At 35.4% G+C, this 57,671-nt stretch carries 56 protein-coding genes, 2 pseudogenes and 2 riboswitches (2 of these 60 cut by a window edge); of the genes and pseudogenes, 7 read left to right on the top strand and 51 right to left on the bottom strand.

From position 1 onward, the window contains the following. Nucleotides 1-129: the 5' portion of a glutaredoxin family protein gene (locus ACFHWD_RS09305; protein WP_150355983.1), read on the bottom strand. 102 nt of this gene lie to the left of the window's left edge; the window shows 129 of its 231 coding nt (coding positions 1-129); it begins with the start codon at nt 127-129; its stop codon lies off the left edge, out of view. Between the two features lie 237 nt (nt 130-366). Here ACFHWD_RS09305 and ACFHWD_RS09310 point away from each other — a divergent pair, with 237 nt between their 5' ends. Continuing rightward, the gene (locus tag ACFHWD_RS09310; protein ID WP_179977613.1) at nt 367-1,230 is read left to right on the top strand and encodes a polysaccharide deacetylase family protein; all 864 of its coding nucleotides are present in this window, start codon (nt 367-369) and stop codon (nt 1,228-1,230) included. 64 nt (nt 1,231-1,294) lie between these two features. Here ACFHWD_RS09310 and ACFHWD_RS09315 read toward each other — a convergent pair whose 3' ends face one another. The 10 genes from ACFHWD_RS09315 to ACFHWD_RS09360 all read right to left on the bottom strand — a co-directional run bounded on the left by ACFHWD_RS09315 (nt 1,295) and on the right by ACFHWD_RS09360 (nt 10,628). Then, a complete protein-coding gene (locus ACFHWD_RS09315) occupies nt 1,295-2,485 on the bottom strand; it encodes a pyridoxal phosphate-dependent aminotransferase (RefSeq protein WP_179977614.1) in 1,191 nt (396 codons plus the stop codon). A 75-nt stretch (nt 2,486-2,560) separates the two neighbouring features. After that, nucleotides 2,561-3,637: a butyrate kinase gene (gene buk / locus ACFHWD_RS09320; RefSeq protein ID WP_378061519.1), complete on the bottom strand. Its 1,077-nt coding sequence runs from the start codon at nt 3,635-3,637 to the stop codon at nt 2,561-2,563. A gap of 105 nt (nt 3,638-3,742) precedes the next feature. Further along, nucleotides 3,743-4,648, bottom strand: a complete 906-nt coding sequence (locus ACFHWD_RS09325) for a bifunctional enoyl-CoA hydratase/phosphate acetyltransferase (protein ID WP_378061521.1) — start codon at nt 4,646-4,648, stop codon at nt 3,743-3,745. A gap of 207 nt (nt 4,649-4,855) precedes the next feature. After that, nucleotides 4,856-5,872, bottom strand: coding sequence for an ABC transporter substrate-binding protein (locus tag ACFHWD_RS09330; RefSeq protein ID WP_229981932.1), 1,017 nt, complete (start codon nt 5,870-5,872; stop codon nt 4,856-4,858). Continuing rightward, on the bottom strand, nt 5,869-6,612 hold the full coding sequence (locus tag ACFHWD_RS09335) for an ABC transporter permease (RefSeq protein WP_150355979.1): 744 nt from the start codon (nt 6,610-6,612) through the stop codon (nt 5,869-5,871). Before ACFHWD_RS09335 ends, ACFHWD_RS09330 begins: the two co-directional genes overlap by 4 nt. After that, nucleotides 6,609-7,364 carry an ABC transporter ATP-binding protein gene (locus ACFHWD_RS09340; protein ID WP_179977617.1) on the bottom strand — a complete coding sequence of 252 codons (756 nt, stop codon included), beginning with the start codon at nt 7,362-7,364 and terminating at the stop codon, nt 6,609-6,611. The genes ACFHWD_RS09335 and ACFHWD_RS09340 overlap by 4 nt, the downstream gene beginning before the upstream one ends. Beyond that, entirely contained in the window at nt 7,351-8,025 is a 675-nt protein-coding gene (gene tenA, locus ACFHWD_RS09345; protein WP_150355977.1) for a thiaminase II, read from the bottom strand. Before tenA ends, ACFHWD_RS09340 begins: the two co-directional genes overlap by 14 nt. 89 nt (nt 8,026-8,114) lie before the next feature. Next, nucleotides 8,115-8,226: riboswitch (TPP riboswitch) on the bottom strand. A gap of 80 nt (nt 8,227-8,306) precedes the next feature. Further along, complete coding sequence (locus tag ACFHWD_RS09350) at nt 8,307-8,915, bottom strand: ABC transporter ATP-binding protein (RefSeq protein ID WP_150355976.1); 609 nt, start codon at nt 8,913-8,915, stop codon at nt 8,307-8,309. Beyond that, complete coding sequence (locus ACFHWD_RS09355) at nt 8,912-9,667, bottom strand: ABC transporter permease (RefSeq protein ID WP_150355975.1); 756 nt, start codon at nt 9,665-9,667, stop codon at nt 8,912-8,914. Before ACFHWD_RS09355 ends, ACFHWD_RS09350 begins: the two co-directional genes overlap by 4 nt. Next, nucleotides 9,630-10,628, bottom strand: a complete 999-nt coding sequence (locus tag ACFHWD_RS09360) for an ABC transporter substrate-binding protein (RefSeq protein ID WP_179977618.1) — start codon at nt 10,626-10,628, stop codon at nt 9,630-9,632. The genes ACFHWD_RS09355 and ACFHWD_RS09360 overlap by 38 nt, the downstream gene beginning before the upstream one ends. Before the next feature lie 466 nt (nt 10,629-11,094). Here ACFHWD_RS09360 and ACFHWD_RS09365 point away from each other — a divergent pair, with 466 nt between their 5' ends. The 3 genes from ACFHWD_RS09365 to ACFHWD_RS09375 are packed head-to-tail and all read left to right on the top strand — an operon-like array spanning nt 11,095 to nt 14,484. Then, entirely contained in the window at nt 11,095-12,156 is a 1,062-nt protein-coding gene (locus ACFHWD_RS09365; protein ID WP_150355973.1) for a sugar phosphate nucleotidyltransferase, read from the top strand. A gap of 22 nt (nt 12,157-12,178) precedes the next feature. Further along, on the top strand, nt 12,179-13,339 hold the full coding sequence (locus ACFHWD_RS09370) for a glycosyltransferase family 4 protein (RefSeq protein ID WP_229981929.1): 1,161 nt from the start codon (nt 12,179-12,181) through the stop codon (nt 13,337-13,339). 5 nt (nt 13,340-13,344) lie between these two features. Next, the gene (locus ACFHWD_RS09375) at nt 13,345-14,484 is read left to right on the top strand and encodes a glycosyltransferase (RefSeq protein ID WP_179977620.1); all 1,140 of its coding nucleotides are present in this window, start codon (nt 13,345-13,347) and stop codon (nt 14,482-14,484) included. A gap of 116 nt (nt 14,485-14,600) precedes the next feature. On the opposite strand, the gene ACFHWD_RS09380 is transcribed toward ACFHWD_RS09375, so the two are convergent. The 20 genes and pseudogenes from ACFHWD_RS09380 to kdpF form a co-directional block, all read right to left on the bottom strand. Next, nucleotides 14,601-15,692, bottom strand: coding sequence for a glycerol dehydrogenase (locus ACFHWD_RS09380; RefSeq protein WP_150355970.1), 1,092 nt, complete (start codon nt 15,690-15,692; stop codon nt 14,601-14,603). A gap of 134 nt (nt 15,693-15,826) precedes the next feature. Continuing rightward, on the bottom strand, nt 15,827-16,840 hold the full coding sequence (locus ACFHWD_RS09385; RefSeq protein WP_179977621.1) for a spore photoproduct lyase family protein: 1,014 nt from the start codon (nt 16,838-16,840) through the stop codon (nt 15,827-15,829). After that, entirely contained in the window at nt 16,806-17,645 is an 840-nt protein-coding gene (locus ACFHWD_RS09390) for a hypothetical protein (protein ID WP_229981928.1), read from the bottom strand. Before ACFHWD_RS09390 ends, ACFHWD_RS09385 begins: the two co-directional genes overlap by 35 nt. A gap of 112 nt (nt 17,646-17,757) precedes the next feature. Then, nucleotides 17,758-19,779: a methyl-accepting chemotaxis protein gene (locus ACFHWD_RS09395; protein WP_229981927.1), complete on the bottom strand. Its 2,022-nt coding sequence runs from the start codon at nt 19,777-19,779 to the stop codon at nt 17,758-17,760. A gap of 181 nt (nt 19,780-19,960) precedes the next feature. Further along, complete coding sequence (locus ACFHWD_RS09400) at nt 19,961-20,548, bottom strand: serine/threonine protein kinase (protein ID WP_150355966.1); 588 nt, start codon at nt 20,546-20,548, stop codon at nt 19,961-19,963. Nucleotides 20,549-20,674: 126 nt separating this feature from the next. Continuing rightward, nucleotides 20,675-22,126: an MDR family MFS transporter gene (locus ACFHWD_RS09405; RefSeq protein ID WP_150355965.1), complete on the bottom strand. Its 1,452-nt coding sequence runs from the start codon at nt 22,124-22,126 to the stop codon at nt 20,675-20,677. Between the two features lie 123 nt (nt 22,127-22,249). Then, nucleotides 22,250-23,422 carry a PDDEXK nuclease domain-containing protein gene (locus ACFHWD_RS09410; protein WP_150355964.1) on the bottom strand — a complete coding sequence of 391 codons (1,173 nt, stop codon included), beginning with the start codon at nt 23,420-23,422 and terminating at the stop codon, nt 22,250-22,252. 112 nt (nt 23,423-23,534) lie between these two features. Then, nucleotides 23,535-24,455, bottom strand: a complete 921-nt coding sequence (locus tag ACFHWD_RS09415; protein ID WP_378061529.1) for a ribonuclease Z — start codon at nt 24,453-24,455, stop codon at nt 23,535-23,537. A gap of 123 nt (nt 24,456-24,578) precedes the next feature. Beyond that, nucleotides 24,579-25,355, bottom strand: a complete 777-nt coding sequence (locus ACFHWD_RS09420; RefSeq protein WP_179977628.1) for a serine hydrolase — start codon at nt 25,353-25,355, stop codon at nt 24,579-24,581. Nucleotides 25,356-25,358: 3 nt separating this feature from the next. Next, a complete protein-coding gene (gene yjeM / locus ACFHWD_RS09425; RefSeq protein WP_378061532.1) occupies nt 25,359-26,561 on the bottom strand; it encodes a glutamate/gamma-aminobutyrate family transporter YjeM in 1,203 nt (400 codons plus the stop codon). 20 nt (nt 26,562-26,581) lie between these two features. Continuing rightward, nucleotides 26,582-27,406, bottom strand: a pseudogene (locus ACFHWD_RS09430) (dipeptide epimerase); the annotation flags it as partial. A 118-nt stretch (nt 27,407-27,524) separates the two neighbouring features. Then, nucleotides 27,525-27,851, bottom strand: a complete 327-nt coding sequence (locus ACFHWD_RS09435; protein WP_150355959.1) for a DUF3870 domain-containing protein — start codon at nt 27,849-27,851, stop codon at nt 27,525-27,527. Nucleotides 27,852-28,061: 210 nt separating this feature from the next. Further along, nucleotides 28,062-28,283 (bottom strand): helix-turn-helix domain-containing protein, encoded by a 222-nt coding sequence (locus ACFHWD_RS09440; protein WP_150355958.1) that lies wholly within the window; start codon nt 28,281-28,283, stop codon nt 28,062-28,064. A 105-nt stretch (nt 28,284-28,388) separates the two neighbouring features. After that, nucleotides 28,389-29,087, bottom strand: coding sequence for a response regulator (locus tag ACFHWD_RS09445; protein ID WP_229981924.1), 699 nt, complete (start codon nt 29,085-29,087; stop codon nt 28,389-28,391). Nucleotides 29,088-29,104: 17 nt separating this feature from the next. Further along, a complete protein-coding gene (locus ACFHWD_RS09450; protein ID WP_378061535.1) occupies nt 29,105-31,813 on the bottom strand; it encodes a DUF4118 domain-containing protein in 2,709 nt (902 codons plus the stop codon). A gap of 65 nt (nt 31,814-31,878) precedes the next feature. Beyond that, nucleotides 31,879-32,265 carry a hypothetical protein gene (locus ACFHWD_RS09455; RefSeq protein ID WP_229981922.1) on the bottom strand — a complete coding sequence of 129 codons (387 nt, stop codon included), beginning with the start codon at nt 32,263-32,265 and terminating at the stop codon, nt 31,879-31,881. Nucleotides 32,266-32,296: 31 nt separating this feature from the next. After that, nucleotides 32,297-32,920 (bottom strand): K(+)-transporting ATPase subunit C, encoded by a 624-nt coding sequence (locus ACFHWD_RS09460; RefSeq protein ID WP_229981921.1) that lies wholly within the window; start codon nt 32,918-32,920, stop codon nt 32,297-32,299. Between the two features lie 25 nt (nt 32,921-32,945). After that, entirely contained in the window at nt 32,946-35,003 is a 2,058-nt protein-coding gene (kdpB, locus tag ACFHWD_RS09465) for a potassium-transporting ATPase subunit KdpB (RefSeq protein WP_378061537.1), read from the bottom strand. Between the two features lie 23 nt (nt 35,004-35,026). After that, a complete protein-coding gene (kdpA, locus tag ACFHWD_RS09470; protein ID WP_229981919.1) occupies nt 35,027-36,700 on the bottom strand; it encodes a potassium-transporting ATPase subunit KdpA in 1,674 nt (557 codons plus the stop codon). Between the two features lie 23 nt (nt 36,701-36,723). Then, nucleotides 36,724-36,816, bottom strand: coding sequence for a K(+)-transporting ATPase subunit F (gene kdpF, locus ACFHWD_RS09475; RefSeq protein ID WP_378061540.1), 93 nt, complete (start codon nt 36,814-36,816; stop codon nt 36,724-36,726). Nucleotides 36,817-37,104: 288 nt separating this feature from the next. Between kdpF and ACFHWD_RS09480 the strand changes: the two genes are divergently transcribed. Together ACFHWD_RS09480 and ACFHWD_RS09485 are read left to right on the top strand one after the other, a co-directional pair. Next, nucleotides 37,105-37,356: a TfoX/Sxy family protein gene (locus ACFHWD_RS09480; protein ID WP_229981918.1), complete on the top strand. Its 252-nt coding sequence runs from the start codon at nt 37,105-37,107 to the stop codon at nt 37,354-37,356. 79 nt (nt 37,357-37,435) lie between these two features. Further along, nucleotides 37,436-37,681, top strand: a complete 246-nt coding sequence (locus tag ACFHWD_RS09485) for a carboxymuconolactone decarboxylase family protein (protein ID WP_378061542.1) — start codon at nt 37,436-37,438, stop codon at nt 37,679-37,681. Nucleotides 37,682-37,921: 240 nt separating this feature from the next. On the opposite strand, the gene ACFHWD_RS09490 is transcribed toward ACFHWD_RS09485, so the two are convergent. The 3 genes from ACFHWD_RS09490 to ACFHWD_RS09500 all read right to left on the bottom strand — a co-directional run bounded on the left by ACFHWD_RS09490 (nt 37,922) and on the right by ACFHWD_RS09500 (nt 40,886). Next, entirely contained in the window at nt 37,922-38,593 is a 672-nt protein-coding gene (locus tag ACFHWD_RS09490; RefSeq protein WP_229981917.1) for an RraA family protein, read from the bottom strand. Nucleotides 38,594-38,881: 288 nt separating this feature from the next. Beyond that, nucleotides 38,882-39,499: a 4-carboxy-4-hydroxy-2-oxoadipate aldolase/oxaloacetate decarboxylase gene (locus ACFHWD_RS09495; protein WP_229981916.1), complete on the bottom strand. Its 618-nt coding sequence runs from the start codon at nt 39,497-39,499 to the stop codon at nt 38,882-38,884. A gap of 85 nt (nt 39,500-39,584) precedes the next feature. After that, nucleotides 39,585-40,886, bottom strand: coding sequence for an MFS transporter (locus ACFHWD_RS09500; RefSeq protein ID WP_378061545.1), 1,302 nt, complete (start codon nt 40,884-40,886; stop codon nt 39,585-39,587). Between the two features lie 794 nt (nt 40,887-41,680). Between ACFHWD_RS09500 and ACFHWD_RS09505 the strand changes: the two genes are divergently transcribed. Beyond that, entirely contained in the window at nt 41,681-42,322 is a 642-nt protein-coding gene (locus tag ACFHWD_RS09505; protein ID WP_229981914.1) for a GntR family transcriptional regulator, read from the top strand. Between the two features lie 645 nt (nt 42,323-42,967). Here ACFHWD_RS09505 and ACFHWD_RS09510 read toward each other — a convergent pair. The 17 genes and pseudogenes from ACFHWD_RS09510 to ACFHWD_RS09590 all read right to left on the bottom strand — a co-directional run. Beyond that, entirely contained in the window at nt 42,968-44,092 is a 1,125-nt protein-coding gene (locus ACFHWD_RS09510; RefSeq protein ID WP_229981314.1) for an aldo/keto reductase, read from the bottom strand. A gap of 20 nt (nt 44,093-44,112) precedes the next feature. Further along, entirely contained in the window at nt 44,113-44,610 is a 498-nt protein-coding gene (locus ACFHWD_RS09515; protein ID WP_229981291.1) for a flavodoxin, read from the bottom strand. A 198-nt stretch (nt 44,611-44,808) separates the two neighbouring features. After that, the gene (locus tag ACFHWD_RS09520; RefSeq protein WP_229981290.1) at nt 44,809-45,195 is read right to left on the bottom strand and encodes a MerR family transcriptional regulator; all 387 of its coding nucleotides are present in this window, start codon (nt 45,193-45,195) and stop codon (nt 44,809-44,811) included. A gap of 318 nt (nt 45,196-45,513) precedes the next feature. After that, nucleotides 45,514-45,674 (bottom strand): annotated as a pseudogene (locus tag ACFHWD_RS09525) (CrcB family protein); the annotation flags it as partial. 98 nt (nt 45,675-45,772) lie between these two features. Beyond that, nucleotides 45,773-45,934 (bottom strand): universal stress protein, encoded by a 162-nt coding sequence (locus tag ACFHWD_RS09530; RefSeq protein WP_229981289.1) that lies wholly within the window; start codon nt 45,932-45,934, stop codon nt 45,773-45,775. Then, nucleotides 45,935-46,567 carry a cation:proton antiporter gene (locus ACFHWD_RS09535; protein WP_268253809.1) on the bottom strand — a complete coding sequence of 211 codons (633 nt, stop codon included), beginning with the start codon at nt 46,565-46,567 and terminating at the stop codon, nt 45,935-45,937. A gap of 56 nt (nt 46,568-46,623) precedes the next feature. Next, nucleotides 46,624-47,091, bottom strand: a complete 468-nt coding sequence (locus ACFHWD_RS09540; protein WP_268253802.1) for a cation:proton antiporter — start codon at nt 47,089-47,091, stop codon at nt 46,624-46,626. A 31-nt stretch (nt 47,092-47,122) separates the two neighbouring features. Then, a riboswitch (Fluoride riboswitch) is annotated at nt 47,123-47,184 on the bottom strand. Nucleotides 47,185-47,369: 185 nt separating this feature from the next. Then, nucleotides 47,370-47,840, bottom strand: a complete 471-nt coding sequence (locus ACFHWD_RS09545; RefSeq protein ID WP_229981288.1) for an HAD family hydrolase — start codon at nt 47,838-47,840, stop codon at nt 47,370-47,372. Nucleotides 47,841-48,261: 421 nt separating this feature from the next. Further along, nucleotides 48,262-50,913, bottom strand: coding sequence for a phosphoenolpyruvate synthase (gene ppsA, locus ACFHWD_RS09550; RefSeq protein WP_378061549.1), 2,652 nt, complete (start codon nt 50,911-50,913; stop codon nt 48,262-48,264). A gap of 68 nt (nt 50,914-50,981) precedes the next feature. Then, nucleotides 50,982-51,599 (bottom strand): TetR/AcrR family transcriptional regulator, encoded by a 618-nt coding sequence (locus tag ACFHWD_RS09555; protein WP_229981286.1) that lies wholly within the window; start codon nt 51,597-51,599, stop codon nt 50,982-50,984. A gap of 108 nt (nt 51,600-51,707) precedes the next feature. Further along, nucleotides 51,708-53,078 carry an ABC transporter permease gene (locus ACFHWD_RS09560; protein WP_229981285.1) on the bottom strand — a complete coding sequence of 457 codons (1,371 nt, stop codon included), beginning with the start codon at nt 53,076-53,078 and terminating at the stop codon, nt 51,708-51,710. Beyond that, a complete protein-coding gene (locus ACFHWD_RS09565; RefSeq protein WP_106010791.1) occupies nt 53,075-53,836 on the bottom strand; it encodes an ABC transporter ATP-binding protein in 762 nt (253 codons plus the stop codon). The genes ACFHWD_RS09560 and ACFHWD_RS09565 overlap by 4 nt, the downstream gene beginning before the upstream one ends. Nucleotides 53,837-53,912: 76 nt before the next feature. Beyond that, on the bottom strand, nt 53,913-54,896 hold the full coding sequence (locus ACFHWD_RS09570; protein ID WP_378061553.1) for a sensor histidine kinase: 984 nt from the start codon (nt 54,894-54,896) through the stop codon (nt 53,913-53,915). Further along, complete coding sequence (locus ACFHWD_RS09575; RefSeq protein ID WP_229981283.1) at nt 54,862-55,545, bottom strand: response regulator transcription factor; 684 nt, start codon at nt 55,543-55,545, stop codon at nt 54,862-54,864. Before ACFHWD_RS09575 ends, ACFHWD_RS09570 begins: the two co-directional genes overlap by 35 nt. Nucleotides 55,546-55,926: 381 nt before the next feature. After that, a complete protein-coding gene (locus tag ACFHWD_RS09580) occupies nt 55,927-56,697 on the bottom strand; it encodes an ABC transporter permease (RefSeq protein WP_229981282.1) in 771 nt (256 codons plus the stop codon). After that, nucleotides 56,698-57,456 carry an ABC transporter ATP-binding protein gene (locus tag ACFHWD_RS09585; RefSeq protein WP_229981281.1) on the bottom strand — a complete coding sequence of 253 codons (759 nt, stop codon included), beginning with the start codon at nt 57,454-57,456 and terminating at the stop codon, nt 56,698-56,700. It abuts the gene before it with no gap. Nucleotides 57,457-57,471: 15 nt separating this feature from the next. Next, nucleotides 57,472-57,671, bottom strand: partial view of a DUF1048 domain-containing protein gene (locus ACFHWD_RS09590; protein ID WP_229981280.1) — the 3' portion only. 151 nt of this gene lie beyond the right edge of the window; 200 of the gene's 351 nt are visible here — the last part of the coding sequence; its start codon lies beyond the right edge, outside the window; it ends in the stop codon at nt 57,472-57,474.

Below are 57,671 nucleotides of genomic sequence, written 5' to 3' on the forward strand. Positions count from 1 at the left end.
TTGTTTTCTGGCATCTGGATCCGTAGTTATATTGTGTTCTGTAAAATCTATATTATGCTTTGTAAAAAACTCTTTTGCACTATGGCAGTATTGACAGGTACTGGTTGTAAATATATCAACCTTACTCATGAAATCATCTCCTTGTAATATTTCCATTTCAGATCTATAATATCATATTTGTCAGAATCTATCAACACACTTAATAATAATTATTATTAGATATTAGCTTCACTTTTGTGGTATTTAAATATTTCCAATATCTTAACTTAAACTTAACCTTCAATTTAAAATAATTAATGAAATTTAATAGATTACGGCACTTTACGATATATAATATATATGAATGTACATAGGGGAGATGGAATAATGAAACATAAAAAAATATCCAGTAAAAAGAGGAAAAATATACTAATACTTTCAGTATCAATTCTATTTTTATTTTCTCTTGGATTTATTTCTGGAGCAAGCGTGTCTTACAAAAAATCAAAAACTGTGGCAGCCAACAATATTTCTAGTTCACCCAGCAATATTTCTAATTCAACTAAGAGCTCTTCCACAGAATCTCAAAAATACATGAATAAAAGGGAAAGTAAGGTACAAACTTTTAATTCAAAGGATTTAAGCAATTTTAACCCTTATAAATCAGATGGAAGAAAAGTGGTATATCTGACTTTCGATGACGGACCTTCTTCAAATAATACACCTAAAATACTGGCTGTATTGAAAAATTATAATGTAAAAGCTACATTTTTCTTAATCGGAGAAAATGCGGAACAAAATAAGAAACTCGTAAAAGAAGAAGCTGCAGAAGGGCATGCGATTGGGAACCATACCTATTCTCATAATATGAGGTATATATATTCAGATCCAAAAGTATTTATAAGCGATATTAAAAAATGTGATGAAGTGTTAAAATCCATTTTGGGCAGTAATTATAATTCAAAGCTTATACGGTTTCCGGGAGGATCTTTCGGCAGAAAACTGGAGCCATTTAGAGAAGAAGCAAAAAAAAATGGGTACCGATATGTCGATTGGAATGACTTAACTGGCGATGCTGAACATAACATAGTTCCTGTAGTAAACTTAATTAGTAAGGTTAAGCAGTATGCTAATCATGATCATTTGGTTATATTGATGCATGACGCACCCGAAAAGGTTACTACTGTACAAGCTCTCCCACAGATTATAGAGTATTTCCGTTCACAAGGGTATTCTTTTGATACACTCTAAAGGACATTACTAAAAACAGGTAGTTTGGAACTACCTGTTTTTAAAAGCAATTTAAGATAAAATATTATCTTTTATATAAATCTCTCAATTTCTGAAATGCACTAAAAGATCTTTTTATCATCTCTGGGTCAACACAATAAGATATTCTTACATATCCTTGGCATCCAAAATCATCTGCCGGCACGATGAGAAGGTTGAATTTCTTTGCATTCTCAGAAAAATTAACTGCATTTTCTTCTAGTGACTTTACAAACAAATAAAATGCGCCATCTGGTCTAACACATTGATAATCCATTTTACTAAGTCCGTCATATAACAATTTTCTATTTGCATCATATAATGCTATATCTGATGTTTCTCCCAGACACTGCAGGATTACCTTTTGGAACAAACTCGGGGCACATACATACCCAAGAGAACGCCCTGCTCCACATACTGCTGTATAGACATCCTTGGCATTTTCAACACAATGGGGAATCAAAATATATCCTATTCGCTCTCCCGGAAGCGAAAGTGATTTACTGTATGAGTAACATACAATTGTATTCTCATAACAAGCTGGAATATATGGCACCTGTATGCCATCATAAACGATCTCCCTGTAGGGCTCATCTGATATGAGATATAAAGGTCTTCCATATTCTTTGGATTTCTTTTTCAATAAATCCGCTAAAGATCTCAATGTTTTTTTCGAATAGACAACACCTGATGGATTATTAGGAGAATTTATTATGATTCCTTTTGTATGGGAGTTAATAGATCCTTCCAGCAAATCCATCTGAATTTGAAAATCTCTTGTATCTGCCGGTACTACTATAGGCTTTGCACCTGCATTCCTTATAAATACTTTGTACTCTGGAAAATAAGGTGCAATAATAATAAATTCATCCTCGGGATTTACACTAAGAGCCCTAAGTGTAATAGAAAGTGAAGCTGCTGCACCACACGTCATATAAAAATTTTCTGCTTTAAGCTGACATTTAAATCTGCTGTTCATATAATCAGCTATACCTTTCCTCACTTCAAAATCTCCCTGTGCAGAAGTATAACCATGAATTTCATCTGACCTTTTTGTTTCCAACAAATTTATTATAGCTTCTCTTACACATTTCGGTGCTGGAACAGTTGGATTTCCAATACTGAAGTCAAACACATTTTCTTTCCCAACAATTTCAGCCTGCTGCTTTCCATACTCAAATAGCTCTCTGATTACAGAGCGTTTTGCTCCTAATTCATACATCTCTTTTGATACCATTATCATATCACTCCTTTTAAACGGCCTAATAGCCGGCGGCCTGCAAAATTTCACAAGCGTTAATTGACCAAATTTTTAATCCAAATCATATTCTCTGGCATCTTCTTCACCTTTTAGCACTCTAAGTGTAAGTGTACCCAATGCCAAAGCTTCCATTTCATTCTCACCAGGCATAATTTCTACCGGTGCAATAAATTCCACTCTTTTTTTTATCCAGGTAGTCAGCATATTTGAATATGCTATACCACCTGTAATAATAATGACATCTACATTTCCCTCTACCACTGTTGCAAGCTCACCTATTCTCTTGGCAACTTGATAAGCCATAGCCTCATACACCAATTTTGCCTTTTGATCTCCACTGTCAATCATTTTTTCAACTTTTCTAGCGTCATTTGTATTAAGATAATCCTTTAATCCACCATTCCCCCTAAGCTTTTTATGCATGGTTTTTTTATTAAACTTTCCAGAATAGCAAAGGTCTATAAGCGCCTTGCAGGGAACTTTCCCAGCTCTTTCAGGGGAAAATGGTCCATCATCATCAGGCATTACATCAACCATTCGCCCTCTTTCATGAACACTTAACGATATTCCGCCGCCTAAATGGGCAACAATAAAATTCATGTCTCTGTATTTTTTTCCATACTTTTTTGCAGTTTTCATTGCCATTGCTCTTGAGTTTAACGCATGACTAGTACTTTCCCTTGGTATATCCGACATACCTGATATACGGGCTATGTCTTTCAACTCATCCACCCTGACTGAGTCATATATATAGGCCGATACTCCAATGGAATTTGCTATCTCATAAGCAATTAGTGCTCCTAAATTTGAAGCATGCTCCACCACTGGCCTATTTTTTAACCTGTCCAACATTGCCTCATTAACTATATAAGCTCCCGACTTTACTTTTGGAAGCATTCCTCCTCTTCCCACAACTGCATCTAATTCATGAACTTCATATCTTCTTTCTTTTAAAAATGAAAGAACAACTTCTTTTCTCATATCAAATTGATCTGCAACTTTATTATATTTTTCAATTTCCTCAGCTGGGTGTTCCAGTGTTTCACATAATACTTCTTTTTCATCTTCATATAAAGCTATTTTTGTAGAAGTAGAACCAGGGTTAATTGCCAATATTTTATAACTCATTTTTTATCTAGTTACGAATATCATGATAAGACGTAACTATACTCCTTTCTTGGTAGGTATAATTAAAATTGATCTGCTAATTTCATCCCTGTATCAATAAATTTACTATTTAAGGGCTGCCGCAGACAATACCAGAGATAGGTACTTTTCTTCAGCAGAGGAGCCTCTTGATGTTAAAACAATGGGAACTTTGGCCCCCACAATAAATCCTGCCATTTTTGCACCTGCAGAACATAGTAGAGATTTTCCCAATATATTTCCTGCTGTGATATTAGGAGAGATTAAAATATCTGCATCTCCTGCCACAGGGCTATTGTAACCTTTTAATTCAGCTGATTTCTTGCTCACAGCTAAGTCATAAGAAATAGGCCCTTCTACAATGCAATTTTTGATTTTTCCGTTTTTATTCATTTCCTTTAACAGACCTGCATCAACAGATTCGGGCATTTTAGGATTGACCTTTTCAACAGCGGCTAAAACGGCAACCTTGGGATTTTCATATCCCATAGTAATAAGTGTGTTAACAGCATTTTCAATAATTTGCCTTTTCTCATCCAAATTTGGGTACATCATCATTCCACCATCTGTAGTTACCATTAACTTGTGATAGCTAGGCACTTCATTAAAAACAAAATGAGACATGACATTTCCTGTTTCAAGTCCTTTTTCTTTATTTACTACCGCTCTTAAAATATCCGCAGTCTGGATTTTTCCCTTCATAATAAAATCTGCTTTATTCTGATGTATAAATTCTACAGCCTTCTCTGCTGCAGCATTGTCATTTTCCACATCAATAATGGAACTATTATCTAACTTCTCTTTTAAATTGTCTAAAACTTTCTTTATTTTCACCTTATCACCTATTAATATAGGTTCTACAATATTATTTCTTTTTGCTTTAAATACAACCCTTAAGGTGTGTTCATCCTGTGCAGCAACTACTGCTGCCCTTCTTTTTTCTTGGAAACCCTGAACATTTTTGATCAGTTCTGTAAAATTCTTAAATATCATGTTTTTCCTCCTCCAACTCTTGTACAAAACATTCCTGACATACTATTTTACGATAATTACAATGAGCAAATATTATGCCAGCGTTCAAGCTTGTTACTAATTGGTATTTTAACCTTAAAAAAATTACAAAAAACTGATAAAAGGGTTAATAGGTACTTATTATTTAACCCTATTAACCCTTTATATATTAGATACTCCTCTTTCCCATCATTTATCATTTTCCAGAACATTCACATAAAAATCCTCAGCATTTACATCTTTTTTTAAAAGTCCCTGTTTTTTAAGCCAGTTTATATTGTTCTGCCATACGCCTTTATCCTGACTCAGAAAAGGCTCATTTTTTGATTCCATCTTAGGCAAAAGTATACTCAAACTTTTCTTTTCAACAGCTTCCTTAAGAGGAAAACTGCCTTTTTGTTGATTGTCCATGAGTATTTTCAGGGCCTCATCCGGATTATTTTTGGTATACTCAAATCCCTTCTGGGCGGCCTTCATAAATTTTTTAATGGTTTCAGGCTTTTCCTTTAGAGTTTTATCGCTGGTTACAAGTACTTCTTCATAATAATTTGGGACTCCATATTTGGAAGGATCAAAATAATTTACAGGATGATTTTCATTTTCCATCATGAGAACTTCATGATTTATAAGTCCACCTGTAGTGGCATCTACTTTTTTAGTTACCATGGATGACAGAAGATCAAATCCTACATCCACCATCTTAACAGTATCCGGATTTCCACCATCTTTTTTAACCATGGTCTTTACGTACTCGGTATTCAGCGGATTCCCTGAATAGCCCACGGTTTTTCCCTGAAGATCCTTAGGTGAATTTATATTATTTGACTTCAGTGCTATTATAACATTCAAAGGTGTATGTACTACCGCTCCAACAGATTTTACAGGTACTCCCTGGTTAGCTCTTGCAATTACAAGATCCGGCTGATAGTAAATCCCAAGTGTCGCCTTTCCTGCTGCTGGAAGAGTGAGTGGATCTGTAGGATCCGACGGAAATTTTATATTCACTTTAAGTCCTTCCTCTTTAAAATACCCTTTCTCAATAGCTGCATATATAAAACTGTGTATGGCGTTTGGATACCAGTCAAGCACCAAATCCACGTTTTCAAGCTGTCCATTGCCATTTTGTGATGATTTACTGCCGCACCCTGCTAAACCCACCAACATTAAGACTGACATTATAAAAGCTAAGATCTTTATTTTCCTCAAATTTCATTCCTCCCCTTTACTATTTTATTTTCCAGTATGCTTATAATTTTAACCATAATCAATGCGACTACAGACAATATTACAATAGGTGCAAAAACCCCAGCACCGTCCAGCTGTGTCATCATTCTCTTACTAAAATATCCAAGTCCTGCCTGGGCTCCCAGCCACTCACTTATGGCTGCACCTACCACACTCAATGGTACTGCTATCTTAAGGGCGGAAAAGAAGTAAGGAAGTGATGCTGGAAACTTCAATTTTATAAATATATCTCCTTTGCTGGCACCATAGGTAAACAGAAGTTCCTCCATATCCCTCCTAGTGGAACGAAGTCCGTCATATACATTTATGGTTATTGGGAAAAAAGTTATGAGTATGGTTACCAGCACTTTGCTCCATATGCCATATCCAAACCACAGCACAAATATAGGAGCAAGTGCAGTTATGGGCACTGTCTGCGTTACAATTACAATAGGATAAAGAGCTCTCTGTACTCTTTCACTTATATTCATAGCAGCAGCAAGAAGAACCCCAAATACTATGGATATTCCAAGCCCTTCAAAAGTCACAGCAAGGGTAGCCGGCAAATGTACCAAAAATAAGATGTCCTTCAGCTCCCATATTTTTTTCACAATTGCTGTAGGAGATGGGAGGATGTACATAGCATCTATATATCTGGCAATTGCTTCCCAGACTGCAAAAAACAACAGGCATATTATTATGGAGGATCTGTATTTTTTCACAACCTTATCCCCCTTTTAAGTTCTTCTATAAGCTGTGCCTTTATCCTCAAAATATCAGGATTGTCAAGCATATCTCTTGTTCTGGGATAGTTTAAATCAACCTTTATTTCCTTAAATTTTCTTATAGGACTTCCATCTGTTACAAATATTCTTGTAGACAAAAAAAGTGCTTCCTCCACATCATGAGTTATAAACAATACAGTCTTGTTTAATTTGGACCACTTATCCAAAAGCCATTCCTGCATAGAGAGTCTTGTTATTGCATCCAGTGCACTAAAGGGCTCATCCAAAAGGAGCAGTTCTGAGCCTGTAAGAAGAGTTCTTGTAAAGGCTACCCTCTGGCGCATACCTCCGGACAAATCCCTGGGATATTTATCTTTATATTTTTCCAGGCCGAAACTTTGCAGCATTTCTTCTGCCTCGTTCCTGACCCTTTTCATATCTCCACCTTTGATCTCAAGGGGCAGTGAAGAATTTTGAAGTATGGTTCTCCAGGGTATTAAAAGATCATTCTGAGGCATATATCCTATGTAGCCCTTTCCCAAAACGTTTATATTTCTGCCCTCTAAAAATATATCTCCTTCAAAAGGTCTCTCCAATTTGCAGATAAGCCTGAACACAGTGCTTTTTCCGCATCCGCTGGGACCCACTATACTTATGAACTCCCCTTTATCTACTCTGAAACTCAAACTTTTTATTATAAAATCCGGGTCTTCATCATATTTAAAGCTTATATTTTTAAATTCCAGCACAATTACATCCTCCTGTCATAGCCATATCCCAAAACATACTTTCATATTTACTGGTATTTATAAAAATTTCTTTCAATCTCTCAAATTTCTTTTCCGATATATCTGCAGTCAACTGATCAAACAGTTCAATCAGCCACCTCGTTTCCCTTTCGTAATCTTCTGAAGAGTACCCCCTTATCCACTGTCCATAAAATTTATCTTCCACGGCTCCCTCTATTTTACTCAGTCTTTTACCAATCAAAAGATAACTCCACATACAGGCTAGAAGGGAAGCTGTTAAATCCATCAGATCTCCCATCTGCGACACTGACAGCATGTAATTTGTATAGGAAATATTTTCAATGGCAGCTTCGGTATTCTCTATATTCTCTTTTCTTATGCCCAATCTTTTCATATAATTTCTATGTATATTCATCTCTCCATTCAATATATTGTCCACCATCTTCGAGAAACCCCGCATGATACTCTCATCTTGGGCTTTAACTATTCCAAGTGCATATACTTTTACATAATCCAGAAGATATATATAATCCTGAATCATGTAAAATTTGAATTTCTCCACATTCAAACTTCCATCTGCTATTCCCCTTATAAAAGGATGCTCGTAATAAGAATCCCATATAACCTTTACACTATCATATAATTTTATAGATGTTCTCATACAATCCCGCCTTTTCAATTCACAATGCACAATTATTCTCATAAAAAAGGTACAAACTTTTAAAAAAATGTTTGTACCTTTATCGACTAAATTATATTGCAACCTCTTCCTACGCTGGCATTGACCAGATCAGGTACAACTAGGGTCTAAGGATTCAATCCTCACTCTCAGCCGGTAACACCAGCACCCCTGGGATATATAAAACTATTTAATTTTATATATTGCACAGACACCAATTATATTACTACAATAATTGAAATTAATCAATATTTCCGTCGTATTTACTCTAGCGAATAAATTACATTACCTAGTTCTCTGGCTTCTTCTTTATCATGAGTCACCATTATAACTGTTCTTTTATTTTCCCTGTAAAGCAATAAAAACTTCTCTATTATGTCACCCTTTAACCTATTATCCAGGCCCTTAAAAGGTTCATCCATCAGGAGCAGATCACTTCTATAGGCAAAAGCTCTGGCAAGTGCAACTCTTCTCTTCATACCTCCACTTAATTCCCCGGGAAATTTATCTCTGCAATCTGACAGTTCCACCATATTTAAAAATTTATTTACAGTCGATTCTATTTCATCTCTATTCATTACAGATTTTAGTACAAAAGCCACATTTTCATATACTGTCAAATGGGAGATAAGCCTATCTTCCTGAAAAACATAAGACAATCTATCGCTTTTCAAATATACCTGTCCATCATAATCTTTTTCAATTCCACTTATAATATTTAAAAGAGTGGTTTTCCCACAGCCCGAGGGTCCAAATATAACTGTAATTTTGTCCTTTAAAAAGCTAAGATTTAAGTTTATAAACACAGGAAGTTTCCCATAGGATTTGTTCAAATTTTTAATTATAACTTCATATTTACCATCATCTTTCATATAAACGTCCTCTTTGATAAATAATACTTAAATATCTTTTCGAAAGCAAAACTCAGTATTACAACTACAATAGTCCAGGCAAACAGTTCAGGGGTCTCAAGTGTGTTCTTCGAATTCAAAAGATTCAATCCTATGGAGTAATTAGGTGTACTCAATACCTCTGATGCCACCGAAACTTTCCATCCAATTCCAAGACACATGAGTATACCTGATACAACATAATTTTTTATACTTGGAAGATATATATCTTTTAATAAGTATTTTTTCTTAACCCTATACACACTCGCCATTTGAATTAAATTTTTGTCCACCGACTTTATTCCCTGAATTACATTCGTATATACTATTGGAAAACATATTAAAATAGCTGTAAAAATAACTACATAGGATGAAGTAAACCAAATTAAAGCTATAATAATTATAGACATAACGGGAGTCGCTTTCATGGTAATTATAATGGGATCCAGAATTTCCTCTATAAATTTATTCAAACCTGCGGCTACTCCCAGCACAATGCCTACAATTATGGATATTAGGATTCCTGAAATCACCCTTATTATGCTATTAAAAACACTTTTCCAGAAATAAATTCCCTTCGCCAGAATAAAAAGTGTTTTTATAACTTCAAAAGGTGATGGCAAAATAAGGGGATTATTTATAAAAAGAGAGCAGAGCTCCCATATAAACAGCCAAAACAATAGTATGCATGATCTTCTAATTGTCCTTGTCTCCAATGTAATAGAAATTTTCATCTGGTACCTTTCCTCCAACAGATTTTGGATCACTGTCATATAAAACTTCATAAAACTTCTGAAGAATTTGTTTTCCATCTTTGGCATTTATAAATACTATATTGCTGCCTGGGATAGCCATTTCAGCCACTTTAGCTTTTGGTATTATGCCATATTTTTCAATAAGCTTTCCTGCCTCTTGCTTATTGGAATTTACAAAATTCACAGATTCCTTATATTTATTTAAAAAATTATCTAGATCTTTTCCCCTTTTATCTATAAAAGATTTTCTAAAGACAACAGTACCCATAGCCAACTTACTCTGTCCATTGGAGGCCTTATCCCATTCCTTAGTAAGATTTATGGGGACTTGCAAACTACTGTCTTTCATCTTTGTAGTAGTTACAAAAGGCTCCGGAAGTACTGCCAAATTTACTTTTTTAGATGCCACTGCTGCCGCCAGATCGCTGTGATTCATCTTATAGTCAACAATTACGTCCTTCCCTGGTTCCAGACCGTTTTTTCTCAATATGTAGTTCAATATGAATTCAGGAGTAGCACCTTTATCACTTGAATAAATGGTTTTCCCTCTTAAATCCTCTATGCTCTTTACTGTACTGCCATTTTCAACAATATATAAGACACCTAAAGTATTTATTCCAACTAGTCTCACTGCACCTTTAGTTTTATTATATAAAATAGAAGCCAAGTTAGAAGGGACTGCTGCCCCGTCTATCTCTCCATTTATAAGTTTTGATGTTATCTGATCCGGTGAATCATATAAGGTTATGCTGTAATCCTGCTTATCTTCCATAAGTTTTGCCATTCCCATCCCGGTAGGGCCCTTCAAAGCCGCAATTTTAATTGCCTGTTTTTTAGGCTCAGATGAAGTACTGTCGGATCCATTGGAACAACCTGCTGCAAATAAAGTTGATACTATAAGTACTAATGCCATAATAAATACACTTATTTTCTTTTTCATAAAAATCCCCCTTAAACAATATAATTTTGTAAACATAGTTACTATTCTTTACTTTATTATAACATTATTTTTAAATTCCAATTACAGTGAAGTGCTAAAATTAAAAATAGAGAATTAAATAACCAGTAAAGGAAAAATTTGTTGTTGACATAATAATATTATTATATTACAATATGTTTATTAGCAATTCATGGCAGTAAATAGTGATAATATCGTGATGATTTGAAAAACTCTTAATTTCATAGCTGTAAATTCATATCTTAAACTGGTCTTTCTACTATATACAGAAGACTCAGCAATAGTTATAAATGCTACCTGAAGATACTATTGATGAATATTATATGCTTTCCATTAATATATACAATTATATGTGATAATTTAAATTTACTTGATAGATAACATTCTTTATAAAATAAGAGTGTTTATTCAATATAAGAAATTTAATTAACATAAGGGAGGAATCAACATGAAAGCATTACTTTTAGCTGGGGGTAAAGGTACCAGACTAAGACCTCTAACAAACAAGTTGCCAAAACCCATGGTTCCAATTATGGGAAAACCGCTTATAGAAAGGGTGATAACAAAGTTAAAGGAAGCTGGAGTAACTGAAGTAGTCCTGAGTACGTGCTACAAATCAAATTACATTAAAAATTATTTGGATAATGGTTCAAAATTAGGAATAAAAATAGATTATGTATCTGAGGATATTCCCCTGGGCACAGGCGGTGCCATAAAAAATTCCGAAAAATTTTTTGACGATACTTTTATAGTTTTAAATTCTGATATAGTAAATAACATATCCTACAGAGAGCTTGTACGATATCATAAAAAAAAGAAAGCCTCAGTTTCCATAGCTATGACAAAGGTTAAAGATCCTTCTCAATATGGAGTAATAGAATTTGATAAAAATAATTATATAAATGCTTTTAAAGAAAAACCTAAAGAAGGGGAAACAGATTCAAAATGGATAAATGCTGGAGTCTATGTATTTGAACCAGATGTCTTTAAAGAAATTCCAAAAAACAAAGTGGTTTCTGTAGAAAAGGACGTTTATCCTCTATTACTTAAAAAACATTACAAAATGGCTGCTTATAAATACAACGACTATTGGATTGACATTGGAACTTTGAAGAAATATATACAGGCACATATAGATATACTTCACAGCAGCTGTGAAAAATTTATAAAAACCAATAATATTTCAGATATAAAGAACATAATCTTTAAAAGTAAAAATGTAAAAATACATCCAAATGCAAAAATAATAGGACCGGTGTTTATTGGCAATAATTCTATTATAGACTCCAATGCCCAAATAGGCCCTTACACCGTTATAGGAAACAATTGTCTAATAGACCAAATGAGCACCATAAGTAGAAGTATACTTTGGGATAGAATAAAAATAAACGAGAATGTAAATATAACAAATTCTGTAATAGGCTCAGATTGCATTATAGACAAATATTGTAACCTTCTCAATACAGCCTATGTTTCAAAGGATTATGATAATAATCTGCTTGCTATATAAGAAAACTAAAGAGGTGATACCATTGGATAAAAACATAATTTTTTTAAGTACTTATCCACCCAGGGCATGTGGAATAGCTACTTTTACTGCTGATTTAATTAAAAATCTGGGAGATGCATTTCCCTCTAACAATTATAAAATAGCTGCTGTCAATGACGAAAATTATAAATATGGGAATGACATATGGTTTACTGTAAATCAATTTGATAGAAAAACCTATATACATCTTGCAAATTTGATAAATAATTCCGATACGAATCTAGTTGTAATAGAACACGAGTATGGAATATACGGTGGAGACTGCGGGGAGTATTTACTGGATTTTATTAGGGGCTTAAAAATTCCTTTCATAACAACTTTTCACACCATACTGTCAAATCCAAATGAAAAGCAGAGGGAAATACTTAAAATACTGGGCGGTAAAAGCAAAAAAATTATTACCATGGGAGAAAATTCCATAAAAATTTTAAATCAAGTATATGATATACCGGAAAATAAAATCATAGTAATACCCCATGGAGTACCGGATATTACTGTAGAAAATAAAGATGTTTTAAAGAGGAGTTTGGGGTATGATGGCAGAAATATCATAAGTACTTTTGGGCTCTTAAGCTCCGGAAAAGGTATAGAATACGGCATAGAAGCTATAAATCAAGTGGTTAAAACCCATCCTGAAGTGCTTTATCTAATACTTGGTCAGACTCATCCTTGTGTAAAAAAAGTTGAGGGAGAAGCTTATAGAAACAAGCTGCAGAATTTAGTTTCAAAATTTCATATAGAGAACAACGTAAAATTTGTTAACAAATATCTTACCAAGAGAGAAATAGTACAGTATTTAACTTTATCAGACATATATATGACACCATATTTGGCAAGTGAGCAGGCCGTAAGTGGTACACTGGCCTATGCTGCTGGATATGGAAAAGTAATAGTATCCACTCCCTATAGATATGCAGAGGAAATGTTAAATGACAATAGGGGAATACTTGCAAAATTCAAGAATTCAACTTCCCTAGCCCAGGCTATAACATATTTACTAGACAATCCAACAGTCATGAGAAACATGGAAAAAAATATGTCTAACTTAGGTAAAAAAATGAAATGGCCCTATGTTGCAAAACAATATGAAAATTTATTTTTAAATACAATTAAAGCTAGTAAAATTACAAAACAGGTGGTGTAAATTACATGCGTATTTTTGAGGAGGAACATTCAATACCTATTTTTATAATGACTGATGATACTGGAATTATTCAGCACAGTGTATTTTCAGCGCCAGATCCAAATTCCGGTTATACTACAGATGACAACTCGAGAGCTTTAATTGCGGCTGTAATGCTCTATGAAAAATTCAAAAGTAAAAAATATTTAAAATTAATCTTCACATATACTTCCTTTTTATTATATGCTCAAAACAAAAAAGGAACTTTTAAAAATTTCATGGATTATAATAGAAACTTCATGGAAGAAGAAGGATCTGAAGACTGCTTTGGAAGATGTTTGTGGGCACTGGGATATACCTTTAAATCAAAAGGTGTACCAGAATCCATAAAATCTGCAATTTTAACTATGATATATAGGGCGATTCCCAATATATCTTCATTAACTCACATGAGAGGAAAAGTTTATTCCCTGCTGGGACTAAATCTTATTTACAAAGCTCTTCTGGAGAAAAAACACTCTTCAATAAGTAACGAGCTTCTAGATAAGTATTTGAATGGCATTGAAATTGTAGAGGTCAACAATACCCCAATAAGAAGCACGGACGATCTAATTGATATTTTAAAAAACGAGATAGTAGAAATATGTCAATACCTTATGGATAATTTTCAAACTCATTCTGAAAATTCCTGGCATTGGTTCGAGAATAGCTTAACTTACGGAAACGCCATACTTCCCTTGAGTTTATTAAAAAGCGGAAGCACTTTAAATAACAAGAGCTATTTGGATACAGCAATTGAGTCTTTAAATTTTTTAGAAAAACTCTGTTTTGCAAAAGATTATTTCAAACCTATTGGCAGCAATACCTGGTTTAAAAAGGGAGATGCAACTCCCTCCGAATTTGACGAACAGCCGCTAGAGGCATGTGGAACATGTATCATGTATACAGAAGCCTATAACATATTCAAAGATCAAAAATATCTGGATAAAGCCTATGCCTGCTATGAATGGTTTCTTGGAAAAAACTCAAGCGGCAAAACTCTGGTAGATGAATTCACTCATGGAAGCTATGATGGAATAATGAAGAACCATGTAAATTTAAATGAAGGTGCTGAAAGCGTGCTTGCAAAAATAATAACTGAACTCACTCTGGACATTTTGCAGTAATAAGCATTTATTTGTAGTTAATTGACAACATAATCTACAAACAAATAACCGCCAGCTTTTGATTTAAAGTATGATCAGAAGCTGGCGGTTATTTGTTATACAATGGCTGTCATTATCTACTTATACACCTTTCCGAGCTCATCAGCAGTAAGTATTGCCGAATAGACATCTTCTTTTGTAACTTCAAATGGCATATTTCCCATAGTATCATTCTTATCGCAGGAAATCTCCGCCACTTTCATTATATCCTCCTCATTTATTTCATTGATTCCCAGATCCGCCAAAGTAATTGGAAGCCCGACTTCAACACAGAAATCCATTACCTCTTCTATTTCTTCCATAGGGCTATTTTCTAAAACCAGTTGGACTAAAGTACCAAAGGCAACTTTTTCTCCATGGTATAGACTATGACACTCTTTGATTGCTGTAAATCCATTGTGAATAGCATGGGCAGCTGCCAAGCCGCTGCTTTCAAATCCAACTCCACTCAAATAAGTGTTTGCCTCAATTATGTTTTCCAGTGCCTTTGTAGGTACTTTATTTATAACAGATAATTTAGCTTTAAGTCCATCTTCCAATAATGTATCATAACACAACCTCGAAAGTGCAAAAGCAGCCTTTGTAGCTTTACCCCCTGCCATAGTAACCGCTCCTGATCTAACGCAGGCTCTGGCTTCAAAATAAGTTGCCATAGCATCCCCCATTCCTGAAACAAGAAGCCTCACTGGGGCTTTTGCCACTATTGATGAATCTACGAGTACCATATCTGGATTTTTGGGAAGTACTAGGTATTCACTAAATACACCTTCATCTGTATATATCACAGAAAGCGCACTGCAAGGTGCATCAGTAGCTGCTATAGTTGGAACTATTACAACTGGAGTGCCTGAATAATAAGCCACTGCCTTTGCAGTGTCAAATATCTTACCCCCGCCTATTCCAACTACAACATTGCTGTTATTCTGTTTTAATTTTCCCTGTAGTCTGTCTATCTCATTCTTAGAACACTCTCCATTAAAAGCTTCAAAATACAGCGAACAGTTTTTTCCTTTAAAGCTCTCCTCTATTTTCTCTTTCGTTCTCTTGATTCCATTTTCACTGGCTATTATAAAAAAGTTATCTCCAAGTTCCTTAACATAGCTAGCTATTCTATTGAGTTCTCCATTTCCCTGTATATATTTCCCTGTGGAAATGATAATTCTTGACATTTTTAATCACCCCTTTGATTACGGTTATTTTTAACAATCTATATATATTATATACCAAAATATATTTTTATAAAATACAGAAATTTTTGACTTTTTCATTTCAATGGATGAATACAAGATCTCAAGACTGCCTGCTATTGCACAAATATTTTATTCCTATCGACATAATTCGAAACTATGCTGTATACAAAATTCGTCATTTTCCTATGATGCATCTCTGAATAAGTACACACACCATCCTGTATCTCAAAAGGATAGGCCAGCAAAAGAGATCTGGGATTCAACCTTACCATATTTTTAAAATAATTTTTTGAAACCCTGAAAACCCCTATACTCACATCCTGTATTTTATTTGCCGGAATAACCCTAAAGGTCTCTTCTATACACTTTTTATAATATTTATCCCAATTTTCAACATACAATATGGGGTCAAAACATATTCTAACTCTCCACCCATTATCCAGCGCATTCTTAGCGGATTTCAACCTTGAATCTAAGTCTGGAGTACCTGCCTCATAGTTCCGAACAATTTCATTAGGCGAAATTGTCCATGCAAGTATCACATTATCCATGGGCTTAATATTTTCTATACTTTTAAAATTAGAGCTTTTAGTTCTAACTTCTATTTTTAAATTATCATTTTCCCCAACAAATTTCATCCATTTTTTCAAAAATCCTGTTATGCCTTCAAGAGCCATCATATCCGTATCATAGGATATACATATATATGCAGGATGTTTCTTTAAAATACAGCTTATCTGATAGAAAACATCCTCTATATTCACAAATACAACTATATTGGCCGAAGAATACATGCCCTGAAGGTAGCAGTATTCACAATTATACACACAATTCATTATGGATGATGTATAATAAAAATATTTGTTTCCAAAATCATCACAGACTTTAGCACCTTCATAAATTAAATTTCCATCATTATATGCCAATATCAATTTAGCAGACCTTTTCTGCACTGAAAAAGTTTGGTTGTGTCTGCAGAAAACATCTTTATAATGCTTTATCCTTATTATCTTTGAATTTTTTAGCTTTGAAAGAATGATTTTAGTATTTTCATGCTGAAGAACTCTATCTTCTACATAAATATGAGAAAACTTAGATAAATTTAAGTTGTTCTTCCAATTTGTCAAAATATATCTTCCTCTCTCCTTTGTTTTTACAGTAAATCTGGGTAAAAGGCTCAAGGGCAAGTAATAAATTATCATTTCTTATTTTATAGGATTTTGCCAATTTTTTAAGTTTCTGCTGCATAGACACCGACAAATTGAAATTACATGCAATTTCATTTATATAATTCATGTCGTTTTCATCCAATACATCGCTGGGCTCTGCACACCCACAGGCAATATCAAGTATCCAGCTGCAAATTTTCTCTAAATTTTCTTCAATCAAACCACTTGTTTTTTTTGACTCCGGTTCACTGTCTCCTAATTGTCCAGACACTATTTTCAAACAATAAATCCTATGAGGTGGCAGAAATATAGATACAGATTGAAAAAAAGCAGCTCCTTCTCCTTCTATATCTGCAATATCCCCTTTTAATTCCTCAAACCGCTCATTATTTAAAATTCCAGAACAGCTTTCCAGGCATCCTTCCTCAAAAGGGTGCCTAAATATCATATCAGGATAAAAATCTCTATTGGTGCCACTGTCCACTATCTTATTGCAAAGCACTGTGGCGCCTGTTTTTAAGTTCTTATTTTTACTTGCACACAGTCCTATATTTATAAAAGTATCATACTCAGTTATATCAAACTTGCCCGCAATATAAGCACAGGCACTGGCTATATTTAAAGCACCTCTTTTACTTATTATAACTGCAATTTCATCATTTTTAAAAACCTGAAATTTTTTTATAACATTATATTTTTTTAGAGAAAATTTCTTTATGAATGGCTCTGCCTCACAGTACAATGTTGTTGATATAAAAATCAAGATTCTTTCCTCCGATCTTTTATATTTGAGAATATGAGTTCTACAATATATGATAAAAAAGAACCCCAATAAATTCAAGGTTCTTTTTTACAAAATAAGCTAATTTAATTATTTATATTTTAAACTTATTTGTCTCTTCACTCAATTTATCTACAATATCATTAAGCTCGGATGCATATTTATCTACATTTTCCGAAGATGCATACATCTCCTCTGAAGAGGCAGATATTTCCTGTGAAGAGGCAGACGTTTCCTCAGAAACCGCAGTTACGGATTCAACTTTACTCAAAACGTCATCTTTTGATTTGACAGTTGCTTTCAAGGAATTATAAGTGTTTTCCAGAAGAGGCCTTATGTTCCCAACTGCATCCGATATTTTTTCAAAAGAGTTCTTAGCTACTTTTGCCGTACCCTCCTGATTTTCAACAAGGCCCTTTACCTTATCTGAAGTCGAAATTACATCTTTTGTTTCACTGCTTATGGACTGTATGATATGTTGTATCTGCTCCGTGGATTCCTTGGATTTCTCTGCCAGTTGTCTTACTTCTTCTGCCACTACTGCAAACCCTTTTCCCGCTTCTCCTGCTCTTGCAGCTTCTATCGCTGCATTTAATGCCAGCAAATTGGTCTGATCCAGTATTCCATTTATTACATCCGTTATACTTCCAACTTTTGATACACTGCTTCCGAGTCCATTTATCTTCTCAGAAACCACTCCAAAGGATTCTCTTACATCATTTATCGATTCTAGAAGACGATCTATCTGCTGCCTTCCTTCTCCCACTGCAGCATCAGCTGTATTTGAGCTCTCCTTAACCTCTGAAAGTTTACCATATATGTTCTGCAGCTCATCTGCCAGCCCTGCCATGCTGTTTGATATGCCTACCAAATCGTTTGCCTGCTGGGTAGTGCCTTTGGTTACCTCCTGTACTGCACTCGCTACATCATTTGCAGCCCCGGTCATCTGACCAGCATTTGTCTTCAGATCCGAAGACATTGAACTTACCTTCAGTGAATTATTCTTTATAGTTCCAATGGTATTTTTAAGACTTTCACTCATATTCTTAAAGCTATCTGCCAGTATTCCAATTTCATCATGGCTGTCCACTTTTATTTTAACATCCAAATCTCCCTCTGATATCTTTTTAGATACACCAACTAACTCCTCCAATGGTTTTGTTATGCTTCCGGATATTTTAATCAATATAAACGCACAGATAGCAAAAGCTATAATGGATAACACTGCAATTATTCCAATGATGTTATAAACAGCTTTATTGGCATTTTCCATTGAAATGCCTACATCTATGGCGCCAACTGTTTTTCCATCGACTTTTACAGGGTATATCACATCGTATACAGAAACTTGATTTTTATATTTAAATTTAGATGAGTAAGGCTTTCCATCTACTGCAGCAGTCTTGCTCCCTACGTTGTTTAGCTTGATTCCTATTCTGCTTTTATCCGTATGAGCTACTACCTTTAAATTATTGTCCATATAAAGTGCATATACTATGGATTCATCCTTGCCCAACATATTCACTATATTTTGCGGCTGCATTTCAGATGTTAAACTCTGTACTTTATTTGCCAGCACTCCTATCTGAATAATTCCACCATCTGCATTTTTTATAGCCCCATATTTATAATAATTGTCACCCTTAGTACTCTTCCTCATATCCTCCATGACAACATTCTGTCCACCCTTTAATATTTTATAAGAAGCATCTCCATCTTTATACACATAGCCCAAACTGGCAGGTAGATTTGAATATATTATTTTCCCCTTCGGATCTGTTACATTTATCTCATCTACTTGAAACTCTTTTGCCAGGACAGTTAAATAATTATTATTTATTTTATCTCTATTGTCTTTTATAAATCCTGCCAAAGTACTTATCCTGGTCTCTATAGAACTATTTAACGTTTCTACAGCATCTGCGTTACTGGTCATGCTGCTTGATATATGATTAGTAATCATTACCCCGTCAGTTTCCAACTGCGACATGACTTTACTTCTGGCTATCCATATCGATATAGATGCTATTAATACAATAACTACAGCTATTATAATCATAGGTGCAGACAAAATTTTGAATTTCAGATGAGTTCTTTGCTCATTATTATTTTCCATAACTGTTTACCCTCCTCTTTTGTATGTTATTATACATATGTGGAAAATTTTTGAATAAATTAGTCCTATTACAAGGTCTTTTTTGATACTTTTTTTATACTATTAAATAAATAATTAAATTGACAAAATATCCATGCTAATTATAGCATATTTTATAATAAAATCCAATTTATTCTTCTATCTATTTTATCCCTCTTCTTAAGTATCTCCGTATCTTGAAATTCCATTTTCCATAATCCTCACTGTACTCTTTCTTTACAATCTCTAGAAAATTATCAAGTACTCCCAATTTGCTCAATCCCTTCATAAGATGTCGAGGATAATCGCAATTCTTGGAATAATTATTTTTTGGATCTATCACTTTTATAGAAAAATCATCATCTAAATATAAATCCTTGCATCTTATATCCAATTTGGTGAATCCTAATTTTTTAAATTCTTTTATGAGCTGAATTATATTTACTGCTATCTCCTTATTCAATCCATTCTGCTTAATATAATAATCAAGCCTTTCTCCACTTATATAACTTCTCACAATATAGTAATCCCCGTGAAAATATACTTCAGGAAAATACTTGCTTTTACTTGTTTTTTTCAATATATCATACTCATTTTTACACACATATTTATTTCTAAATATTTTAATGACTTTATTATCTTCAAGTAAATAAACTATACCATTATGACCACAGCCAAGAAAATTTGCACCTCTTAGCATATTTTCAGCTATTTCATCCAGTTCAATATAGTAACCATCTCTTTTGCCCATAAACAAACCTTTCTATAATTGCTATTATTATATTGTATGAACCTAAGTGCAATAATTTGATAATAACTTAAATAAAAAGCCAGAAAGTAAAGATCTTTCCGGCTTCATTTTATTAGATTCAAATTTTTAATCACATTTTTTAAAATCCTTCGGTAAAAATAAAGAAAGAAGTAAAGATACCACGTTTAATACAATAACACCTATAAAGACTACGTAAAGACTTGAATTCAAAGATTCCTTTACAAGCTGTAAAGGCACTTTAATATGGACAGCTGCATTGGAATACAAGTTGTTTGAATCTATCCCCGAAATGCCCATATTGTTAAAATACCTCAGTATATTCAAATTAAATATGCTTCCAAATACACTTATTCCTATAGTTTGACCTAAATTACGCAAAAGTGAGTTGGATGCAGTGGCAGCACCTCTCATAAAATAACCCACAGAAGATTGTACTACTATAGTGAGTGTAGTAAAATTTCCACCAAAACCAAACCCCAGAACAGATACACACAGCATGACTAAAAATAGAGAGGAATCAATATTAAATCCAGGCATCAGTACACTGCCCACAAGTACTATAATTGAACATATCAAAATAATATATTTTTCTCTATATTTTTCTATACATTTCGCCAAAAATATTGAAGATAAAAGCCATGTAAACGACATAGGCGACATACAGAGTCCCGAGATAGTTGCTCCAAATCCCAGTACATTTTGAATGTACAAGGGTACATAAACATCAATTGCCATTAATGAAGCAGATTCCAAAAAACTTATAATATTTGCAATAATATTGAGTCTTGTAAATATTTCAAAGGGAACAATGGGTTCTTCTGATTTTTTCTCCTTAAAATAGAAAAGAATTAAAAAAATCAAAGACAATACTATGCATATCACAGATAAAATTATATTTTCGTTCTTACCATCTCCTCCTGCTAAAAATCCATATAAAAGGAGTACAATGGCAGCTGTCAAAATTACAGCACCGAGATAATCAATTTTTCTCTTTCTCTTTTCAAAATTCTCCTGAAGATTTTTTTGAATAAGAGCTATGGATACTACACCAAATGGTATATTTATAAAAAATATCCAGTGCCAGGATAAAGTATCTATTAAAAATCCTCCAAAAAAAGGACCTATCAAACTAGCTATACCCCATACCGTACTCAGCCACCCTTGAACCTTTGCCCTTTCCGAAATTGAAAATACATCTCCCACTATGGTATATGTAATCGTAAATATGGAACCTGCTCCAATTCCCTGCAGAGCTCTAAACATTATAAGTGAATATATATTCTGAGAAAGTCCACATAAAAAACTTCCAACTAAAAATATTGCTATTCCAGCTGTCAAGGTATTTTTTCTACCATACAGATCCGCCAGCTTACCATATATAGGAGTTGTTACAGCAGAGGTAAGCAGATAGCTGGAAAACACCCAGCTTATGAGCGCAAATCCGTTTAAATCTTCTATTATGGTGGGAACAGCAATAGTTACCACAGTCCCTTCTACAGCTGCAAGAAACATGGCCACCATTGTTGCAATAATTATATTTCTCTTCATTGATTCCATATTAAATCCTACTTTCTTTAATCAAGTAATTCCTAGGTTTAGATGGAGTTTGCTAATTCGGATAAAAAAACTTCAGGTTTATACATTTACCTGAAGCCTGACATCAATATACTTGCTTGAAAATTATACAAATTTCAATCTCTCCCTAATTTCACAGCCTATTTCCTCTACTGTAGGCAACATTCCCTGAAGCTGTGGTGGGATATCTTCATTCAACCTATACTCGGCATCTTCAGGTTTTTCCATATCCTTAAAAGCATACTGTACAATTAATTTTTCATCATCCTTGCAGATAATTATGCCTATGGAACTGCTATCATCTTTACCTTTGACTGACTCATCCAATATGGAAAGATGAAAAGTTAAAATGCCCATATATTCAGGCCTAAATTTTCCAATTTTCAATTCAACTGCTATGTAGCATTTCAGCTTTAAATTATAGAAAAGTAAGTCTATATAATAATCTCCTCCAGAAAATTCCACATGGTATCTGCTGCCAATTAATGCAAATCCAGAATTTAATCCTAAAAAAAATTCTATTGTGCACTTTATGAATTGTTCCTGAAAATATTCTCTTTTTCCCTCATTTAAATAACCCATGAAATCTATTAAATATTCATCCCTTAATATTAAAGAATAATCCTTCACTTCATTTTTAGATGTTTGATCCATCTCTTCACTTGAAATTATATCTTTTATGAAAGGTGAATCGTTTATACTTTCCTTTTTATCATTATCGTCATTCTGGGAAAAGTTGTCCACTTTTGATGTAATAATATCTTTATTTTCAAAAAACTGTTCTTCTCCATCCTGTTTTTTCTCTTCATGAGTATCTTCTTCGTCATTTCCTGCCATACCACAGTGTAGATCTATTTCCTTAACTAATCTTTCCATGGTCCAACCTTTTTTTATAACCTCATTCATATACTCCATTCTTTTATCTGCATATCTTATCTTATCTATGAGAACTACGCTGCAAGACCAGCTTATCTTAGAGGCTATATTTTGTACAAGATTCTGAGACTCATACTCCACAGCAAAATTAAGCATATTTTTTAAATTTTTTTCTGAAAAACCTAAATTATTTGGGAATTGAGTTCTAAAATATTGAGCTGCAGTACTTATAAACTCATCTTCACAATCTTCGTTTTGCCTCATTAAAATTAAATTTCCAATTTTCCAGTAAAGCATAAACATGTTCTTATTAATAGTCATCAGGGAGCTGTTTTTTGAAGAAATCACATCATCCTTCAAATTTTCCAGTAAACTTTCTATATCCTTATGATATTCTATCACAGTAAAATCACCTCAGGACTGGCATTATTTTATTTCTGATAATTACATATTCTATTATACGGTAAAATATACAATATTTCTACAGGATTAAATCTATTTATTTTACATTTAGTTATTCTTGTGAATCCTCGAAGTTGATACTTTTTACATATCTGTCTTCTCCTATTATAGTATTTTCAAATATTTCTCTGGCATTTTCCAAATACAGCTGTGGTTCAGGCATGGAAGAGCTGAAATGAGTAAGCCACAATTCCCCTACTTCTGCCCTTCTGGCAAGAAGTGCCGCTTCTGAAAATACCATGTGTTTATACCGAATGGCCTTCTCAATGCTTTCATCATCACCGTACATCCCCTCACAAATAAACACATTAGAATATTGAATAAATTTCACCAGTTCTTCAACGGGCCTGGAATCCGTACAATAGGATATCTTTAGTCCCCTTCTCTTATGTCCAAGCACCATGTCTGGAGTGTATATATAGTCCTTATTCCTTACAACCTCCCCTTTTTGAAGTTTACTCCAAAATCTCCTGGGTATTTTATTTTTAATAGCTTTTTCTCTGTCAAACTTTCTATTTCTAACTATATCTAAAGAATATGCAAGACAGGGTATACCGTGATCTACCGATAATATATTTATATTAAAGTCTCCTATTTTTTTATAACAGCTGCCCTTTCCATAAAGTTCAATCAGATTCATTTTATACGGAAGCACGGGTGCTATAACCCTAAGTCCATTTATCACTTTCAAAAGGCCCTCAGGTCCTATTATGCTAATGGGTTCCGTCCTTCCTGAATTAGCTATTGTAAGTAACAGCCCCGGCAATCCTGCTATATGATCTGCATGAAAATGTGTAAATAAAATAACATCTATATTCTTTATTTTCCACCCTAAAATTTTCAAGCTCAGCTGTGTACCTTCACCACAATCTATAAGAAGTTTTCTTCCCTTATAGGAAACTATCATTGAAGTAAGGTATCTGCCCGGGACCGGCATACTTCCTCCACATCCAAGTAAACATAAATCCAACATAAGCCTACCTTCTTCCTGAATTTAGTATATAACATAATAACATAAATTCAAATTAATTTCCCATATTCTTTAAATATTAATAACTGGCTTCTTTTTAACAGCAGCCAGTTATTAGATTAAATCTTATTGTAGTGATATAAAATAATCATAAGCTATCCTGGAAATTCTTCCAATTGTCTTCCTTGCAAAATTATTGGTGACAGCATTCCAGGTAAGCCCGCAGAAAATATAATCCACATTAGGAAGATACACTATGCCCACATCATGGCTTATTCCATCCAAATCTCCCGTCTTGTGGGCAATAGTAGTTTCATCTGGAACATCAAGCCTCATAACACTATTATCCAGCTGATTTATCAATATGTCTTTCATCATAATACTGTAAGGTTCTCCAGACTTCTCACCTCTATAGATGATCTCAAAAAATTTTACCATATCTGAGGCAGTTGTTTTATTTTCTCTTCCCTCTTTTCTAGCCAACGAATCCATCATTTTTCTCTGAAGCGTCGTATCTTTGATTTTTAAACTTTTGATATAATCATTTACATTATCCATGCCTGCAAGATCTATCAATATATTTGCTGCAGTATTATCGCTTTGAATTATCATCAAAGTTATTATATCCTTTAAAGTATAACTGCTGCCGCTTTCCAAAAGATTGAGTATGCTAAAAGGTACTTTTACATCATTTTCTACTGTTATTCTCTGCTTAAGTGAAAGTTTGCCCTCCTTAACTTGTTTAAATACTTCCATCATTATAGGTATTTTTATAAGGCTTGCAGAAGGTACAACCACTTTTTCATTATAGGCAGCTTTTTCTCCTGTCTTAAGATTTTCCACCATAAATGCACAATTCAATTTTTTAAAATCCATTGCACTTAGCATTTGTTCATACAGCATTCTTTATTCCTCCTGACTTTCTACTTTTTGTTTTGAAATTTTATTCTTTTTTTCATAATTGGAATACATTATAAATGCCACAATAGAGAAAAATATAGGGCCTACAGCCATCCATATGGTGCTTTGCATATCACCTTGAAATGCCGGTGTAATTATGGTAAACAAATTTGCAAAACCTATAGTAAATACAACAATTATTTCCCAGATCAGAGATGATCTATGGCTCTTAAAAATTACAAAGGGCTTGTTGATTTCCTTTTTCCTTTTAAAAGGTACAAAAGCTCCTGCTATAAACATATAGGGAATTGTCAACGCCACATTTGTCATACTTACAACTATGTTAAAAAACTTGGATGCACCTTCCCCTCCAACTGTAAGCAGTCCTAAAAGCAAAACAACTATAATACACTGTATCCACATTGCATTTTTGGGCATGTCATCTTTTATCTCAGTCATTTTTTCAGGGAACAGTCCTTTTGGAGTACCTTCTATTATCTGCTTAAGCGGACCATACAACAGTGTTATAATGCTTCCCGTCAATGCCAGGAACATGGATAGGCCAACAAATCTTGCTACCCAGGCACCTAATGAAAGTGCTGCAGACTGACTTAAATTCAGACTGATACCAAGCTGATAACCCAAATTCTGCATTATGACATATGCAACATTGGCCAAATGCACATCTGGATTTGAAAGTACCTGTTTCCAGTTTGTAAAGATTCCACACATAAATATACCTATGGAATAGCCCAATGTTATTACTATCGCAGATATAGTCATACCCTTTGAGAAATTTTTTTCGGGTTTTTCGGTCTGATCTACAAGCCCTGCTACAACTTCAATTCCTCCATAGGCAAATATGGCAAAAACTATAAAAGATAAAATTGAAAGAGTGCTGTGATATTTAGGATTTGGAGATACTGTAAAACTAAGAGGTTGTGCAAGTTGTCCATGGTTTGCCGCAAGAACAATCAGAGCACCTATGATCAAGAAAACATTTAGAAGCATAACTGCAGTACCTCCAACTGAAGTAACTTTCGAAATATTTTTCAGTCCCTTGGTAGCTATAAATGTCATGGTTACTATAAAAATAATACTGAAAATTCCTATAACCTGAGTGGATTTAAGTCCCCAGAACCCCCATGTGGCTGTTATATCTCTGCCAAATATTAAATTTGAAAGTGGAATCCATATAAGCGAACACATATCAACTATAAGGACAACATATGAAGCATACCACTTTTCATAAGTTTTATATTTATCATATCCGCTGCCCTCTTCTGCAATATATTTAGAGCATCTCTTGGTGAAAACATGCTTTCATCTGCCAAAACCGGAATGGACACATTATCTGTGACGAATTTTAGCCCCTCGATATCCTGTGCTATAACAGGCTGTTCTACAAATTCAAGATCGAGCTCTGCATCTTCCATTTTTCTCAATACTTTTACAGCTTCCTTGGGTTTCCATCCCTGGTTTGCATCTATTCTAAGGTCAATATCATATCCTACAGCTTGTCTTATAGCTTTCATTCTTTCCAGATCTTTTTCAGAATTCTCTCCGACTTTTATTTTTAAGGTTTTGTATCCCCTTTTTACAGCATCCAAACTATCTTTTACCATTTTTTCAATATCGTTTACACTTATCGTTATATCTGTACTTATCTCTTTCCTAAATCCTCCCAAAAGTTTATACAACGGTGCTCTATACAGCTGCCCGTATAAATCGTAAAGAGCTATGTCCACTGCAGCTTTTGCACTGGTGTTTTTTATAATACACCCATTCAATTTCCGTATTACAGCTTCAAAGTTTTCTATATCCATACCTACAATAGCTTTTTTTATGTGATCCTCTATGGCTCCCATTATAGCTCCAGCAGTATCACCGGTTATTACTCCTGTAGGCGGAGCCTCCCCAAAGCCTGTATTCCCCGTATCCGTATATATTTCAACTATAACATCTTCTACCTTTTCCACAGTGCGAAGTGCTGTTTTAAAGGGAGTTTTAAGTGGAACGGATATCTTTTTTATTTTTAGATCTTGTATTTTCATTTAAAATACCTCCTTGAAATAATACAAAAAAGCCAGCAAAAGCACACATTGTTGCTTTTACTGGCTTTCATTTACTTTAAAATAAGGATAACTCATTTACCATAAATAAAACAGTAAATCAAAAATATCTTTTCTTCATTTCATTATATTTTTTGACTCCATCTTTGTAGGCTACAATAATAGCCTTTTGAGAAGAGCCGTGATATCGCTTTATAACCTCTTCCTTCAACTTATCATCAAAGGTTTTAAGGCTTCTGCCCATCAAAAGGGATTTTATAAATTCATCTGTAGTCCTCAGTGTAGAAGATGAACTCGAATCAATTATCCTATCTGTTTTTAAATCCACTACAAAACCTATATAAAATGAATTAAATCTGAGTGTAATGGCATTGTCGGTATTTGTTTTGGCATTGCCCACTACATATACCGTATTTTTCTCATACATGAAATCATCTCAATTATGTAAGAATATAAATAATTACTAATTATTATCCATATTATAGAATAAATATTGGGAAAAGTCAATTAACAATAAAATACAGATTAAAATATAAAAGGCAGTTATAAAATCTCCTATACAACTTTATAACTGCTCTGTTTTCTTTGTTTAAATTTCTGAAAATATTCAAATAAATTTATGAGAAGTTTCTAGCCATCATGCACTCAATATTAAGTCGTCAACCTTACAGCCAAGTACTTTTGCTATTACTGAAACTTTGTCAAGACTTGGATTTTTCTTATCTCCCCTCTCCAGTTCTTCTAAATAAGATTTTGAAATTGAAGTTTCAAAACTGGTATCCTTAGTAAGATTTTGAATATCTAAGGTAGTATATCCTAAGCCTACCCTTATATCACGAATTTTTTTTCCGTTTAACATAAGAAAACCCCCTATTTAATATTGACTTCTCTTTTTAAATTATATTCCTTTTTTATAAAAATTTACAGCGGGGTTTTGTTATTTAATTGTTAATTTGCTTCATATTTATTGCTCAACAAGCCTGTAACCAACTCCAACTTCCGTATATATATATTCAGGTCGTGTAGGATCTTTTTCGAGTTTTCTTCTCAAATTTGCCATAAATACTCTGAGAGATTGGGTTTCACTGCCCAGAACGGATCCCCAAATTTCGTTTATAATAAAATTATGGGTCAGCACTTTGCCTGAATATCTGCATAAAAGTTCCATTATTTTGAATTCCGTAGGAGTCAGATGTATATTTTTGCCTGCTGCAACCACTTTTCTTTTTTCAAAATCAATATACAGATCCTTAACTCTAAATTCCTTCATCTTTTTTCCCTGAACACTGTTCATACCACTGTGTCTCAATGACACGCGAATCCTGGCAAGCAGCTCTCCTATTCCAAAAGGTTTTGTCAGATAGTCATCTGCTCCTCTGTCCAGTGCTTCAACCTTCTGCCTTTCATTTTCTCTAGCGGAAACAATTATAATGGGAACTTTTGACCATTCCCTTATTCTAGATATAACTTCAATTCCATCAATATCCGGAAGGCCAAGATCAAGTATTATGAGATCCGGATTATTTGACATGGAAAGAGCCACAGCCTCATTTCCCTTATCCGTTTCAATGTACTTGTAATTTTGAGCTGACAGTGACGTAGTTATGAATCTTCTTATAATTTTGTCATCTTCAACTACTAGAATATACGGTTTATTATCCACCTGTCATTCTCCTTTCTCTACTCTATTACCTTTTTACCGGGAATATTGAATCTAAAAATGGAACCTCCATTTTTTCTATTAAAAGCCACAATTTTTCCACCGTGAATTTCCACAATGGATTTACATATAGCAAGCCCCAATCCAACCCCTCTTCTGGAATCAGATATCTTACTTCCATTTGTAAAAAACCTGTCGAATATATGTGGTAATATTTTATCATCTATACCTATTCCATCATCAATGACTTCAAAAAATACATCATTGTCCTTTCCATAAGCCTTTACCTGTATAAGAGATTTCTTTGGAGAAAATTTTGCAGCATTGTCTATTAAATTTATAAGTACCTGTTCAATCAATTTTCCATCCATAGGGGCCATTATCATTTCACCGGGAACACTTATTTTTATTTCATGATCTTTAAAATACTTGGAACTTCTCTGTGCTGCCTCTGCAAGAACTTCCTCCACCAATTCCAAATTCTTATTGATTTTCACACTGCCATCATCAAATCTAGTCATGCTGAGCAAATTTTCCACCAGTCTTATAAGCCATTCAGTATCATCATAAACACCTGTTAGAAGATTCTCCTTAACTTCTTCAGTTATGGATTTGCCGTCTTCTAAGATTGTACTGATAGTACCCTTAATTCCTGCCAGGGGACTTCTGAGATCATGGGAAATGGATCTCAAAAGGCTGCTTCTCAGTCTTTCTCTGTCAATAGCCACCTTTGAAGCCTCCTGCTGGCTTACAAGAATTTCCCTGTCAAGTGCAATGGCCATCTGACTCGTAATAGTTTCAATTATGAATTTTTGATCCGGCTCAAGGAGTCCTTCAGAGCAAGACACCCCTATGATTCCCAATATTTTTCCACTGACTTTTATAGGTATATAATACCCCTGAGCCCCATAAAAGGTATCCGTACCTGCCCCAGCCTCTCTTCCCTTTAAAAAGCTCCAATAGGCTGCAGCATTCTCGTTTTTATCTGAAAAAGAAAATTTAGATTTTCCATTATCATCATTATAAACAAAAGGGGCAGATAGCTTTCCATCTTTTGATAGATAACACACAATAGTCCTTGCTATAAGCCTGGAAATATACTTTATTCCTATTGACGCCACATCCGAATTCCCAACTGCACTGAGCAGCTTACTGCTGACTCTATAGAGGGTCTGTGTCCTTCTTTCCCTGGTATTCGAATCGGAAGCATTCTTTTGAATTCTGTTGGTTAAATTTCCAATAATAAATGCCACGACAAGCATTATTACAAAAGTAATCAAATAGTTTTTATCATAAAATTGAAATGAATGCTTCGGTTCAATAAAGAGATAATTAAACAGGGCCACCCCTATTATTGACGATATTATTCCCAGGAAATACCCTTTTGTCTTAATGTATACAATTATAACGCCCAAAATTAAGATCATAAATACATTTGATTCAGAAAATCCAACATATTCACAAAACAGGGCAATAAAAGTTGTAATCAGTATAATTACAGCGGCTTCCAAAATATCCCTCAGAGATAGATCAAAATTAAAACTCAATTTTGTAAAGAATCTTTTCTTTTTTTCCTCATATAATGAATTAGGTATAACATAGACATCAATATAAGAATTGGAATCCATGAGTTTGTCAACCACATCTTTGGCATAAAAGTGAAACAATCTGCTGGTCTTTTTATTGTTCTTTCCTATTATAATTTTTGTTATATTCCTGAACTTGGCATATTCTATTATCTGGTCAGATATATCGTCTCCATATATGGTAGCTACTTCTCCGCCCAGCTGTTCTGTTAAATTGAAATAAGAATTCAGCCTTTTTACATCATCCTTTTCATTTTCATGATTTTGGGTAGTTTTTACATAAAGCACTATCCACTTTGAGTGATAGACTTCAGCCATTCTGGCCGCAGTACGTATTACTCTGGCAGAAGAAGGAGAAGAGCTTATGCATGCCATTATCTGATCCGAAGTAGGCACTACGGTAATCTGACCCCTGGAAAGTCTGTCAATTTCCACCTCATAATTTACCCTGTCTGCAATCTTCCTGAGTGCAATTTCCCTCAGGGCATACAGATTATTTTTGGTGAAAAAATGATCAAAAGCCCTTCTTACCTGATCCCTGCCGTATATTTTTCCATCGCTGAACCTCTTCAAGAGCTCATCTGGTTCTATATCTATTATTTCCACCTTGTCTGCATCTTCAAATACCTTGTCGGGAATAGTCTCCCTCACAGTCACGTGAGTTATGCTCTCCACTACATCATTTAAACTTTCAATATGCTGCACATTAAGTGTGGTGTATACGTCAATTCCCGCATCCAGAAGCTCATATACATCCTGCCACCTCTTTTTGTTTCTCTTGCCTTTTGTATTGGTATGAGCCAGTTCATCCACAAGTATTATATCAGGCTTTCTCAAAAGCGCTTTATCCAAATCAAATTCCTTTAGGATCATACCTCTGTAATTGATCACCCTTGGAGCTATACTTTCAATCCCTTTGGTCAGTTCCATGGTATCTTTTCTTCCGTGAGGCTCTATATATCCTATTACCACATCTTTTTTAAGCTGCTTTACTTCACGGGCTTCCCTCAACATTGAATAGGTTTTCCCCACTCCTGCCGCATATCCAAAAAATATTTTCAATTTTCCCCGTTTATTTTCAATCTGATCTTTTTGAACTTCCTTTAAAAGATAGTCAGGATCTGGACCTCTATACTGGTTCATAAAAAACAACTCCTATTATTTAAAAATTAACCCTTACCCGCACATCCAATTATATCACTAGCGTTTCACTTAAACAGTACAAATCTATTTTTCAGATAGAACACAGCAGTGCCGTTATTATAAAAATTATACAGTTCAATACTATGCCCTTTAATCCTGCCATTAAGGTATATTTTTCTATATGAACCCAAGCTTCCTTCATTTAGAATCAACTTGATATCATTATCCTCTATGCTGTATTTTGCTTCAATATATACCGCACCTCTAGATAAGGTGTTTATCAAAGTACAATTATTATTCGCAGACAATATAAGCAGTACATTATTTTTAGGACATTCATACTTTCCTGTGTAGTCATTTTTATAATATCCTCTATTGGAAAAAATCAAAATACAACCAATTACAGTTAAAAAGAGCAATACAATGATGATCTTTTTCATAATGGCATTCACTTACTTTCCTCACAATTTTTAAATATGAATATTATTTATTTAAAATTGAAGCTATTTCAAGATTTACTTTAAGTACATTTACTCTGGGTTCACCTAAGCTTACGGAAGTATCACCTTTAGTGTACTTTTTAACTATCTGACGCAGCCTGTTTTGATCTATACCGGTTGCTTTTGATACCGCAGGTATCTGTATCTCCGCAGCTTGAGGACTTATGTCCGGATCAAGCCCGGAACCTGAGCTTGTAAGAAGATCTGTAGGTATATCCTCTTTTTTCACTCCTGGATGCAATTTCAAGAAATCATTTATATCTTTTTGAACTCTTTCCTTCAGTGCCTTGTTGGAAGGTGCCAGATTCTGTGATCCGGAGGATACTCCGGAATAAGCTGCTTTGCCGTCTTTACCCGGTTTTGTATCCTCTTTTGTATAAGTATTGTAATTTACAGATGAAACCCTTCCTCTAAAAAATCTGGGATCGGTGAAATTCTGGCCCAGTAGTTCAGAGCCTACCTCTTTGCCGCCCACAGTTACAATACTGCCATTTGCCTGCTTGTGAAAGAAAACCTGACCCACCACCGTTATAAAAAGCGGAAAGATAATTCCACAAATTATCATCATTGCAATGGTCACCCGAAGGGCCTTTTGAAAATTTTTCATTTTAAAACCATCCTTTCATAAATATCTAACCCAGGTTGAGAACTCTAACCAGCGGAGTTATAATCATATCTATAATTTTTATTCCTATAAAAGGTGCAATTATCCCGCCAAGTCCGAAAATAAACATATTTCTCAAAAGCATTGCCTCTGATTTCATGGGCTTATATTTTACACCTCTCATGGCAGTAGGTATAAGCAATGGAATTATTACTGCATTGAATATCAGTGCTGACAGTATGGCACTATAAGGTGTTGACAATCCCATTATATTTAGGACCTGCATTTTAGGTATAACAACCATAAACATGGCAGGTATTATGGCAAAATACTTGGCTACATCATTGGCAATACTGAAGGTAGTCAGCGCCCCCCTCGTTATAAGAAGCTGTTTTCCTATTTCAACCACTTCAAGTATTTTGGTGGGATCCGAATCCAAATCCACCATATTTGCAGCTTCCTTTGCAGCAGTGGTTCCACTGTTCATTGCCAGGCCAACATCAGCCTGGGCCAATGCCGGTGCATCATTTGTACCGTCTCCGGTCATGGCTACAAGCCTTCCTTCTGACTGCTCCTTTTTTATTGCCACTATTTTGTCTTCCGGTTTACACTCGGCAATAAATCCATCTACTCCGGCTTCCTTGGCAATGGTTGCTGCAGTAAGCGGATTGTCCCCTGTACACATTATGGTCTTGATTCCAATTTCACGCAGTCTTTTAAATCTCTCCACAAGTCCTGGTTTAACCGTGTCCTTGAGATAGATAACTCCATATATCCTATTGTCCACACATAGTACAAGAGGTGTACCACCAAGACTTGCCACTTTATCAACTATTGATTGAAGATCCTCTGGAATACTTCCCTTCAATTTTTCTACCCTGTCTCTTACAGCATCATAGGCACCTTTCCTTATAGAAGTGCCATCCTTCAAATCCACTCCGCTCATCCTTGTCTGGGCCGTAAATTCTTCAAATTCTGCACCATCATATTCAGTTTCATCTATATTGGAACCCTGTTTATAGCCAAGCTCTACTGTGGATTTTCCCTCCGGCGTGTCATCTTTAAAGGAACATATGACAGAATAATCTATAAGCTCCTTTTTATCTGCACCCTTAACCGGGATAAATTCTGCGGCCAACCTATTTCCAAAGGTTATGGTTCCCGCTTTGTCAAGTATCGTGGTATCCACATCACCGCAGGATTCCACCGCCTTTCCGGACATGGCTATTACATTGAATCTGGTAACCCTGTCCATGCCTGCTATGCCGATAGCAGATAAAAGTGCCCCTATTGTAGTGGGTATAAGGCAAACAAGCAGTGCTACAAATGTGGACATTGGAATACTGACTCCCATATAAGCGGCCATAGGATAAAGAGCCACCAACACTATGAGAAAAATAAGAGTAAGACTTACAAGTACAGTATTGAGTGCAATTTCATTGGGAGTTTTCTGCCTCGAGGCCCCTTCCACAAGACTTATCATTTTATCAAGGAAGGACTTTCCCGGAACTGCTGTTATTCTTACTTTGAGCCAGTCGCTTACAACCTTGGTACCCCCTGTCACCGAGGCAAAATCTCCTCCTGATTCTTTTACAACAGGAGCCGATTCACCGGTAATTGCAGATTCATCAACAGATGCTATTCCCTCTACAACCTCACCGTCATTGGGAATTATATCCCCGTTTTCCACTAGAACCATATCATTCTTTTTAAGTTCTCCAGCACTTATAACTTTTATATTTCCCCTGGAATCCAAAAGCTTTGCCTTGGTATCTTTACGGGTTTTCTTCAGGGTTTCCGCCTGCGCCCTTCCTCTACCTTCAGCTATTGCTTCAGCAAAGTTTGCAAACAGAAGAGTTATAAACAGAATTACAGCTACTATAAAATCATAAATTCTCAGGTTATTCCCCACATCTCCAAATATACCGGGGAAGATGATACTTATCAGGGATATGAAAAAACCAATTTCCACTACGAACATAACAGGGTTCTTAAACATATACCTGGGGTTCAATTTTTTAAAAGACTCAATAATGGCATCCTTTAATATATCACTTGTAATAAACTTAGATTTATTATTCTTCATAATCACATCACTCCTTTTGATATTTACAGTGTAAGCTGTTCTGCAATTGGTCCCAGAGACAATGCCGGGAAAAACGTAAGAGCCCCAATTATAATCACAATAAATATCAATGTAAAAGTAAATACTGCATTATCTGTCCTAAATGTTCCCTCACTGACAGGCACCGCCTTTTTCGAGGCCAAAGATCCTGCTACTGCCATCAAAATTATTATTGAAAGGTACCTTCCAAACAGCATTGCCAAACCTGCCGTAGTGTTCCAGAACATGGTGTTGTCCGCAAGTCCCTCAAATCCCGAGCCATTATTGGCTGCGGAGCTTGCATACTGGTACACTATCTGTGTAAGCCCGTGAAAGCCCGGATTTGATATACCTGCCACACCCTGCGGCAGTACCAGCGCCAGGGCTGAAAACATCAATATCAAAAATGGATGTATGATTATGGCAAGTGCAATTAATTTTATCTCTCTGCCCTCAAGCTTCTTTGACAGATATTCCGGGGTTCTTCCCACCATGAGACCGCAGAGAAAAACAGTGAGTATGGCATACATGATCATGTTCATGAAGCCCACGCCTTTTCCACCAAATACCACATTGAGCATCATGTTTACAAGTGGTACTGTTCCGCCTATTGGTGTCAGGGAGTCATGCATGTTGTTTACAGCTCCAGTTGTAGCCGCTGTGGTAACTGTGGTAAAAAGTGACGACATGGGTATGCCAAATCTGACTTCCTTGCCTTCCATATTTCCCATGGACTGACTGAGCCCGATTTGTGAAAGAACTGGGTTGCCTGCTTTTTCAGACGCATAGCAAACTGCTATACCAATAATAAACAGTATTCCCATGGCTGCAAATATGGCGACAGCCTGCTTTTTCTTTTTAATCATGTGTCCAAAACATACCACAATCGACCCTGGCAAAAGCAGCATTGAAAGTATTTGAATAATATTGGTAAGGGGTGTGGGATTTTCAAATGGATGGGCTGAATTGCCTCCAAAGAATCCACCGCCGTTGGTTCCAATCAGTTTTACGGATTCAAGGCTTGCCACGGGTCCCAGTGGAATATCCTGCAGTTTGCCTTCTATGGTAGTGACGGTTTTATTAGGTGACAGCGTCTGGGGAACACCCTGCTGAATATAAAATATGGCCACTACAATACATAGTGGAAGAAGTACTCTGGTTATAATTCTCACAAAATCCACATAAAAATTTCCAACTGACTTTTTCTTTCCTGCAAGCCCCCGTATAAATGCCAGCGCCACAGAAAATCCTGTAGCCGCAGAGATAAACATAAAAAACGTAATAACAATCATCTGGCTGAAATAGGAGAGACCCCATTCACCACTGTAGTCCTGAAGATTTGTATTAGTTAAAAAACTTATTACAGTATTGAAGGTAAGCCCTTGTTCCATGCTGCCTATATGGTTGGGGTTCAATAAATGAACAAACTGAAGCCTCAAAATTATATAGGCTATCACAGCCGGAAGGGCATTGCAAATCAACAGGGCAATTATATACTGCTTCCAGGTCATCTCTTCCTTTGTTATTCCCGAAATCCTGTAAATACAATTGTCCACCTTATCAAGCACGGGATCCAAAAAAGTCTTCTTGTGTTCTGCTACTTTATAAATATATTTTCCCATTGGAATACACAGCAGGACAAAAATAATAAGTATAATTACAGTTTCCAGTATTCCCATAATTACCAACAACCTCCTCTTAATTAAAATTTTTCAGGATTGAACAATGCATAGCACAAATATACAAACAATAAAATAACTACAATACCCAATAAAATCATAAATTGGCCTCCCATCCAAAATTATTTTTTACTGATTTGTTTTTCGCACCAGTTTGTAAAATATTTAAATGATAAAAATCCCGCTACAATCACGACAATAAATAAAATATCCAGCACATTCCATCCCTCCTTCAATTTTCATTTTTAATATTATCACCATGGATATAAAGTTTGTGTTAAGATCACAAGTGCTGATATAATGCTTATATAAATATAATTTGCCACTTTACGAAAAATTAATTACAATAAAAAGAACACCTTTTACAGAACATTATGATAGCTTTTTTAAAAGGAGGTAAAATTATGAATACACTTCACGAACTTCCTAATATTAGTAAAGTAATTGAGAAAAAACTCATTGAAGCAGGTGTAGATACACCTCAATCACTTATGAATATTGGAAGCAAGGAAGCGCTTAGTAGAATTAGATTAGAAGATGATACAACTTGTATTAATATGCTTTACGCTTTGAAAGGAGCAATAAAAGGAATTAGATGGCATTCTCTGTCTAACGATATAAAACAAGAATTAAAAGAATTTTATAAGACATTGTAAATTAGGAGGATATGTTCATTATGAGTATAAGTAATTCATTTTTGACTTTTGCCAAAGAAGCACCTGAACAGCAAAAAGCGTGGGGGAACTTATTGAGAAACTTGGTACTGCGTGTAAACTTGATAAGAAAACAGAAGCACTTGCTTATTTAGCAGTACTAGCCTCTACAGGGCTTGAAAGTGGTATACCATTTCATGTTAAACATGCTAAAAAGTTAGGAGCAACGAGAGAAGAAATTATAAGTAGTATTTTAGTGGGACTTCCTGCTGTCGGAAATATTGTAATTCAGGCATTACCCATTGCATTATCTGCATTTGATGAATAACATTTAGGTTCTACTATTTAAAGCAAAAGTGCGAGGGTTTCGCACTTTTATTATTTGAGTTATATTGTATCCTGCATTATACAATTAAAATTAAGAAGAGGCTGCAGTTCTTTTTACTACAGCCCCAAACAAGTTGAGTACAATTATCCAAAGACCTTCATATAAATTAATTTCTAAGGATTTTGATAATTTCCCTGTTTGCACATATACATTCACTAAATTTAACAAATTCATTAATAATCAATCTATGGCCTTAGTTTGCAATGTATGATATCCCATTTCAGCCCTGGCTTCTTTTAAAGTTTTTCCGCCTTTAACTGCATTTACTATATGAACTTCAGTTGCTTCAATTGATTTTGCAATTTCTAATGTTTCTTTTACAGATGATATTGGAATACATACAACACCATTTTCATCTGCAACAATTAAATCGCCAGGACATACTTTAACTCCTGAGATACCAACAGGAATGTTTATAGCATCTGCTTCAACACGATCCTTACCTGTCATCATATAAATTCCCTTTGTGAAAATAGGATACTTAATTTCACGTATCGTTTTTACATCACGGCAAACACCATCAATAACTGTCCCTGCAATTCTTTTTTCTTTTGCAACTTGTGACATTATATCTCCCCAGACAGTACAGTATTCTCTACCACTGTTATCAATTACTACAACATCTCCCTCTTGTACATCATCTAAGAAATCTCCAACAGTACCTTTATTTATTCCACATGGCACATAGTGTACTGTAAATGCTTGTCCACATGCTCTAGTGTCATTTACCACTCCTTTGATCCCAAGCAATCCTCCAACAATCCCCTGTTTATCGAGGGCATCAGTAATAGATGATGTGTCTAATTTTTTATATTCTTTAATTATTTCTATTGGTAATCTTCTAATTTTCATTTTATATTTATACTCTCCTTATTTCTTTATATATATTTTAAATTGAATCTCTCATTTTCTTAGCTCTTACACTAATAATCATTCCTGTATCAGTGTCAACTCTTCTATTACTTTTCTTTTTTAACTTTTTAGCAAATTTTTTTAAGATAAAATGCTAATACTTTGAATATAGGATAAAAAGCCAGCTTTTACATTCTTCTATATATCTATTTGATAACTCTTTTAATAATAATAAAATTTGGCTTTTTTCTAGCTAAATTAATAATATCGTGATCTTTATTCTATTAATTACTTATTCCATTTTTTATCGAATCCCATAAGCTCCGCTGTTGTTTTGCCTTGAGTTAAAAGAACCTTTAATTTGTCTTCTTTGGCTTTCTTTGTCTGTGACTTTTCTAGAACTTCCTGAGCTTTTTCCTGAGGTATAACAACTATACCATCAGCATCACCCACAATAATATCACCAGGTTTTACAATACATCCTCCGCATTCAATTACTGAATTTATCTCTCCACAGGTTTCCTTTAGTGTTCCATTTGGATTTACACCCCTTGAAAAAACGGGAAAGTTCATTTCTATTATATCTTTTTTGTCTCTACATGCTCCGTCAATAACAACTCCTTTAATACCATAAGCTTTACAGGAAGTAGCAAAAAGTTCGCCAAATACGCCTGCCCCGGTATATCCTTTGCAATCAATAACCAAAACTGAACCCGGTTTAGCTTCTGTAATCGCTTTGTGTATAGTAAGATTATCACCAGGTACACAGGTTACTGTCATAGCATAGCCTGTAACCTCAAATTTATAATGAAGAGGTTTAATTTCCTCATTCATACTTCCTTCTCTATTGTTCGAATCGCAAATATTACCAGTTGGTATTCCCTTAAATAAATCAGCTATATTCATTTATAACACAATCTCCCTTCAAAATATTATATTTTGTTTTTTACTAAATCTTCTTACAGTTATTTTTGTAATTTCAAAATATTATTTACCTAGTACATAATGGTTTATCGGTATTAATCGTAAGATATCCTACAATACCTAATAAAGTGACGCCAGCATTAACTAATAGTACAGAATTCCAACCCCACAGTTTGGCAACAACTGGGGCAACAGTAGGTACAATACTAGCAGCTATAAATCCCCACATATTCATCCATCCACTTACTGTTGACGTATATTTCTGCCCAATGTCAGTAGCAATAGACCAAGCAAGAGTTTGAGAAAATCCTGCCATACCAAGTGCTAAGCTAATCCACAAAATATTACCAACAGGTGTAACTGCTGTACGACTTAATAATAAAGCAATTCCAGAAATAGTAAGAGTTATAGCGCAAATAAAATTTCGTGATTTATAACGAGAAAAACCTCGCTTTAATAAATTATCACTAATTAAACCTGCAATAAAAACAGATATTGTAATTGCAATCCATGGAATACTTGTATAAAATCCCATCGACTTAAATGTTAGATTCCTTGTTGCCTGCAGATAGTATGGTAACCAAAACATGAAAAACTGAACGACCCATAGGGTTGCAAAATAACCAACTGCTATCATCCAAAATGAACGCTGCTTTAGAAACGCTGTCCACTGGGATTTTGGCTTTTCGTTTCCTTTAGATTTGTTGTCAAAATTATTTCCTTGAATATAACTCAGCTCTAATTTTCCAACTAGAGGATGTTCTTCGGGATGATTACGTAAAAATTTATAAGCGAAGATTGCACTTATAATGCCAATAATTCCAATAACATAAAATGGTGATCTCCATCCTAATAGACTTACAATGGCAACGATAATTGGAGGCCCTACAATATTGGCAAAGAATGATCCTCCATTCATCAAAGAATTAGCACGGCCTCTTTCATTTTTAGGGAACCAATTTGCAAAAAAGTTATTTCCTGCAGGAAATAATGGAGCTTCTCCAATGCCAAAGAAAAAACGAACAAATATTAGTGATAAAAACGACCATACGGAACCAGTTGCCACTGTAAATATGGACCAAAATACCAGTGAAATAGTTAACATAGTTCGTGAGCCTTTTTTTTCAACAAGCATAGCTCCTGGAATTTGAAAAATAAAATATCCTATAGAAAAAGCAGTAGTTGCTAAACCAAACTGAATAGGCGAAATTTTAAATATATTCATAATAGGTGTTGCTGATACAGAAAATGCTGATCTATCTAAATATGCAACAAAACATAACCACATAACTAAACTTCCGCCAAGCCATCTTATATTAGTTTTTTTCGTCAATTGATTTGGCTCTCCAATTTGTGACGATTTATTCACGATAAACTCCCCCTATTTTAATTGTAAGTTTTCATAATAATACTCTCCAGCAGATAGCATTACGAATATCTTTCATTTGTAAATTTTATTGCTCGGTATATCATATCAATGCTCACTGAATTATTCTCATTTACAATTATCGCGTTTTTTATTTTTTGCTCTGTAATTTTAATTTTTGTCGTCAATATGTCGACATCAAAATACGTTATTCGCTTCCTCGAATAAGATTAAATTTGCTATGTAATAAATTTCTTCTCTGATAAAGAGTTTTAGTTTGGTACTTTCAATTACATACAATTAGAACATCCTACTATACCAAATATCTTATAATATAGTTGAATACGTAAACTATGTTTTTATTGCGTAAAAAAGCTAAAATACTCTTTAAGCAGTCATAGCTACAAATCATTTATTCGTTTAACCGTTTACTTCAAAGCAATAAAACCCATTATTATGCCCCCTTTTTCATACTCATTTTTATAGTTGTCTTTTAGCATTCAATTGTCGACAATTTGTCTACATTAAAAATCCTAGCATCATTTCAGTAGATTGTCAATAGTATCTTAACTTTTTTCAATTAAATTTTACTTTGCATAAAATTTAAAAACTATTTTCACATTAAATCCTACATACAAGTCTTTAATTTGCCCTAAAAAATAACTGATGTTTAAACTTGAAAATAGAACATGTTTTTTCTTGACAATCTCTATTTAATTATATACCATAATATATATATGCTTTATCGACAGCTCGCATACAAAATAGTGTTATACTAAAGTATATGGAGGATTTACATGAACAGAAAGAAACAAGCATATGAATATTTAAAAAATGAAATCATTACAAATAGATTTCGCCCTGAGACACCAATCATAGAAATGGAGATTGCATCAAAATTAAAGATGAGCCGCTCTCCAATTAGGGAGGCTATGCGTGAACTTGAGATGGAAGGATTAATTGTTAGTCATCCAGGGCAGGGCTCCTTTGTTGCTTCCATTTCACCCTATGATGTTGAAGAAATTTACGAACTTCGGATATTATTAGAAAGTTGGGCTTTAAAGCGCAGTATTTCCCGTATCACATCGGAAGAACTTGACAACTTGGAGCATGATTTCAAAACTGCCTTCCGTGAGAGTGACTGGGAGGCCTTACACCAAGCTGATCGAGCTCTTCACAATCTTATTATTAATAAATCTCTCAGCAAACGTTTAATCGCTTTTATGAATATTTTAAATTCGCAAATAGAGCGTATCCGCTATATTAGTGCTAAAAATAAAAAGCGTGCTGAACTCTCTTATCATGAACATTTAAAAATTATTCATTACCTTCGTGAGCACAATTTGGATAAGTGTAAGATGACTTTAAAAGCACATCTTAAATCCGTTGTACAGTCTGCTATGGAAGTTGCGAAAATTAGCAAAATAGAAACAAAATAGTAATTCCCTGGGCAATTACGATCAATACCCTTTAATTAAGTATTACTTTAATGTAATTTTTCGTAATTATCCTCATATTGTTGAGAGTAATATAACATATAAAACTATAATGAAGGTATCCCGTAAAGCTCTTTAAAAATTCCTGAAGACATTTTCTAATTTTTAAAGATTTGTATCCATAACCGCTCCTAAAGGAAGTGGTTTGCATAAGCCATACAAAGGCGTGATATTTCCAGCGCCTAAATGACGCTGGCTTTCACACTATGCACTTATTATTATAACTTTTGATTACAATACCCATAATTGATTTACGGTCTTATGATCTGCACCTGTGTGCCGAACATAGAAGGCCAACTTCCATCTTTTAAAAGGCATTGTTTAGAGCTTTAGGACGCTTTCACTATTCCTTATATTCAATGCAGTACAATTCCGCCGCATCCTAGCTCTACTACATTCATTTCTCGTACGCACCTATAAAATAATCTCGGCCATGACCCCGTATACTTCTTTTTTAATTTTATGTCTCATAAAATTAAAGTCATGAATAAAAATTCCAGCATTTTTGTTATGATCTACCATTAAATAAGATATCATTTAAATCAAGAATACTATGTCTTCACATTGAACATACCTCTCTAATTTTTATTAATGATTTTCAAATGTACGAGCTACATCTTTTAAATACTTCGTAATCTCAATATGCTGTGGACAAATTTTTTCGCATTTTTTACATTCAATACAATCAGATGCTTTACCATATGTTTTAATATAATTATCATAATATACATTGTGTACTGAAAATTGCTGCTTCAATGCCTGTTTCTCCGCATTGTAAAGTGCAAAGTATTTCGGTATTGCAATATTTTGGGGACATCCATCTACACAGTATTGACAGGCAGTACAAGGTATTGCAATGGCTTTATTAATGATCTCAACAGCTTCGCTTACAATTTTGTATTCTTCTGGAATAAAAGGTTTAAATTCCTGCATATATTCTGTATTGTCAAGCAACTGTTCCAAAGAAGACATTCCACTTAACACCATCATCACATTCTCATGGCTTGCTGCAAATCGTATTGCCCAGGATGGCACAGACATATCCAGATGGTATTCTTTAAATAATTTTTCTGCTTCCCCAGGTACTTTCGCCAGTGTACCACCTTTTACCGGCTCCATAACAACAACAGGTTTATTGTGCTTCTCTGCCACTTCATAACATTTTCCAGACTGAATGCTTTCATTCTCCCAATCCAGATAATTTATCTGCAACTGAACAAAATCCATCTCTGGATGTGCTGTTAGAATTTCATCCAATAAGTCAGCTGTATCATGAAAAGAGAAACCTATATTTCTTACTTTTCCCTCTTCCTTCTTTTTCTGGACAAAAGAAAATGCATCTAATCTATTGGCAATCTTATAATTATTTACACCAAGACTGTGAAGCAAATAATAATCAAAATAATCTACACCAACTTTTTCTAACTGCTCGTTGAAAATTTTCTCTAAGTCTTCTGTCCTTTTTAAAAACATAGTTGGCATTTTTGTAGCCACTGTAAAAGAATTTCTTGGATGACGTTTTACTAATGCCTCTCTCAAAGCAATCTCACTCTTAAAATTATGATACATGTAAGCCGTATCAAAATAAGTAAAACCTCTTTTCAAAAAAGTATCCACCATTTTATTTAATTGCTCGAAATCAATACTTGTCTGATCTCCTTTATTCATAATTGGTAAACGCATAAATCCAAATCCTAGTTTTTTAGCCATAATAACACCTCTTCATCTATTATTTATACTTGCTGTATAATGCCTTCTCTTTTAAGCCAGCCCGATATGGCAGTCTTTGAATTTTTTACATCTGAACCATATATATCCAGTCCTCTTTTAACATCAGCTCCACGAGCAGCTTTTACAATATCCGTTTCACTTCGTCCCATTCGACTGCCCCCATGCGTACAGTAAGGTAAAATGATCTTATCTTTGAAATTATACCTCTCTAAAAATGTAAATACAGCCATAGGTATAGTTCCACACCAATTTGGATATCCTAAAATAATAACATTATAAGAATCCATATCAACAATACTTGTTTTTAACGCTGGACGAGCATCTGCTTTTTGCTCCTGTCTCGCAATATCTACTACTCTATTATAATTTTGTGGATATTCTTCAACAGTTTCAATCTTAAATACATCTCCACCAATTACTTTTTTAATTTCCTGTGCAACTATACCTGTATTTCCAGAATAGGAAAAATAGGCAATCAATATTTTATTACTTTTTTGCATTTGACACCCCACCTTTTTTTTAATTTAATAAAACCTATTTATTACTTTATAATTGATATTATACTGCTTGTAGTTAACTCCCAGTCAAACATTTATGGAAAATTTTATCTTTATAACACAAAATCATTAATTTATTTCATATAAAGATTCAATTTTGCTAATCCTCTTAGGGAAATACAACCTGCACTATTTATAAAACTACTTCTTGAATTCTCTCAATTCTTTTTCTTTTTTAGCTAATCCCTGTTCATACCTTGCAATCTTATAATCTAGTCGCTCCAGTGTCTTCTGCATATCTTCTATTCTCATCACAAGCTGCTTACGCTGTTCAATTAAAAGTTTTTTTCTTGCTTCAATAGTTTCGTCACCCTGCTGAAACATGTCAACATATTTAATCAATGCTTCAATGGGAAGGCCTGCATTTCGCATACATTTGATAAATCCTACCCAATTACAGTCTTCTTCCGTATAATCTCTGATTCCGCTTTTATTTCGATTCACACGAGGAATCAGTCCAATACGCTCATAGTATCGAAGTGTATCCTGCGAAAGATCAAATTTTTTACTTACTTCTGTAATCGTCATTCAATTTCACCTCCTGATATCCGATTATATAGATAATCAATAAAGTTTACTCAAACATACAAAATCAAGTCAAGTATTTAATCCTAACCTGCTTAAATGTTTAATTTTTGATCAGCAAAATATGATCTATAATTTATGCAATCACCATGTTTTAATTCCTTTAGATCTAGTCTAATACTTGGAGTTAACTCCAAGTCAAGTGTTTTTTTATGAGCTTTTAGCATTATTTTAAGTTGCTCCAAAAAATCTCAATTTATCTTCTGCCATTAATATATAAATAAAGTATTGATATTAGCTTTATTTACAAAAAATCATAACCTATGAAGAAATCATTTTTATACCAATTGAAAATCCTATTATTCCAATGATGACGGAGCTTAAGATATATATATATATGCATTTAATTTTTCATTATCTTTGAATAAGTTAAATCCCTCATACATAAATGTAGAAAAAATTGTATATGCTCCTAAAAATCCACCAATGCCAATAAAAATAGATTTCCTCATTTGTTAATTTCCTTTCATTTTTAATATAATCTTTTGCAAACCACTTGAGCTTTTTTAGGCAAAGTTTATCACAGCCTTACAACCAATACCTGACAATGAGCACTTCTTGTGACAGATACAGCTACACTTCCCAGTAAAAATTTTGATATTTTGTTTCTACCCCTGTGCCCTATGATTATTAAATCTGAATTCACGCTATCGGCATAAGCTATTACTATATTTTTATACATTTATTCAACCTCCTCACTGCCGGTTTCTTGATTTTTTATATCTGATATATCTTTATTACTTAAAGGATTAAAAAATTTTTGGGCTATCAAGGTTGGTACAACAGCACTTAAAATTACCGTTGTCACTATAATGGAATACTGTATTTTATTTATAAAACCGTGATTAAGACCAAACAGGGCGGATATCGATCCAAAAGTTAACCCTGTTGCCATAAGCAAAGTAGTATATATTCCCTCTTTTCTCTTATATCCATACAACACAGTAAGTGGTCTTACACCTACGTATTTAGTAATGATTTTTACTGCCAGAAAGGCAAGTACTATCCATGCATAATTTACAACATGATAAGAGACATTGCTTCCGGCTTTCAAAAAATAAAAAGGTATAAACAAGCTAAAAATTATTGCCGTGAGCTTATCATTCAGATATTTTTGCTTCTTAAAAAATGGAGAAAGTGCCAAACCTATTATATATGCGGGCAGTACCGCTTCTACATTAGCCATTGTAGCAACACCACCACATAAAAATAAAATCAGGAATATATATTTTATCTCCAGTTGATACGTTTTGCCGCCAAATTTATCATTGAATTTAGTGGTAACTTTATTTAAGAAAGGTATAATTACAATCATTAATATTATAAAAAGAATAAGCCATTTATTAAAGTTGGCAAATATAAGTCCCAGTGCTAAAACAGTACTAAATCTGTAACAAAACAAGCAGCTAGAATTTTTTGCCCTAGTTCTTTTTTATCTAGGCCTGTCTCAAGCATTACTGAATAAACTACAGCAACAGAAGTAGTTGAAAGTGCTATTCCACAGATTTCCGAAGAATTCAGGGTCCATCCCAAAATATAATAAGCCCCTAAAAAACATAACACAAATGGTGCCATAAAAGATAATATACCCATGAATAAACTTTGCTTTAAATTTGATTTCAATATATCATGATCTATTTCTGCTCCAGCTTGAAACGTAAGAATTATACTCCCTGCGCCTGCGAGAAAATCGATCCACTGATTCGTAGTTAAATTCATAAGATTACCTGCCGCAATACCCACCAATATCTCAACTAGAGATATTGAAATACCAGAGTAATATGCTATGATACCTGCGATTATAGAGAGTACAATCCACTTTGAAAATAGAAGCCACATTTTTCTAATCCTCCTATAAATTTATTATTTATAAATTGCAGGAGTCATTAGCATAAATATGCATTTAAGACGAACCCCATCGTCTTCACTTAAAAATAAGCATAAAAAAACTTCTACTGACAACAGCAGAAGTCATTAATCACAAAGGATATTTAAAGGCAAACTTCATTACCTAAATCTTAAATTACTTTATTATATTATCATAAATTAAAGTATATGTAAAGCAAAAATAGTAGAAGCTCTTAAAATCTGTTATATTAATCACTATATTGTTAGTCTTATTCTCTGAGAGTAGCCGTAATTCTTTTTGGGTTTAGCAGCAGCATTAACGCATCCTCGCTGCTTTTTACAATAATGTCAGCCTTTAATAGCGCTTTGGCAGAACAGCCTTCCTCACCAACTATAAGGATAGACAGGACACAAATTTCAAACATCCCAATATCATTTTTTCCATTGCCTATGCATATTGTATCCTCAGCACCAAGCAGCTGTACAAATTCTTTTTTTTTCACACTGCCGTTACTGCCTTTTAAAACTTGAACTTTGGCACCGACATTTTTGCATTCATTCTGCACCGAACCATATGTATCTGAAGATAAAATATAAATATCCAAAAATTTCTCGATTTCAACTAACATTTCTTTCACAGGCGATTTTAATTTACCATCAGTGGCAAGAGTCCCATTAAAATCAAAAACAGCATTTTTAACAGAGAGCTCATTTTGTCCCGGTATTGTTATTCTCAGCATATTTCATACTCCTCCCCCTTAATAAAACCATTTCACAAAATCATTACAATTTCAACTAAAATTATAAGAATAAATATTTATTTAATCAACTGTTTAATCGTAAAAAATATAATTGCAAGAGGAATCTTTAATTCAGGAGAAAATCCAACAATTGAAATAGATGTTCTATTAGATGATGAAAGCTTATTTTTACTGAAACTTTATTTTATTACAATTATGAGTCCACCATCTTGCGCTATACTGTTTCTCATCACTTAATAAAGGTCATCATAATCTTAAACCGTTCTTTTGCTGCCAAGGCATGTGGAACATTGGACAGTTTGACAATCGTCAGGCTAACCAACTGTCCGTTTTGATACTCCACTAAACTTTCCAGATTTACGCCCTCCACATTGGGAATATTTATTATAAACTGGTTTCCCTATAGGATTTCAACATATCCTTCCGTTCCATTCACTCGAATTCTTTGTCCGTCTTTAATCAGACTGGTGGCATTTTCCACACCTACAACTGCAGGCAGGCCGTATTCTCTGGCAATTACAGAACCGTGAGTCATCATCCCGCCCACTTCCGTAACCAAGCCATTAATGGATACAAAAACCGGTGTCCAGCTTGGGTCAGTAAATGCGGTGATCAAAATATCGCCTTCCTCCAGGGCGGCATCCTCCATTCTTAAAACCACCCGAGCCCGGCCTTCAATGATTCCGGAGGAAGCAGATATACCAGCTAAAGCACCTTCAGGGATATTGTAATTATCGTATTCACCAGATATAACCTCGCCCTCGGAAGTCATTATCCTCGGCGGCGTCAGTTTTTCATAAACCTTGTATTCCTCTTTCCGCGACCTTATGATGCTGTAATCCAGACGGCTTGTACGGACGGCCTCACGAAATTCCTCAAAGGATAGGTAGTAGATATCCTCCTTTTCCTGGATAATCCTTTTTTGCACAAGCTTAACAGCTTCCTTCATCAGGGCCTGTTTGATAATCCAGTAATGCTCAACCATGATATATTTCGGGTATTCCCGATAGCCTGCAAAATTGCGCAGGCGGTCAATCATCCTTTTCGTCTTCTTAAACTTTTGTTTTCCTCCAGGCAGCTGTTTCAAACGGCTTAAGAGATCCTGTTCCTTCTGTTTCGCTTCCAGCAGGCCTTGCTCCAATCTAACGTTATGCGCACCCGGCTCAAAGTTTTTAATATTGTTGAGAATCATGGGAATGAGGGCGGTTGGCTGTTCACTGAAGCGAGTTCTGGTGATATCGATCTCACCTGGACAGCGCATACCGTATTTTTCAAGATACGCCCCTATGAATTTGCTGACGGCACTGCCGCCTTCCAGCTCCGCTAAGTCCTCAAAAAAAGTGTCATTATTGGCGTGCCCCAAATATTCCAGCACCGCCGGATATTGCCGAACCACATCTGCCACGTCCAGCAGTTCCAGCCCCATTTCAGATGTAACGTTGTTGGGTGCCGACTTGGAAAGTGAGTCTGCCGCACTTTTTTCACCCAGCCACTTTTCCATTTTCTTATTAATCCAGCTTATTGCATATACACCAACGTAAATCACTGCCATACCCTGCGAATCACACATAGCTTTCTTTAGCAGCTTTAGATCTTCTATAATGAAATCAAACAACTCTTCTTCAGACAGTTTTGCAATCTTTTGCCGCAGATCTACGATAGACGCCTCATTCTTGGATATTAGAGATTTAACAATGGCCCCATCACCGCTGTGGTATATTTTAATGAACTGAACGAGCAGCGCCCATGTAAAATACCCTGTACCCATGCTGAAAAATCCTTTACCGCCATGCGCTAGCAATTTCATAAATTTCTTTCGCTTCATCAAGTTCCTGATGGCTTTAAGCACAAGGGGATCTATTTTGCCCATGGCAATAAGTGCTATCTTTCGTCTCAGGGGAGAAGCCAGATCCTGCGACAAATCCATGAAAAATCTTCCCCCAGCTTGAATAAGGAGAGTTTTCATTGAGCTGTCTCCAGGTTCCTCTTCGAACTCTAACTGAAAAAAAGATAATCCAAATGGTTTCATTGCATCAGTCATCATTTGCTGATGCCCAAAGGACATATACACATGGTTTTTCCCATCCTTCACATCCGGTATTGGGTAAAGAGTGGTTATTGGACGACTTTGAAGGATAAAAAATTTATTTTCATACAGGCACCATTCGATATCCTGGGGACCGTCAAAATATGTCTCTATCCGTCTTCCTGTTTTTTCAAGTTCCAGAATCTGCTCATCCGTCAGCGTCTGCTTATTCTGACGTTCAGCATCGATCTTCTTCTCCTCCGTACCGCCTTCTTTTAGTCCATGGATCGCCAGCTTCTTTGTGGAGATCTTCTTATTAATGATTCCACCATCACGCACCTTGTAGTTGTCTGCGTTTACCAGGCCGGAGACCAAAGCTTCACCAAGCCCGAAGCTCGCGTCGATAGATATAACCTTCCTGTTCATCGTAATAGGATCTGCAGTAAACATGATTCCTGCAGCCTCCGGAAAAACCATCTTCTGAATAACAACGGACAGGTAGACCTTGCGGTGATCAAAACCGTTCTGGATGCGGTAGATTACGGCTCTCTCGGTAAACAGCGATGCCCAGCACTTGCTGATGTGTCTGAGTATGGCTTCCTTTCCGATAATGTTCAAATACGTATCCTGCTGGCCCGCAAAGGAGGCCGTAGGCAGATCCTCTGCCGTAGCACTGGATCGCACGGCATAAGCATTTTTTTCACCAAGTCGTACAAGATGTCGGGTAATCTCATTATCTATGGCGTCAGGAATAGCGATTGCTTCTATGACCTTGCGGATTTTGGCACTGATTTTACCAATACCTTCCACGTTGTCCGCTTTCAGGATGGACAGCTGATCCAGCAGTGAATTAATCTCCACATTATTCCCAATAATTTCTCTATAGGCTTCAGTGGTAACACAAAATCCCTCCGGCACTCGTATCCCGTCAATCTTGGACAGTTCTCCCAGATTGGCACCTTTGCCTCCTACCAGTGCAGGCCTGGTTTTATCGATTTTCTGAAAGCCAAGTACATATGAATTCATACATATTCTCCCTTCTATTTTACGCATATCATATATCAATAAACCGTTTCAGGTAGATCAAATACACGTTATAGGTATTTCTCCTTGTAAAAATTCCTTTTAAACAGATTTATATACTCACCGAATTCTTTACATAAAACATCAATATCAATCCCTGACTTAGGCATTTTACTTAAATATCCATCTGTAAGCAAGGTAAGTATTTTCATGACCAGCTTTGGATCAACATCATCCTTGAATTTTGAGGTGTCAATGCCTTCAAAAACAATTTTTCTCCTAAAGCTTTTACTTTCACTATTTTCCAAAATAGCCTTTATGTCCTCTTTAACTTCGTCAGCATTTTCAAAATACACACTGTTTAAAAAAGAAAGGATGGCAGGGTGTTTTTTCATAACCGAAATTTCAATGCCGGTTACAAGCTTAATTCTGTCAAAAAAATCAGTAACGCCATTATCAAACTTTCTGTGGATTTCATTTATTATAGTATGAGTGCATAGATCAATCAGATATAAATATAAAGCTTTTTTTGTGCCAAAGTAATGAAATATCAACGCTTTTGAAATCCCCGCCGCAGCGGCAATATCGCTAATGGAAGTTTTTTTGTAACCGTTAGTGCCAAAGCATTTAAGAGCAGCATTGACAATTATATCCTGCTTGTCTATGGGTAAACTTAAAAATTTCTCCAAAAAACTCACCTTCTCAATTTTATTTACCGATCCGGTTAATAATAAAATAACACAATTAACCGATTTGGTCAATTGTGTTTGAAAATTTTTAATTGCCTGAATGATCATTTAAGTCCAGACTCCAACGCCTTTAAAAAATCTTTTTCTAAGGGACAGGTAAAGAATTACGTTCAAAACCGCAATCACTCCTATTATTATCCATATGAATTCCATCATATATCCTACATAAGGGCTAAATACTAGTTCTCCATGCATATATGCCATTCCTAAAACACTGCCTATGACAAAAGGAGTAAAAAAGAGAATTGCTAAATGAGTTGTCAGATACCTCCTGCACTCTTTGTCATTTAACCCTATTCTTTTCAGTATAACAATCTGTTCTTTTTCTTCATCAATATCAGTGACAATTTTGTAATACAACACAACACCTGATGACAGTAAGAATAAAAATCCTATGAAGCTAAATGCAAAGAATGTAAAACCACCAATACCAAAGGCCATGTTAAAACGTTCCTGTTTATAAATTGGACGCAGATTTGTTATGTCATCTTTTTTGCCGAATACTAAACTAGAGCTTTTCCATAAGCTTTCATTACTTCCATTTATATTGCGCAGTCCATCAAGTATGGCATCAAATACTTTCTGGCCGTTACCTGATTTAAGATTAAACAAATAGGCGTTTTCTTCCTTAGCTTTCAGTTCTGCATATATTTTATCATCAATTACATCTGCCAAAACACCTGCATATTCAATATTTCCATAAGAATCAATGAAAGGGGCATACATACTTCTTGTGTTTTCTCTGTCATATGCCAGATGCTTTACATTTCCCAACTTTCCTACAAAAGTATTCATATCTGCAGGATTTTTCTCAAATGTTTCTGCACGGGTTACGCCTTTCCGCCAGGGTTCAATTGTGATGATGGTATCAAAATCAACAGGTTCTTTTGCATTTGCACTGGAATTATACACAAGCAACAACTCATCGGGCTTAACATTAATTGAAAGCCCCATATGCCTGTTAAACTCACTTTCACTAACAACCAGGCTATCCCTTTGCCTTTCCATATAGTAATTAATGAACCCATCCCTGGTATTTCTATAATTTTGGCAATATGTAAATTTCAAAGGTGAAAAAGTATCTAAAATGCCACCTGCATCTTTTACAATCTTCTTAATTTTATCTTCGCTGATTCTGTTTATTTCGCCATTTGTTTCAATCATGAAATCATACGGAACAAATTCCCTAATAGTTTTATCATTGTAAGTATAGATGGATATTCCCATACCCATAAAATAAATAGCAATAAAAATCAACAGCGAAACAATATACAGTGTTACTTTATAAGAAAAAAACCGGTGACTGAGGCTTCCGTACAAAAATAAAACTGCAACCACAAAGCTGTTCACAAAAAAATAGGAAAGAAAACGCCCAAAATTATATTTCAGGTTTTGGGCCACAATATACCAAAATGTCATTCTTTATCGCCTCCCACTATACTCAAGGTTTCCAATATCTTATCAAAGAAAGCCTTTCTGTCGCCGGAGCTCTGAATTTGAATGTTGATTTTGCCGTCTTTGATAAAGATAATCTTTTGACAGTAAGATGCGGCAAAGGCATCATGAGTAACCATCAATATGGTACAGTTTTTTTCGGTATTCATCTGAGTCATCATTTCCATAATATTGGCGGATGACTTTGAGTCAAGATTTCCTGTGGGTTCATCTGCAAAACATACCGCCGGATCGCTTACAAGCGCCCGTGCCGCTGCCACACGCTGTTTTTGACCTCCTGAAGCATGGTATTGATATTTCTCCGCAAGGTCGCTGATACCGAAGAAATTCATCAGTTCATTCACACGATTTTCAATTTCTTGCGGCGGCATCTTATCCAATATCAGCGGCAAAGCAATATTTTCTTTCAAGGTCAGGCTTTCAAGAAGATTGAAGTCCTGAAAGATATATCCAATCCTTTTACGGCGAAAAATCGCCAGCTCGTCTTTTTTAAGCCTATCAATGGCTTTTCCGTCTATGATTACTTTGCCTGATGTTGCAGTATCAATACCGGACAATATATTTAAAAGCGTAGTTTTTCCGCTGCCGCTGGGCCCCATAATGCCAATAAACTCTCCCCTAGAAACGGTGAGATCCACACCTTGTAAAGCATGGACCTCTTTCGCCCCCTTAAAGGATCCATATACTTTGGTTAAGCTTTCTACATTGATAATGTCGTTCATAATTTCATCTCCTTTGCTTTAACATTAGTATAGTCAAAAGAGTATAAAATAAAAATTGATTTACCTTGCAATAACCTTACAATCTTGAAAGAAAAGACAAGCTAACGCTTGTCCCTTTCTCCGGGGCTGAAGTCAGATCTACCTCAATACCAAGCTGTTTTGCAATATATTTAACCATAAAAAGACCTATTCCTGTAGCGGCTTTATGTTTTCTCCCGTTTTTGCCTGTAAAGAACAAATCGAAAACTCTGGGGACATCTTCTGCTTTGATACCGATGCCCTCATCCCGGATCGTCAGTATCGTGCGCTTTTCACCAGGTTTTATTTCCATATGGACATTTTTACCTGAAGGAGTGTATTTAACAGCATTGGCGATGATTTGTTCCAGGATGTAAGCACACCACTTTTTGTCCGTGTAAACATAGGCTGACTCCCCGTGAAGTTTCGGATACACGCCTGCATAGATAAAGTCACGTTTCTTTTCATTGATAACCCTGCTGATGAGCGAGCGAAGATCAACACGTTCCGGCATGTAATCATTGGAGAACTCGTCAAGCCGCAGAATGTTCAGAGCCTGCTCCAAATTTCTTTTCAGCTTATCATTTTCCAGGGAAATATCTTCCAGAGAATCTTTGGATGGATTGTCACAGGCAAGTTCAATAATGGTCAAAGAGGTCTTCATGTTATGTATAAAACTGGAGAACATGGAGTTGCGGTCCCTCAGCTTGTCATTTATAGAAATGATGATATTATTGTAATGTTCATGTATATCCTCCATTGCTCCAAAAGCAAGGGCTTCCTTGCAGTTGTCCGGATTTGGCTTATAACCTCTGCCCTGTTTTGCCTTGTCTAAGCTGTTCAGAAATCTGTACATAATAACAGATTTAACAATTACATAAGCTGCCAATATAGTCAAGCTAATCAAAGTAGGATATGCAATCATGCTTCCCGGGTAAACAAGATTAAAAATTAAAAGGAGAAGGGCAGTATTTAAAATATAAAAAATAATAGCCTTCCTCTCACTATCAACGGTTTTCCACAGCAGCCGCATCAAATACATATCCCACACCTCTCTTAGTTTCAATACAGTTTTGCAGTCCAAGTCCTATAAGCTTCTTCTTTACCCGGGTAATATTTACAGTTAAGGTATTGTCATCCACAAAACTTACATCATCCCAAAGCTCTTCCAAAAGCTGCTCACGGGTGACAATTTGCCCGGCATTTTTCATGAGCAGCCGGAGTACCCGGTATTCATTCTTAGAAAGCTCTGTCTTTATCCCTTTATAAAATACACTCATAGTATCTTCCTTCAAACATATTCCATGTATGGTTATAATACTCTCTTGCTGCTCTTCCCTTCGCAGCATGGCATTTATTTTTGCCAGCAGTACCCCAATTGAAAAAGGTTTGGTGATATAGTCATCTGCACCGTTTTCCATGCCCCTTATCTGCTCCCCTTCTTCGCTCCTGGCTGAAATGATGATAATTGGAACTTTATAATGTCTCCGTATCAATTTCAAATAGTAAAATCCATCAAATTTGGGAAGGTTGATGTCAAGCAAAATGAGTTTTGGATTATAAGCTGATATGGTTTCAAGCACGGCATCGTAGTCATCAACTACCTTCGTTATAAAGTTATAGGCCTCCAAATACTCGGATATATATTTCTGAAGCTGCTCATTGTCTTCAATAAGTAAAATTCTATTCATATTCCCACACCTTTCAAAAATATAGTACTAGATCATGCCCTGACTAAAAAACAGGTTATCCCGCAAGTATAATTTTATCATACTTTCAGCTCAAAACTTTCAAATATCAGTTAGATAGACAACCTGCAAAGGATTGAACAAAATGAAACCTATTCTTTTTTTATTATTTTCAACATTGTTACAATTTTTTATTCGCTGTGAAATTTTAGCATCTAGCATACTATAAAAGAAAAAGTCGATAACCGCGAACAATCTCACCTGTTATCGACTCTGCGTCTTGGCGTCTGGCTCTTCGATAATTGACATATTCAGTTTTTTTACATTCTACCATCCCTTTGCTTGATGTTCTTATTGACCAATATTATTTTAATACCTGCAGCTTTAGGCTGCTTTGCGTTTATAAACCCTTATTGCGAACAAATATGCAACAATGAGAATACCTAGACACCATGCAAGTGCAACCCGAATATCATTTTCAACAGGCTGACCTGACAGCAGCGCGCGGATGGCATCCACAATGGAGGTCACCGGCTGGTTTTCGGCAAAGGCGCGAACAGGTCCCGGCATGGATTCAGTGGGCACAAAGGCCGAGCTTATAAAGGGAAGAAAAATAAGAGGATAGGAAAAAGCACTTGCGCCGTCCACTGATTTTGCGGACAGTCCGGCAATGGCTGCAATCCAGGTCAGGGCCAGCGTAAACAGAGCGAGTATACCGGCCACAGCAAGCCAGGAGAGTACCCCCGCCGATGAGCGAAAGCCCATAATCAGCGCCACGAGAATAATGATGGCAACTGAAATCGTATTGGATACCAGTGAGGTCAGCACATGCCCCCACAGCGCGGCCGAAGGCGCTATTGGCATGGAGTGGAACCGCTCGAAGATACCTCCCTGCATATCCATAAACAGACGGTAAGCCGTATAGGAGATCCCCGTTGCAATTGCAATCAGCAATATACCGGGCAGCAGGTAATTCACATAATTATCCGTGCCAGTTTTAATGGCACCGCCGAACACATAGACAAACAGCAGCATAAACGCAATGGGCATGATAGTTACCGTGATAATAGTGTCCATGCTGCGGGTAATATGGCGCATGGAACGACCAAGCATCACACCCATGTCGCTGAAAAAATGTTTCTTTACCGCTTCCATTTATCTTCCCTCCTTTTTGCCGATGACTGCGAGGAATATTTCCTCCAGGGTCGGCTGTTTTTCAACATACTCCACCTTCGCGGGCGGAAACAGCTTTTTCAGCTCCTCCAACGTGCCGCTCACGATAATTCTACCCTCATGCAGAATAGCTATCCGATCCGCAAGCTGCTCGGCTTCCTCCAGATACTGCGTGGTCAGGAGCACCGTTGTTCCATCCTTTGCAAGTTCTTTGACAATTTTCCAGACCTCCATGCGTGCCTCGGGATCAAGCCCTGTGGTGGGCTCGTCGAGAAAAATAAGCTGCGGTTTTCCGATCAGACTCATGGCGATGTCTAGTCTGCGGCGCATACCACCCGAATAGGTAGAAACTCTTCGGTCAACAGCATCGGTCAGTCCGAAGCGTCTTATCAGATCATCCGCCACCTGGTGCGGATTTTTGAGGTGCCGTAGTTTGGCAATCATAATAAGATTTTCCCGTCCGGTCAGTATCTCATCCACGGCGGCAAACTGTCCGGTAAGACTGATTTTTTCACGTACACGCTCCGGCTGCCTGACAACATCAAAACCACATACCTGTACATTTCCCCTGTCAGGAGTCAATAAAGTGGCCAAAATCTTAATTACAGTGGTCTTACCAGCGCCATTAGAGCCAAGCAGAGCATAGATACTGCCTTTTCTCACCTCAAAATCCACGCCTTTGAGGACACGAAGTTTCTTGAAAGACTTTTGTAGACCTTTTACTTGAATTGCTTTTACCATTCCCATATCCTCCTTTTACTTTGTTTTATCCGTGTGTTTTTTTATGGCATTGTAAACTTTCTGGTCAACAGGTTCCTGATAGATGTCAGCATAAGTTTTTGAATCTTTGATCAGATCGTCGCAGAAAACCGCTACGTCACTACCTGTCACTTCGAGTACTCCTTTTCCCAAGGCAGCACCCTCTTCAAAAAGATCCACAATTCCCGAGAGCAAAC

Source organism: Clostridium sp. MT-14 (assembly GCF_042436595.1).
GTDB classification, from domain to species: domain Bacteria; phylum Bacillota; class Clostridia; order Clostridiales; family Clostridiaceae; genus Clostridium_B; species Clostridium_B aromativorans.

Bases quoted from the DNA above. Each gene is read 5' to 3' on its own strand.
- ACFHWD_RS09310 (WP_179977613.1), top strand. From the start codon at position 367: ATGAAACATAAAAAAATATCCAGTAAAAAGAGGAAAAATATACTAATA.
- ACFHWD_RS09315 (WP_179977614.1), bottom strand. From the start codon at position 2,485: ATGGTATCAAAAGAGATGTATGAATTAGGAGCAAAACGCTCTGTAATC.
- buk (WP_378061519.1), bottom strand. From the start codon at position 3,637: ATGAGTTATAAAATATTGGCAATTAACCCTGGTTCTACTTCTACAAAA.
- ACFHWD_RS09325 (WP_378061521.1), bottom strand. From the start codon at position 4,648: ATGATATTTAAGAATTTTACAGAACTGATCAAAAATGTTCAGGGTTTC.
- tenA (WP_150355977.1), bottom strand. From the start codon at position 8,025: ATGAGAACATCTATAAAATTATATGATAGTGTAAAGGTTATATGGGAT.
- ACFHWD_RS09350 (WP_150355976.1), bottom strand. From the start codon at position 8,915: ATGAAAGATGATGGTAAATATGAAGTTATAATTAAAAATTTGAACAAA.
- ACFHWD_RS09355 (WP_150355975.1), bottom strand. From the start codon at position 9,667: ATGAAAATTTCTATTACATTGGAGACAAGGACAATTAGAAGATCATGC.
- ACFHWD_RS09360 (WP_179977618.1), bottom strand. From the start codon at position 10,628: ATGAAAAAGAAAATAAGTGTATTTATTATGGCATTAGTACTTATAGTA.
- ACFHWD_RS09365 (WP_150355973.1), top strand. From the start codon at position 11,095: ATGAAAGCATTACTTTTAGCTGGGGGTAAAGGTACCAGACTAAGACCT.
- ACFHWD_RS09375 (WP_179977620.1), top strand. From the start codon at position 13,345: ATGCGTATTTTTGAGGAGGAACATTCAATACCTATTTTTATAATGACT.
- ACFHWD_RS09380 (WP_150355970.1), bottom strand. From the start codon at position 15,692: ATGTCAAGAATTATCATTTCCACAGGGAAATATATACAGGGAAATGGA.
- ACFHWD_RS09395 (WP_229981927.1), bottom strand. From the start codon at position 19,779: ATGGAAAATAATAATGAGCAAAGAACTCATCTGAAATTCAAAATTTTG.
- ACFHWD_RS09400 (WP_150355966.1), bottom strand. From the start codon at position 20,548: ATGGGCAAAAGAGATGGTTACTATATTGAACTGGATGAAATAGCTGAA.
- ACFHWD_RS09405 (WP_150355965.1), bottom strand. From the start codon at position 22,126: ATGGAATCAATGAAGAGAAATATAATTATTGCAACAATGGTGGCCATG.
- ACFHWD_RS09415 (WP_378061529.1), bottom strand. From the start codon at position 24,455: ATGTTGGATTTATGTTTACTTGGATGTGGAGGAAGTATGCCGGTCCCG.
- ACFHWD_RS09420 (WP_179977628.1), bottom strand. From the start codon at position 25,355: ATGCTGTATGAACAAATGCTAAGTGCAATGGATTTTAAAAAATTGAAT.
- yjeM (WP_378061532.1), bottom strand. From the start codon at position 26,561: ATGTGTTCGCTTATATGGATTCCACTTTCAAATTTAATATTTGGCAGA.
- ACFHWD_RS09435 (WP_150355959.1), bottom strand. From the start codon at position 27,851: ATGTATGAGAAAAATACGGTATATGTAGTGGGCAATGCCAAAACAAAT.
- ACFHWD_RS09440 (WP_150355958.1), bottom strand. From the start codon at position 28,283: ATGTTAAACGGAAAAAAAATTCGTGATATAAGGGTAGGCTTAGGATAT.
- ACFHWD_RS09450 (WP_378061535.1), bottom strand. From the start codon at position 31,813: ATGAACCAGTATAGAGGTCCAGATCCTGACTATCTTTTAAAGGAAGTT.
- ACFHWD_RS09460 (WP_229981921.1), bottom strand. From the start codon at position 32,920: ATGAAAAATTTTCAAAAGGCCCTTCGGGTGACCATTGCAATGATGATA.
- kdpB (WP_378061537.1), bottom strand. From the start codon at position 35,003: ATGAAGAATAATAAATCTAAGTTTATTACAAGTGATATATTAAAGGAT.
- kdpA (WP_229981919.1), bottom strand. From the start codon at position 36,700: ATGGGAATACTGGAAACTGTAATTATACTTATTATTTTTGTCCTGCTG.
- kdpF (WP_378061540.1), bottom strand. From the start codon at position 36,816: ATGGGAGGCCAATTTATGATTTTATTGGGTATTGTAGTTATTTTATTG.
- ACFHWD_RS09480 (WP_229981918.1), top strand. From the start codon at position 37,105: ATGAATACACTTCACGAACTTCCTAATATTAGTAAAGTAATTGAGAAA.
- ACFHWD_RS09490 (WP_229981917.1), bottom strand. From the start codon at position 38,593: ATGAAAATTAGAAGATTACCAATAGAAATAATTAAAGAATATAAAAAA.
- ACFHWD_RS09495 (WP_229981916.1), bottom strand. From the start codon at position 39,499: ATGAATATAGCTGATTTATTTAAGGGAATACCAACTGGTAATATTTGC.
- ACFHWD_RS09505 (WP_229981914.1), top strand. From the start codon at position 41,681: ATGAACAGAAAGAAACAAGCATATGAATATTTAAAAAATGAAATCATT.
- ACFHWD_RS09515 (WP_229981291.1), bottom strand. From the start codon at position 44,610: ATGCAAAAAAGTAATAAAATATTGATTGCCTATTTTTCCTATTCTGGA.
- ACFHWD_RS09520 (WP_229981290.1), bottom strand. From the start codon at position 45,195: ATGACGATTACAGAAGTAAGTAAAAAATTTGATCTTTCGCAGGATACA.
- ACFHWD_RS09530 (WP_229981289.1), bottom strand. From the start codon at position 45,934: ATGTATAAAAATATAGTAATAGCTTATGCCGATAGCGTGAATTCAGAT.
- ACFHWD_RS09535 (WP_268253809.1), bottom strand. From the start codon at position 46,567: ATGATTGTAATTATACCTTTCTTAAATAAAGTTACCACTAAATTCAAT.
- ACFHWD_RS09540 (WP_268253802.1), bottom strand. From the start codon at position 47,091: ATGTGGCTTCTATTTTCAAAGTGGATTGTACTCTCTATAATCGCAGGT.
- ACFHWD_RS09545 (WP_229981288.1), bottom strand. From the start codon at position 47,840: ATGCTGAGAATAACAATACCGGGACAAAATGAGCTCTCTGTTAAAAAT.
- ppsA (WP_378061549.1), bottom strand. From the start codon at position 50,913: ATGAATTCATATGTACTTGGCTTTCAGAAAATCGATAAAACCAGGCCT.
- ACFHWD_RS09560 (WP_229981285.1), bottom strand. From the start codon at position 53,078: ATGACATTTTGGTATATTGTGGCCCAAAACCTGAAATATAATTTTGGG.
- ACFHWD_RS09565 (WP_106010791.1), bottom strand. From the start codon at position 53,836: ATGAACGACATTATCAATGTAGAAAGCTTAACCAAAGTATATGGATCC.
- ACFHWD_RS09570 (WP_378061553.1), bottom strand. From the start codon at position 54,896: ATGTATTTGATGCGGCTGCTGTGGAAAACCGTTGATAGTGAGAGGAAG.
- ACFHWD_RS09575 (WP_229981283.1), bottom strand. From the start codon at position 55,545: ATGAATAGAATTTTACTTATTGAAGACAATGAGCAGCTTCAGAAATAT.
- ACFHWD_RS09580 (WP_229981282.1), bottom strand. From the start codon at position 56,697: ATGGAAGCGGTAAAGAAACATTTTTTCAGCGACATGGGTGTGATGCTT.
- ACFHWD_RS09585 (WP_229981281.1), bottom strand. From the start codon at position 57,456: ATGGTAAAAGCAATTCAAGTAAAAGGTCTACAAAAGTCTTTCAAGAAA.